General features: G+C 30.1%; 57 protein-coding genes and 1 other RNA gene (2 of these 58 only partly in view). 35 read left to right on the top strand and 23 right to left on the bottom strand.

Annotation, left to right across the window (positions count from 1 at the left end):
• The 6 genes from ACOQN8_RS01900 to ACOQN8_RS01875 all read left to right on the top strand — a co-directional run.
• Nucleotides 1-183, top strand: the 3' portion of a protein-coding gene (locus ACOQN8_RS01900; protein ID WP_420551381.1) for a hypothetical protein. 246 nt of this gene lie to the left of the window's left edge; the window shows 183 of its 429 coding nt (coding positions 247-429); its start codon lies beyond the left edge, outside the window; the stop codon is at nucleotides 181-183.
• A gap of 2 nt (nucleotides 184-185) precedes the next feature.
• Nucleotides 186-911, top strand: coding sequence for a CsgE family curli-type amyloid fiber assembly protein (locus ACOQN8_RS01895; protein WP_272149994.1), 726 nt, complete (start codon nucleotides 186-188; stop codon nucleotides 909-911).
• Nucleotides 912-930: 19 nt separating this feature from the next.
• On the top strand, nucleotides 931-1,338 hold the full coding sequence (locus ACOQN8_RS01890) for a curli assembly protein CsgF (RefSeq protein ID WP_272149993.1): 408 nt from the start codon (nucleotides 931-933) through the stop codon (nucleotides 1,336-1,338).
• 41 nt (nucleotides 1,339-1,379) lie between these two features.
• Entirely contained in the window at nucleotides 1,380-2,687 is a 1,308-nt protein-coding gene (locus ACOQN8_RS01885) for a CsgG/HfaB family protein (protein ID WP_420551380.1), read from the top strand.
• A gap of 11 nt (nucleotides 2,688-2,698) precedes the next feature.
• Nucleotides 2,699-4,210 (top strand): carboxypeptidase regulatory-like domain-containing protein, encoded by a 1,512-nt coding sequence (locus ACOQN8_RS01880; RefSeq protein WP_420551379.1) that lies wholly within the window; start codon nucleotides 2,699-2,701, stop codon nucleotides 4,208-4,210.
• Between the two features lie 107 nt (nucleotides 4,211-4,317).
• A complete protein-coding gene (locus ACOQN8_RS01875) occupies nucleotides 4,318-5,496 on the top strand; it encodes an AIR synthase related protein (RefSeq protein WP_420552800.1) in 1,179 nt (392 codons plus the stop codon).
• 96 nt (nucleotides 5,497-5,592) lie between these two features.
• Here the strand turns inward: ACOQN8_RS01875 and ACOQN8_RS01870 are convergent, their stop codons facing one another.
• On the bottom strand, nucleotides 5,593-6,039 hold the full coding sequence (locus tag ACOQN8_RS01870; RefSeq protein WP_420551378.1) for a hypothetical protein: 447 nt from the start codon (nucleotides 6,037-6,039) through the stop codon (nucleotides 5,593-5,595).
• Between the two features lie 58 nt (nucleotides 6,040-6,097).
• On the opposite strand from ACOQN8_RS01870, the gene prfA reads away from it, so the two are divergent.
• The 3 genes from prfA to ACOQN8_RS01855 all read left to right on the top strand — a co-directional run bounded on the left by prfA (nucleotide 6,098) and on the right by ACOQN8_RS01855 (nucleotide 8,281).
• Nucleotides 6,098-7,174, top strand: coding sequence for a peptide chain release factor 1 (gene prfA / locus ACOQN8_RS01865; RefSeq protein ID WP_150900393.1), 1,077 nt, complete (start codon nucleotides 6,098-6,100; stop codon nucleotides 7,172-7,174).
• A 277-nt stretch (nucleotides 7,175-7,451) separates the two neighbouring features.
• The gene (rpsU, locus tag ACOQN8_RS01860) at nucleotides 7,452-7,640 is read left to right on the top strand and encodes a 30S ribosomal protein S21 (RefSeq protein WP_150900392.1); all 189 of its coding nucleotides are present in this window, start codon (nucleotides 7,452-7,454) and stop codon (nucleotides 7,638-7,640) included.
• A gap of 80 nt (nucleotides 7,641-7,720) precedes the next feature.
• Nucleotides 7,721-8,281, top strand: coding sequence for a Crp/Fnr family transcriptional regulator (locus tag ACOQN8_RS01855; protein ID WP_150900391.1), 561 nt, complete (start codon nucleotides 7,721-7,723; stop codon nucleotides 8,279-8,281).
• 52 nt (nucleotides 8,282-8,333) lie between these two features.
• On the opposite strand, the gene ACOQN8_RS01850 is transcribed toward ACOQN8_RS01855, so the two are convergent.
• The 6 genes from ACOQN8_RS01850 to ACOQN8_RS01825 are packed head-to-tail and all read right to left on the bottom strand — an operon-like array spanning nucleotide 8,334 to nucleotide 12,016.
• Nucleotides 8,334-9,206, bottom strand: coding sequence for a DUF5777 family beta-barrel protein (locus ACOQN8_RS01850; protein WP_235273205.1), 873 nt, complete (start codon nucleotides 9,204-9,206; stop codon nucleotides 8,334-8,336).
• A complete protein-coding gene (locus ACOQN8_RS01845) occupies nucleotides 9,191-9,574 on the bottom strand; it encodes a hypothetical protein (protein ID WP_420551377.1) in 384 nt (127 codons plus the stop codon). Before ACOQN8_RS01845 ends, ACOQN8_RS01850 begins: the two co-directional genes overlap by 16 nt.
• On the bottom strand, nucleotides 9,552-10,094 hold the full coding sequence (locus ACOQN8_RS01840; RefSeq protein WP_420551376.1) for a YceI family protein: 543 nt from the start codon (nucleotides 10,092-10,094) through the stop codon (nucleotides 9,552-9,554). The genes ACOQN8_RS01845 and ACOQN8_RS01840 overlap by 23 nt, the downstream gene beginning before the upstream one ends.
• Nucleotides 10,095-10,127: 33 nt before the next feature.
• Entirely contained in the window at nucleotides 10,128-10,460 is a 333-nt protein-coding gene (locus ACOQN8_RS01835; protein WP_235273198.1) for a hypothetical protein, read from the bottom strand.
• A gap of 4 nt (nucleotides 10,461-10,464) precedes the next feature.
• The gene (locus tag ACOQN8_RS01830) at nucleotides 10,465-11,622 is read right to left on the bottom strand and encodes a hypothetical protein (protein WP_420551375.1); all 1,158 of its coding nucleotides are present in this window, start codon (nucleotides 11,620-11,622) and stop codon (nucleotides 10,465-10,467) included.
• A 13-nt stretch (nucleotides 11,623-11,635) separates the two neighbouring features.
• Nucleotides 11,636-12,016 carry a DUF2147 domain-containing protein gene (locus ACOQN8_RS01825; protein ID WP_420551374.1) on the bottom strand — a complete coding sequence of 127 codons (381 nt, stop codon included), beginning with the start codon at nucleotides 12,014-12,016 and terminating at the stop codon, nucleotides 11,636-11,638.
• A gap of 151 nt (nucleotides 12,017-12,167) precedes the next feature.
• On the opposite strand from ACOQN8_RS01825, the gene ACOQN8_RS01820 reads away from it, so the two are divergent.
• From ACOQN8_RS01820 to ACOQN8_RS01770, 11 genes are all read left to right on the top strand, one after another.
• Nucleotides 12,168-12,461, top strand: a complete 294-nt coding sequence (locus tag ACOQN8_RS01820) for a DUF6787 family protein (RefSeq protein ID WP_420551373.1) — start codon at nucleotides 12,168-12,170, stop codon at nucleotides 12,459-12,461.
• 67 nt (nucleotides 12,462-12,528) lie between these two features.
• On the top strand, nucleotides 12,529-12,747 hold the full coding sequence (locus tag ACOQN8_RS01815) for a hypothetical protein (RefSeq protein ID WP_420551372.1): 219 nt from the start codon (nucleotides 12,529-12,531) through the stop codon (nucleotides 12,745-12,747).
• Nucleotides 12,748-12,749: 2 nt separating this feature from the next.
• Nucleotides 12,750-13,595: an ABC transporter six-transmembrane domain-containing protein gene (locus ACOQN8_RS01810; protein WP_150900382.1), complete on the top strand. Its 846-nt coding sequence runs from the start codon at nucleotides 12,750-12,752 to the stop codon at nucleotides 13,593-13,595.
• A gap of 2 nt (nucleotides 13,596-13,597) precedes the next feature.
• Nucleotides 13,598-14,677, top strand: a complete 1,080-nt coding sequence (locus ACOQN8_RS01805) for an adenylate/guanylate cyclase domain-containing protein (protein WP_272149978.1) — start codon at nucleotides 13,598-13,600, stop codon at nucleotides 14,675-14,677.
• Nucleotides 14,674-14,916 (top strand): hypothetical protein, encoded by a 243-nt coding sequence (locus ACOQN8_RS01800; protein WP_420551371.1) that lies wholly within the window; start codon nucleotides 14,674-14,676, stop codon nucleotides 14,914-14,916. The genes ACOQN8_RS01805 and ACOQN8_RS01800 overlap by 4 nt, the downstream gene beginning before the upstream one ends.
• Before the next feature lie 52 nt (nucleotides 14,917-14,968).
• The gene (locus tag ACOQN8_RS01795) at nucleotides 14,969-15,961 is read left to right on the top strand and encodes a sterol desaturase family protein (RefSeq protein ID WP_420551370.1); all 993 of its coding nucleotides are present in this window, start codon (nucleotides 14,969-14,971) and stop codon (nucleotides 15,959-15,961) included.
• 12 nt (nucleotides 15,962-15,973) lie between these two features.
• Nucleotides 15,974-16,198, top strand: coding sequence for a hypothetical protein (locus tag ACOQN8_RS01790; protein WP_150900378.1), 225 nt, complete (start codon nucleotides 15,974-15,976; stop codon nucleotides 16,196-16,198).
• Nucleotides 16,199-16,209: 11 nt separating this feature from the next.
• Complete coding sequence (locus tag ACOQN8_RS01785; RefSeq protein ID WP_420551369.1) at nucleotides 16,210-16,599, top strand: DUF2147 domain-containing protein; 390 nt, start codon at nucleotides 16,210-16,212, stop codon at nucleotides 16,597-16,599.
• Nucleotides 16,600-16,670: 71 nt separating this feature from the next.
• Entirely contained in the window at nucleotides 16,671-17,897 is a 1,227-nt protein-coding gene (locus tag ACOQN8_RS01780; RefSeq protein WP_420551368.1) for an aromatic ring-hydroxylating oxygenase subunit alpha, read from the top strand.
• A 13-nt stretch (nucleotides 17,898-17,910) separates the two neighbouring features.
• A complete protein-coding gene (locus ACOQN8_RS01775; protein ID WP_150900376.1) occupies nucleotides 17,911-18,207 on the top strand; it encodes a hypothetical protein in 297 nt (98 codons plus the stop codon).
• Entirely contained in the window at nucleotides 18,204-19,280 is a 1,077-nt protein-coding gene (locus tag ACOQN8_RS01770; protein ID WP_420551367.1) for a 2Fe-2S iron-sulfur cluster-binding protein, read from the top strand. Before ACOQN8_RS01775 ends, ACOQN8_RS01770 begins: the two co-directional genes overlap by 4 nt.
• Before the next feature lie 644 nt (nucleotides 19,281-19,924).
• Here the strand turns inward: ACOQN8_RS01770 and ACOQN8_RS01765 are convergent.
• A complete protein-coding gene (locus ACOQN8_RS01765; protein ID WP_420551366.1) occupies nucleotides 19,925-21,508 on the bottom strand; it encodes a phage tail sheath family protein in 1,584 nt (527 codons plus the stop codon).
• A 366-nt stretch (nucleotides 21,509-21,874) separates the two neighbouring features.
• Here ACOQN8_RS01765 and ACOQN8_RS01760 point away from each other — a divergent pair, with 366 nt between their 5' ends.
• The 6 genes from ACOQN8_RS01760 (at nucleotide 21,875) to ACOQN8_RS01735 (ending at nucleotide 35,259) form a co-directional block, all read left to right on the top strand.
• Nucleotides 21,875-30,001 (top strand): FG-GAP-like repeat-containing protein, encoded by an 8,127-nt coding sequence (locus tag ACOQN8_RS01760; RefSeq protein WP_420551365.1) that lies wholly within the window; start codon nucleotides 21,875-21,877, stop codon nucleotides 29,999-30,001.
• A gap of 10 nt (nucleotides 30,002-30,011) precedes the next feature.
• Entirely contained in the window at nucleotides 30,012-30,962 is a 951-nt protein-coding gene (locus ACOQN8_RS01755; protein ID WP_420551364.1) for a PorP/SprF family type IX secretion system membrane protein, read from the top strand.
• Nucleotides 30,963-31,426: 464 nt separating this feature from the next.
• Nucleotides 31,427-32,104: a hypothetical protein gene (locus ACOQN8_RS01750; protein WP_420551363.1), complete on the top strand. Its 678-nt coding sequence runs from the start codon at nucleotides 31,427-31,429 to the stop codon at nucleotides 32,102-32,104.
• Nucleotides 32,105-32,359: 255 nt separating this feature from the next.
• Nucleotides 32,360-33,907: a hypothetical protein gene (locus ACOQN8_RS01745; protein WP_420551362.1), complete on the top strand. Its 1,548-nt coding sequence runs from the start codon at nucleotides 32,360-32,362 to the stop codon at nucleotides 33,905-33,907.
• Nucleotides 33,908-34,162: 255 nt separating this feature from the next.
• Complete coding sequence (locus ACOQN8_RS01740) at nucleotides 34,163-34,579, top strand: hypothetical protein (RefSeq protein ID WP_272149968.1); 417 nt, start codon at nucleotides 34,163-34,165, stop codon at nucleotides 34,577-34,579.
• Between the two features lie 146 nt (nucleotides 34,580-34,725).
• Nucleotides 34,726-35,259, top strand: a complete 534-nt coding sequence (locus ACOQN8_RS01735; RefSeq protein ID WP_420551361.1) for a hypothetical protein — start codon at nucleotides 34,726-34,728, stop codon at nucleotides 35,257-35,259.
• Between the two features lie 40 nt (nucleotides 35,260-35,299).
• Here ACOQN8_RS01735 and ACOQN8_RS01730 read toward each other — a convergent pair whose 3' ends face one another.
• Nucleotides 35,300-35,515 (bottom strand): hypothetical protein, encoded by a 216-nt coding sequence (locus ACOQN8_RS01730; RefSeq protein WP_420551360.1) that lies wholly within the window; start codon nucleotides 35,513-35,515, stop codon nucleotides 35,300-35,302.
• A gap of 731 nt (nucleotides 35,516-36,246) precedes the next feature.
• On the opposite strand from ACOQN8_RS01730, the gene ACOQN8_RS01725 reads away from it, so the two are divergent.
• Complete coding sequence (locus ACOQN8_RS01725) at nucleotides 36,247-37,503, top strand: hypothetical protein (protein WP_420551359.1); 1,257 nt, start codon at nucleotides 36,247-36,249, stop codon at nucleotides 37,501-37,503.
• Between the two features lie 132 nt (nucleotides 37,504-37,635).
• Here ACOQN8_RS01725 and ACOQN8_RS01720 read toward each other — a convergent pair whose 3' ends face one another.
• The 3 genes from ACOQN8_RS01720 to ACOQN8_RS01710 form a co-directional block, all read right to left on the bottom strand.
• A complete protein-coding gene (locus tag ACOQN8_RS01720; protein WP_272149964.1) occupies nucleotides 37,636-37,794 on the bottom strand; it encodes a hypothetical protein in 159 nt (52 codons plus the stop codon).
• Between the two features lie 1,025 nt (nucleotides 37,795-38,819).
• Nucleotides 38,820-39,035 carry a hypothetical protein gene (locus tag ACOQN8_RS01715; RefSeq protein ID WP_420551358.1) on the bottom strand — a complete coding sequence of 72 codons (216 nt, stop codon included), beginning with the start codon at nucleotides 39,033-39,035 and terminating at the stop codon, nucleotides 38,820-38,822.
• Between the two features lie 41 nt (nucleotides 39,036-39,076).
• Nucleotides 39,077-39,460: a hypothetical protein gene (locus ACOQN8_RS01710; RefSeq protein ID WP_420551357.1), complete on the bottom strand. Its 384-nt coding sequence runs from the start codon at nucleotides 39,458-39,460 to the stop codon at nucleotides 39,077-39,079.
• A 209-nt stretch (nucleotides 39,461-39,669) separates the two neighbouring features.
• On the opposite strand from ACOQN8_RS01710, the gene ACOQN8_RS01705 reads away from it, so the two are divergent.
• Nucleotides 39,670-40,056: a hypothetical protein gene (locus tag ACOQN8_RS01705; RefSeq protein WP_420551356.1), complete on the top strand. Its 387-nt coding sequence runs from the start codon at nucleotides 39,670-39,672 to the stop codon at nucleotides 40,054-40,056.
• Nucleotides 40,057-40,168: 112 nt separating this feature from the next.
• On the opposite strand, the gene ACOQN8_RS01700 is transcribed toward ACOQN8_RS01705, so the two are convergent.
• The 3 genes from ACOQN8_RS01700 to ACOQN8_RS01690 all read right to left on the bottom strand — a co-directional run bounded on the left by ACOQN8_RS01700 (nucleotide 40,169) and on the right by ACOQN8_RS01690 (nucleotide 40,976).
• Nucleotides 40,169-40,300: a hypothetical protein gene (locus tag ACOQN8_RS01700; protein ID WP_420551355.1), complete on the bottom strand. Its 132-nt coding sequence runs from the start codon at nucleotides 40,298-40,300 to the stop codon at nucleotides 40,169-40,171.
• Nucleotides 40,301-40,466: 166 nt separating this feature from the next.
• Nucleotides 40,467-40,694, bottom strand: coding sequence for a hypothetical protein (locus tag ACOQN8_RS01695; protein WP_420551354.1), 228 nt, complete (start codon nucleotides 40,692-40,694; stop codon nucleotides 40,467-40,469).
• A gap of 117 nt (nucleotides 40,695-40,811) precedes the next feature.
• A complete protein-coding gene (locus ACOQN8_RS01690; protein WP_175578726.1) occupies nucleotides 40,812-40,976 on the bottom strand; it encodes a hypothetical protein in 165 nt (54 codons plus the stop codon).
• A gap of 525 nt (nucleotides 40,977-41,501) precedes the next feature.
• On the opposite strand from ACOQN8_RS01690, the gene ACOQN8_RS01685 reads away from it, so the two are divergent.
• On the top strand, nucleotides 41,502-43,049 hold the full coding sequence (locus tag ACOQN8_RS01685) for a hypothetical protein (protein ID WP_420551353.1): 1,548 nt from the start codon (nucleotides 41,502-41,504) through the stop codon (nucleotides 43,047-43,049).
• 64 nt (nucleotides 43,050-43,113) lie between these two features.
• Here the strand turns inward: ACOQN8_RS01685 and ACOQN8_RS01680 are convergent, their stop codons facing one another.
• Nucleotides 43,114-43,770: a DUF3256 family protein gene (locus ACOQN8_RS01680; RefSeq protein ID WP_420551352.1), complete on the bottom strand. Its 657-nt coding sequence runs from the start codon at nucleotides 43,768-43,770 to the stop codon at nucleotides 43,114-43,116.
• A gap of 483 nt (nucleotides 43,771-44,253) precedes the next feature.
• On the opposite strand from ACOQN8_RS01680, the gene ACOQN8_RS01675 reads away from it, so the two are divergent.
• Genes ACOQN8_RS01675 through ACOQN8_RS01665 form a run of 3 tightly spaced genes read left to right on the top strand, consistent with a single transcriptional unit; the run spans nucleotide 44,254 to nucleotide 50,349 of the window.
• Nucleotides 44,254-47,103: a P-loop NTPase fold protein gene (locus tag ACOQN8_RS01675; RefSeq protein ID WP_420551351.1), complete on the top strand. Its 2,850-nt coding sequence runs from the start codon at nucleotides 44,254-44,256 to the stop codon at nucleotides 47,101-47,103.
• Nucleotides 47,091-49,190 (top strand): AAA family ATPase, encoded by a 2,100-nt coding sequence (locus ACOQN8_RS01670; protein ID WP_420551350.1) that lies wholly within the window; start codon nucleotides 47,091-47,093, stop codon nucleotides 49,188-49,190. Before ACOQN8_RS01675 ends, ACOQN8_RS01670 begins: the two co-directional genes overlap by 13 nt.
• Nucleotides 49,171-50,349 (top strand): hypothetical protein, encoded by a 1,179-nt coding sequence (locus ACOQN8_RS01665; RefSeq protein WP_420551349.1) that lies wholly within the window; start codon nucleotides 49,171-49,173, stop codon nucleotides 50,347-50,349. Before ACOQN8_RS01670 ends, ACOQN8_RS01665 begins: the two co-directional genes overlap by 20 nt.
• A gap of 153 nt (nucleotides 50,350-50,502) precedes the next feature.
• Here ACOQN8_RS01665 and ssrA read toward each other — a convergent pair.
• Nucleotides 50,503-50,896, bottom strand: a transfer-messenger RNA (tmRNA) gene (ssrA, locus tag ACOQN8_RS01660).
• A gap of 219 nt (nucleotides 50,897-51,115) precedes the next feature.
• Between ssrA and ACOQN8_RS01655 the strand changes: the two genes are divergently transcribed.
• Both ACOQN8_RS01655 and ACOQN8_RS01650 read left to right on the top strand, forming a co-directional pair.
• Nucleotides 51,116-52,324, top strand: coding sequence for an NAD(P)-dependent oxidoreductase (locus ACOQN8_RS01655; protein ID WP_420551348.1), 1,209 nt, complete (start codon nucleotides 51,116-51,118; stop codon nucleotides 52,322-52,324).
• A 45-nt stretch (nucleotides 52,325-52,369) separates the two neighbouring features.
• Entirely contained in the window at nucleotides 52,370-52,591 is a 222-nt protein-coding gene (locus ACOQN8_RS01650) for a DUF3820 family protein (RefSeq protein ID WP_150900545.1), read from the top strand.
• Between the two features lie 97 nt (nucleotides 52,592-52,688).
• On the opposite strand, the gene ACOQN8_RS01645 is transcribed toward ACOQN8_RS01650, so the two are convergent.
• Genes ACOQN8_RS01645 through ACOQN8_RS01625 form a run of 5 tightly spaced genes read right to left on the bottom strand, consistent with a single transcriptional unit; the run spans nucleotide 52,689 to nucleotide 56,440 of the window.
• Nucleotides 52,689-53,594, bottom strand: coding sequence for a transporter (locus tag ACOQN8_RS01645; RefSeq protein ID WP_420551347.1), 906 nt, complete (start codon nucleotides 53,592-53,594; stop codon nucleotides 52,689-52,691).
• Between the two features lie 57 nt (nucleotides 53,595-53,651).
• A complete protein-coding gene (locus tag ACOQN8_RS01640; RefSeq protein WP_420551346.1) occupies nucleotides 53,652-54,020 on the bottom strand; it encodes a ribosomal maturation YjgA family protein in 369 nt (122 codons plus the stop codon).
• 60 nt (nucleotides 54,021-54,080) lie between these two features.
• Nucleotides 54,081-55,454 (bottom strand): cell envelope integrity protein CreD, encoded by a 1,374-nt coding sequence (gene creD / locus ACOQN8_RS01635; protein ID WP_420551345.1) that lies wholly within the window; start codon nucleotides 55,452-55,454, stop codon nucleotides 54,081-54,083.
• Between the two features lie 52 nt (nucleotides 55,455-55,506).
• Nucleotides 55,507-55,803, bottom strand: a complete 297-nt coding sequence (locus ACOQN8_RS01630) for a winged helix-turn-helix domain-containing protein (RefSeq protein WP_235273150.1) — start codon at nucleotides 55,801-55,803, stop codon at nucleotides 55,507-55,509.
• Between the two features lie 28 nt (nucleotides 55,804-55,831).
• The gene (locus ACOQN8_RS01625) at nucleotides 55,832-56,440 is read right to left on the bottom strand and encodes a hypothetical protein (protein ID WP_420551344.1); all 609 of its coding nucleotides are present in this window, start codon (nucleotides 56,438-56,440) and stop codon (nucleotides 55,832-55,834) included.
• 78 nt (nucleotides 56,441-56,518) lie between these two features.
• Here ACOQN8_RS01625 and ACOQN8_RS01620 point away from each other — a divergent pair, with 78 nt between their 5' ends.
• Complete coding sequence (locus ACOQN8_RS01620) at nucleotides 56,519-56,866, top strand: DUF1801 domain-containing protein (protein ID WP_420551343.1); 348 nt, start codon at nucleotides 56,519-56,521, stop codon at nucleotides 56,864-56,866.
• Between the two features lie 7 nt (nucleotides 56,867-56,873).
• On the opposite strand, the gene ACOQN8_RS01615 is transcribed toward ACOQN8_RS01620, so the two are convergent.
• Nucleotides 56,874-57,671, bottom strand: partial view of a transglutaminase domain-containing protein gene (locus tag ACOQN8_RS01615; RefSeq protein WP_420551342.1) — the 3' portion only. It continues 162 nt past the right edge of the window; the window shows 798 of its 960 coding nt (coding positions 163-960); its start codon lies beyond the right edge, outside the window; it ends in the stop codon at nucleotides 56,874-56,876.

Below are 57,671 nucleotides of genomic sequence, written 5' to 3'. Positions count from 1 at the left end.
TATCAAATAGGAAATAAAAATAATTATCAGTTTTTAAACTATCGAAATAATCAACAAATAAATTTAGGTGTATTGCAAACAGGTGATGCAAATTCATTAAGGATTATAGGGACAAATTCAATGTTTAGCAATTTTAATATAGCTCAATTTGGAGGAGCAAAAATGAGTATAATTAATTATTAGTCATGAATATAAGGTTAAAAAAAAATACTGCTTTTTGGGTTTTAGTTGTTTTTTTTGTACCTTTTGTTTGTGGTCAAGAGTTTGATACTTATAGAGTTAAGGGGAGTGTTAACTTAACTAGAACAGATGATTTTTTAACATTAAGAGCTCAAGTATTAAATCTAGAACCATATTTCATTGATGAGCTTAATTATAATTTCGTAGCATTAAAAAAAGGGGTTGCTGGAAATTATTCAAAGAATAGTCAGTCAAATGATTTTTCACTTCGCCCCAAAGAGGAAAAACAGTTATCAATAATTAAGATAAATGTTAAAAAGAATGAAGAGCTTAAAGTTTACTTATTTATAAAACACAAGAATAAGCTTATTCATAGAGATACTTTGTTTCTTATTCCAAAAAAGAAAGCTCAAAAAATAAATGAGGAACAATTTTTAATTAGAGGAATTGTAATTGATGAAGCAATTACGAGGATAGGTAAAGATTACCATGACTTTTTTTATAAAGAATATTTAGTAACAGGGAAAAACTACCCTTTCATAGTAAAAATAGTAGAAAAACCAGCTTTGGGTCGTAGTAGTATGATATCAGTAGAAGTGGAAGGAAAGAAGATTCACGAGTTTTTTGCTAGACCACAGGAGGATTATTTAAAATCAAATGTTGTAAGAGCTATGAGGAATTTAAGGGTGTTTAATCAAAAATATAGATCAACTTTTAGTAGAAAAATATAAAACTTAAAAAGAAATAGATATGAAGCAAAAATTACTACTTTTTTTATTATTAGTCTCTGGTTTAGTGTATTCACAGGATTTGGTATATAGACCAATAAGCCCATTTTTTGGAGGTGATACATTCAATTACCAGCAAATTATAGCATCTGTTACTTCACAAAACGATTTTACTGAAGAAGATAATGCGCAAAGAAATGTGCCTACAGATCTAGAGAACTTTACAAATAGTTTAAATAGAAGGTTACTAAGTTCGTTGTCACAAAGTTTGTTTCAACAACAATTGGGTAATACAAATTTGACAGTAGGAACCTATACTTTTGGAGACCTGGTGGTAGAAATAACTCCAGGAGCTAATGGCTTAAATGTAAGTATTCTTAATGTTACTACAGGAGAGCAAACTCAAATTACAATCCCTAACGGTAACTAAAAATAACTATGAAAAAATGTACAAGTATAATTTACTTGTTAATGCTATGCGTATTAACAGGTTGCGGAGCTTATTTTAACCAACCATTTACTCAAACAAAAGCAAGAATAGGAGAAAGTACTTCTCCAGAAGCTTTGGCTAAAAGTTTTTTACCTGCTGACAAAATTATAGTAGGAGTTTATAAGTTTCGAGATCAAACAGGGCAATATAAGCCGGTACAAAATGGTTCTACATTTAGTACAGCAGTCACACAAGGTGGTACAACAATATTATTAAAATCACTAGAAGAATCAGGGTGGTTTAGACCTATAGAACGAGAAAATATAGGAAATCTTCTAAATGAACGTCAGATAATTAGAAATACAAGGCAAGAGTATGCTAATGGAAAAAAGGTAACTATGCCTCCATTACTTTTTGCAGGTACTATTATAGAGGGAGGAGTTGTTTCTTATGATTCTAATATTATTACTGGAGGTTCAGGACTACGATATTTTGGAGTAGGGGCATCAAATCAATATAGACAAGATAGAATTACCGTTTATTTAAGAATAGTTTCAACATCAACAGGAGAAATTTTAAAAAATGTTTATGTTTCAAAAACAATACTTTCTCAAGGAATATCAGCAAATTTATATCGCTATGTTTCCTTAAGAAGATTATTAGAAGCTGAAACAGGAGTAACAAAAAATGAACCTTCTCAGTTGGCAGTAAAAGAAGCAATAGATAAAGCAGTAGATTTATTAATAGTTGAAGGTATAGTAGATGGAATATGGCAACCAAAAGGAGGGAAGCCAGCAATAGATTATATAAAGGAAGTATATAGAAAAGAAAAAGAAGAAGCCAAAAGCACAAAGCTATTTAATAGAAAAGAAGAAAAAAGAAGAGAACAGTTTGCAGTGGGAGCCAGTATGGGGGCATCTAGAATTAGTGGAGATTATGCGAGCCCAACCTATCAATTTGGTTTTGACTTAAAATTTAAATATATGTTTAAAGATCCCAAATTTAATTTTTGGGCAACTATAGGAAGGTTTGAATTGGATAATAAAAGAACCTTTCATGAAGCGTTTATAACTTCAGGACTCAATTTAGAGTATATAATACTCCCATATGAAAAGTTTACACCATATATCTACGGGGGAATTGGATCTATATCAAGAGAAAATTTAGAGGATACTTTTTTTAAATTTCAAGGAGGAGTTGGAGTAGAATATTTAATTACAAATAAGATTGGACTTTTTGTAAATGGAGAATACAACATGTTGCTAAGTGATAATTTAGATAGGCAAATAGTTGGTGAAAAAAACGATTTAGTATGGCGTTTTGGAGCAGGGATTAATGTCTATTTTTAAAAAGAATTCAGATGAAAAAAGCAATAAAAAAAATAAGCTTGTTATTATTAATACTCGTTTTTATTCAGTGTGGAGAAGATGGAACTGTGGGGTTAATAGAGTATGGAGATTTAACAGGGAAGGTTGTTAAAAAAGATGGTTTTGTTCCTTTAGAGAATGTGAAAATAACATTGTCACCTACTAATAATACAACGTTTACAGACGCAGAAGGAAATTTTAAATTTGAAAGAGTTGAGGTACAGGAATACTCCGTCCAAGCAACCAAAGAAGGATATTTAGATAAGTTTGAAGGAGCTACAGTTAGTGCTGAAGCGGTAGTAAATGTAGTATTAGAACTAGAAATTTCAACAGCATTAAATAAACCACCAACAAAACCAGAATTATTAACACCAAACGATGGTTCGGTAGATTTACCAAATGAAGTAGAATTAACTTGGGAATCTACAGATCCAGAAGAAGATGAGTTGACCTATGTTTTAGAACTTAGAAATGATTTTAATAATGATGTAACAAGGATTACAGATATAAAAGAAAAGAAATATTTGTTGTCAGATTTAAAGTACGGAGCAAAGTATTTTTGGAGTATAGAAGTAACCGACGGTATCAATACGGAGGTTGTAAGTAGTATTCGATCATTTACAATTAAAACAGATCCAGGAAATCGATATTTTTATGTGAAGAATGAAGGAGGGAATAACGTGATTTATTCGTCAAGTTTTAACGAAACAAATAATGAAGTATCGAATACTGTTAAATTAACAGATTCTAATTTGAACTCATGGAGACCAAGAAAAAGTAACGTAGCAAATTTAATAGCATTTTTAAGAATAGATAACAATGAGGCGCATATTTATACAATGAAAACTAATGGTAATGATGTTCAAAAAGTAACGTCAACAGTCCCAGTAGCAGGTTTTAATTTAAATGAAATGGATTTTTCATGGTCGCCAGATGGAAGTAAATTGGTGTACTCCAATTTTGATAAATTATATTCAATAAATAAAGATGGTAGCGGTTTACAAAGTATTTATGAAACGGCAGATGGAAGTTTAATAACTGAAAGCGATTGGAGTAGCGATGGAACCAAAATAGCTATCAAAACCAATGATGCAAATGGGTATAATGGAGCTATATTAGTTATAGATATGAATGGAAATATTTTAGATACAGTTATATCAGGAGTAGTAGGAGCCATGGGAGGAATTAATTTATCAGCTTCAGGAAATAAGTTATTGTTTGCAAGAGATATTTCAAACCATCAAGCAACTAATTATAGGCAGCTAGATACTAGGTTATTCATTTATGATTTTACAGATATGAGTTTTACAGATGTATCAGAGGCAGAGAAAAATAGTGGGACAAATGATTTAGATCCACGATTTTCACCAAATGAAGCAGATGTGATTTTTGTAAATACATCTAATGATGGAATCTCGCAAAGAAATATAATGAGAACCAATTTAACAGGGACTATAGAACGTAGAATTGTATTTACAGATGCTATAATGCCAGATTGGGAATAATACAATATAACTAACTCAAAATTAAAAAGCGAACGTTAAAAAACGTTCGCTTTTTTCTTGATATGAAATTAAGAAAAACTAAATTTGCAGGAACAACAACACAACAAATGAGTAACGAAATATCTAAACGCTACGCGCAACGCGGAGTATCGGCATCTAAAGAAGATGTTCATAATGCTATTAAGAATATTGATAAAGGATTGTTCCCAAAGGCATTTTGTAAAATTGTTCCAGATTATTTAACGAACGATGATGATTACTGCTTAATTATGCATGCAGATGGGGCAGGAACAAAGTCGTCATTAGCATATATGTATTGGAAAGAAACAGGAGATATTTCTGTTTGGAAAGGAATTGCACAAGATGCATTAATAATGAATATTGACGATTTATTATGTGTAGGAGCAACTGACAATATCATGTTATCTTCTACAATAGGTCGTAATAAAAGTAATATTCCAGGAGAAGTTTTATCGGCAATAATCAACGGGACAGAAGAATTGATTTCTGAACTAAAAGATTTTGGAGTAACAATTCACTCAACAGGAGGAGAAACTGCAGATGTAGGAGACTTAGTTCGTACAATTATTGTTGATTCTACTGTAACAGTAAGAATGAAACGTGCCGATGTAATTGATAATGCCAATATAAAAGCAGGAGATGTTATTGTAGGTTTGGAATCTTTTGGACAAGCGACTTATGAAAAAGAATATAATGGCGGAATGGGGTCTAATGGATTAACATCGGCTCGTCATGATGTATTTCATAAATATTTAGCTAAGAAATATCCAGAAAGTTTTGATGCTTCTGTACCAGAAGAATTAGTGTATTCAGGAAACACAAAGCTTACCGATGAGGTTGCGAACTCGCCAATAGATGCTGGGAAATTAGTTTTGTCACCTACAAGAACTTATGCGCCAATAATAAAAGAAATATTATCAAAGTTTTCTTCAGACAAAGTACATGGAATGATACATTGTTCAGGAGGTGCGCAAACTAAAATTTTACATTTTGTAGATGAGTTGCATATAGTAAAAGATAATATGTTTCCAATACCACCATTGTTTAAGTTGATTCAAGAGCAGTCAAAGACAGACTGGAAAGAAATGTATCAGGTGTTTAACTGTGGGCATAGAATGGAATTGTATGTGTCTGAAGAAGTAGCAGAAGAAATCATAGCAATTTCAAAATCATACAATGTAAATGCGCAAATAATTGGAAGGGTAGAGGCTTCAGATAAAAAGAAGTTAACTATCAAAAGCGAATACGGAACATTTGAATATTAAAATAAAACAAATAAAAAAGGCCTTAGAGAATTCTAAGGCTTTTTTATGTAATAAAACTAACATAGTTTTTCAATAGTGATATTGTATCTAGGTTAGTTATTCTATTTTGTTAAAAATAAAATCAATAGAAAATTCATCGTTGGAAATTTTACATTTCAATTGCTGACCATCCATATAATAATTAATTTTTTTAGGAAATTCATTCTGTTCATTTTCAGATACAAAAGAAGAATCAGTTTGTTGTGTAAATTTAAATAACGTAGGTTGCTCATTCACACCTATAATTTTTAAATGCAAGATATTTTGAATAGAAACAATACTCATAGTTTCTTTAAAAACGGTATCGTTTTCTTGTAGTGTAAAACCAGTTCCGGTAAGATCTTTATTCCAAAATTCAAAAGTTGTTTTGGTAGGTTTTTCGTTTAAACGTTGCCATTTTCCTTGTAACCAATTAGGTTTTTTGGTTTCTTTTTGACAAGAAAAAAGTAGAATAGAAAAAAGTATAATTAGATAGTAACGCATATTTTTGCTCTTAAAAGACATAAAGATAGAGATAAAATTCGATAAAAAATCGTAAATTCGCACCCCAAGAAAAGATACAATGCTAGATAAATTACAGATAGTTAAGCAACGTTTTGATGAGGTTTCAGATTTAATCATTCAACCAGATGTTATTTCTGATCAGAAGCGTTATGTGCAATTAAATAAAGAATACAAAGACTTAGGAAAGGTTGTTAAAAAAGCAGATGAGTACAAAGGTCTTTTAGATACCATAGAAGAAGCTAAAGAAATTATTTCTGATGGAAGTGATGCAGAAATGGTAGAAATGGCTAAAATGGAAATGGATGATGCAAAAGTTAGAATTCCACAATTGGAAGAAGAAATTAAGTTTTTGCTAATACCAAAAGATCCAGAAGATGGTAAAAATGCTGTAGTAGAATTACGTGCAGGTACAGGAGGAGATGAAGCAAGTATTTTTGCTGGAGATTTATTTAGAATGTATACGAAGTACTGTGAAGGTAAAGGTTGGAAAGTATCTACAGTAGATTTTTCTGAAGGAACCAATGGAGGATTTAAAGAAATCCAATTTGAAGTTTCAGGAGAAGATGTATATGGAACTTTAAAGTTTGAAGCAGGAGTACACCGTGTACAACGTGTACCACAAACAGAAACACAAGGACGTGTACATACTTCGGCAGCAACTTGTATGGTTTTTCCAGAGGCAGAAGAGTTTGATGTAGAAATCAATCCAAAAGATGTTCGTATTGATTATTTCTGTTCTTCAGGGCCTGGAGGTCAGTCGGTAAATACAACTTACTCGGCGGTACGTTTAACACACATACCTACAGGATTAGTAGCGCAGTGTCAAGACCAAAAGTCACAACATAAAAACAAAGAAAAAGCATTTAAAGTATTACGTTCTCGTTTATACGATTTAGAGTTAGCAAAGAAACAAGAAGCTGATGCAGCAAAACGTGGTTCTATGGTAACATCGGGAGACCGTTCAGCAAAAATTAGAACATACAATTATCCACAAGGTCGTGTAACCGATCATAGAATTGGATTAACGTTATATGATTTATCTAATATTGTTAATGGTGATATTCAGAAAATTATAGACGAATTAATGCTAGCAGAAAATACTTCCAAACTTAAAGAGTTAGGAGAAACTATCTAATAAAAAAGACCAATCAACGATTGGTCTTTTTTATTTTGTTATTCCTTGTAAAACAGGAGAATAAATAGTATCTTGTAGAGATATTAATATTCTATCCGTAATAAGGAGAAAATCTACACATCTATAATACTATTTTTCTGAAGCCCCTCAGGTATTCATAGTTTTCTTTAAGTAAAGCATTTTTATTAGAATTTTTAATTAAGAGAGTAAGTCATTATATCAATAGCCCTAAACTGATAAGGTTATTGGAGTATTAACCCATAAATAAATTAGATATATGTTAAAAATAATAGTAAAAGAAGGCGAGAATATTGATAGAGCTTTAAAACGATATAAACGTAAATTTAGAAATGTAAAAATTTTACAAGAATTAAGAGAGCGTAAACAGTTTACGAAGCCATCAGTAGCAAGAAGAGCACAAATACAAAAAGCAGCCTACAGAGAAAAATTATTAAAACAAGAATAGTTAGAAGTATTTGATTAGTTTAGAATGTTTGTAAATACATAAATGGGAGTATTTTACGAAGTATTTCTTAATTTTGTTTCATGCAGAGTTTTATTGATTTTATTAAACAACACATTTTTATTTCAGAAGAAATTGAAGCGGCAATAAAAAGTGTTGCCGTGGAAAAAGAGTACCTTAAAAATGATTTATTGGTCGAAGAAGGAAAGACTTGTAAATATTTATATTTTTTAACTGAAGGAACAGTAAGAGCTTATTTATATTTAAAAGGAAAAGACATAACGAATTGGGTTTATCCAGAAAATTCAATGTTTACTTCTTGGCATAGTTATATTTTAAGAAAACCTTCTTCAGAATATATTGAAGTAACTAATGATGCTAAGGTAATAGCTATTTCTTATGATGATTGGCAGGAGTTATACCAGAAATATCCTAAGTTAGAACGTTTTGGACGTTTAATAATGGAGGAGCAAATCGGGTTAATTGACGATTTTTATAAAGGGTATTATTTCTTAACAGCAAAAGAAAAGTATGAGTTATTAATTAAAGCATACCCTAAGATAATTCAAATAGCTAATTTAGGACATATAGCTTCAATGTTAGGGATTAGTCAAGAAACATTAAGTAGAATTCGTGGAAAATAAAATAGGCTTCCTTATTTAAAAGAAAGCCTAACAAGAGCTGAGTTCTATGAGATTAAAAAACTCTTACAACATTAAACCCAAAAGATATATCCCCTTTGGTCCAATCCCCTTCAGCCTTTGTTAAGAAAGCGCTGTCATTGCTTGCCCTTGCGTTGGAAAATAATAGTTGAAAAACATGACCCCCTGTTTCAATATCAATTCCCAATGTTAGAGGATTTTTATAAATAGAATTTTTGTTTCTACTAAAATTGTGAGCATAATCTAAGTTAACACTCATACGTTTACTTACTTTTAATCGACCTCCAACACCCATTAAAAATTGATTGTGTGTATTGCCACCAGTAACAGTGTGGTCTTGTAAGTTTTGACGAACAAACGAAGGAGCAATTTCGAGAGATAAGTTCTTAGAAACTCTTCGTGAAGCAAGTAATTGAAAAGTATAACTCATACGATCACCAAATTTTAAATTAGGATATTTTTCCTTTTTTAATTCAGAGTTAATATCTGCACTAGCATACCCTACTAAGTTTAATGGAAACTTGCTTGATTGCTTTGTAAAACGAACTTTTGCAGTACCGGAATAAGTTTTTTCAAAACTATCTCTACTCAAACTTAATTGAACTCCTTCCCAAAAGCTATAGGCTAATTGAATTTTAGTATTTGCTTGATCTAATCCAAAAAACTCATCAACACCATCTTTTAAAGAACCAAAACGATGGGCAACAATTAAGTATAAATCCCCTTTGTCTGCAATTTTAGTAGATTGTAAGTTTCCAATTTGCATTGCTTTAAAAGCAGGTAAGGCAAATAGTTTTTCATTTTTAGTTTCATTGTCTAATTCATCTAATAAATCGTCTTGAGCAAAAGTTTTTATAGATGTAAAAACAATTAAAAAAGCTATGATGTATTTTATTTTAATATGCATTGTTCTAATTTTAATTCGTCTAATAAATCATCGTATCCTATAACACGACCTTTAATTTGTATGTTGTCATTTTCTTTTATGGAAAGTCTAGTATCAGTATTCTTAAACTGGCAGTAGATTTGATTTTCTAAGGAGATACCGTTTTCATCAATAGCGGTTACTTTGCCAGACAGTTGTACAACTTTTGTATTCCACTCAGAAAAATTCTGACTTACTTTTTGTAAAAAAACTGTCGAGCTTCCTTCAAAATCTACGTTTAGCTCTTCAATTGTTTTATGAGGTTTATAAGCGTACTTGTATGCTGAATATCCTCCTATGAGCAAAATGAAGAGTACAACCAAAAACTTATTTCTTTTCAACCAATTCATAAGCTATAGAAATGTTTATTTGCTCAGCTATTTTCTTGCGAACAATACTTGGTATTTTAATACCAAAATCTTGAGGTTGTACAAAGAATTTAGAGCTTAACATAATTTTATTGTTCTTTAAAACAACCTTGGCAGTAGTGCTTACTTTTTTCTTTTTTCCACGAACCGTAATAGTTCCTTTTAACGGAAACTCTTTTGAACTTGATAAATTTTCTAAAGAAAACCCTTCTAATTTTCCTCTAAAAGTAGCTTTAGGGTATTGATCGCTGTCCATATAGTTTTCATTAAAATGCTCTTGCATTAAAGCAACTTTAAATTTAAAAGCAGTAATAAATAGTTGGGCAGCAATATCGCCAGTATTGGTTTTTAAAATAGCTGTAGAGCTATTATTATTAGCTTCAACAGGTTCAAATGCTTCTACAGAAGCTTTAAAATGTGTGCTACCAGTTCTAGTAAAATATTTTTGAGCAGCAATTGATTGACTAAGCAATATAATTGCTAGGATGATTATTTTTTTCATGTAATTACGTTTTGTATTTTGAAACAAGTTGAATTATTCTAAAAAGCCATCAGCTTTCCATTTATCAATAAGCGCTCTTTTTTCAGCAGTAACAAGTCCACTTTGAGGCATTGGGCTTGCGGCATCATTCATTCTGGCGATTAGAGTTCCAAACTGAGCAGAGTTTTTAACTTGCTCATATGTTTCTAAGATTAATCCTTTTCTTGGGTTTACAGAACTGTGACAGGTCAAACAATTATTGTAAATAATAGGTTGTATATCTTTATTGTAAGTTACTGTTCTGTCAATAACATTAGGTAATGGTATTTCTGCTTTTGTACAACTAACCATTAAAGCTACGATTGAGATATAAAATACTTTTTTCATCTTTTTAATTTTGAACATCAATATTGGTTACGTTTTCTGTTTTGTTTTCTAATGGTGCTATGGTAATTTTTTTACTAATGCTTAAAATATCACCTTGATTTGGAGCGCCATCACCGGTTTTATCGGCAATAACAGTTAAGTAATATTCTCCAGGATGTAGATAGGTAAATAAGAATGTGTCTTCTTTGTTTTCTAAGTTTGGAAAATGTAGTAAAGTATCAAAAGCGTCAGTGTTTGAAGTCAAATAACCATTATTGTCAGTTAATGGGTCTCTTGAGAGATATACCAATAAATTAGTATCAGTAATTTGATTGTTTCTAGTTAAATTAACAGTTAAAGTACCTAGTCTAGGATGGTCAGTAATTTGGTATGGATCTCCAGATTGAGGTGCTAATTCATAAATGTTATTGTTGGCTTGTTGAGCTAAGAATGTTGCAGATGTTGCTGCTTGTTCACCTTGTTTTACATATAAATTTTCTGCCTTAAAACCATCAGCAAAATCTAAACCATCGTCAATAGCATTTTGAGGATAATTAGTAGCACTTGCAGCAGCTTGAGCTAATTCCATATGCATTTTCTTTCCTTTGAAAGTCATATGACGTGTTGGAATTCTGCTTCCTAAATTACTAGTGTATGAGTTAAAGTATAAACTGTCATTTTTAAAACGTAGTTCAAATGACATAATGTTTTTATTACCAATGGCATCTACAAAACGATAATATTTACCTTCAGAATTTCTGTCTTCTACTTTGTCTAAAACAAAATAACTAGTTCTATAAATACCACTTAATAATCCACCGTTACGCCCCATAATAGTTCTTTTACCTTTGTAATTTGTTACAAAAAATGAAGTAAGTAGGTTTCCTAAAGAACCACCTTCATGAATACCGTGAATATGTGATTTTGAAATAGCTCTATAGTCCCATGCAAACCAATCATAATCATCGGCAATAACTCTATTGCTACCTACCCAGTGACCTTGCATTTTTTCAAAAAAATCAAAACCATCAGTATTAATATCGGCAGGAATAACTTCTGCTATAGGTTGAGGGTTAGGGGAAGGATTTGTAGTTGTCCCTCCTGTAATATCTCTAATTGCATCTTCACAACTCGCAAGAGCAAGCGTAATACATAACCCGAAAAGGATGTGTCTTTTTTTCATAATTTAGTTTTTGTTATTGTTTTCTTACCCAAATTTCAATTAGAGGTTTGTGCATGATATAGCTTGTAACTTCTAATGTGTCTTTGTGTTTAATTTTAATCTTAAGATTGTCAGAGTTGGTTTGTGTAGCTCCTGAAATAGCATCGACAAAAGTGTCGTCTTTATAGGTTAAATTGTTTAAAAAGATATCTTTATCAGTACCAGTTTCTCTAATAATTGTAGTGTCGTCGTTATAATAAATAACTTTACCAATAAGTTTGTTAGCTTGTTTCTCTATTTTATAAGTGGCCTTATAAAAAGAACTTTGAACATTCCAGATGCCTAAAATTCGCTCATCTATTTGAGTAGAACACCCAATTAGAAAAATTAATAAACCAAATAAATACCTCTTCATTTTTAATTCTGAATAATTACGGAGACAAAATTGAGAAGGTTTGTAAGAAAGATTTTTGACCTATGTCAAAATCATCATAATGAACTGTTTTTGATTTAAGTCAAACCAAAACCAAAGATGCCAGTGTACATTTGAACAAAATTTATTTAGGATGAAAAAATTAATGTTACGTTGGAATATTGATAAGCCAAGAGATTTAATTATAATATTTATAGTTTTTTCAATAACAGGTTCAACTTCGATAACTGTTGGGCGCCCAGTTTTAAAAGCAGTAGGAATAACCTTAGAAAATATGCATGCAGTTATTTACTATCCATTGTTTATATTATTAAGTTTTATATGTTATCAAGTTTTTTTAGTCTTGTATGGATGGCTTTTTGGACAATTTAATTTCTTTTGGAACATGGAGAAGAAGATGTTAAAAAGATTCGGTATTTCTATTTAAAATTTCTTTTTTATATTTAAGAATGAAGAAAACTATTAAATGGCGAACTCTAATTGCTCTAGTACTGATGTACATTGCCATATTTATGAATTGGGAATGGGCTTGGGGAGTTTTGTTTATGTTCTGGGTTATTCCCGATCTTTTTTCAGGGATAACTTACTTTATAGAACCGATATCAAAAAAAGAAAATCCTAAAACATATTGGGTAATTATCATTAGCTGGATTCTTATGGCGTTATTTTCTTTGTCAACTTTAGTAATAGATTATCCAGGATATACCTATTAGCTATGAGTGATTTTTCTATTGGCGCTATTTTTAAGAGGTATAAATGGAAAATTTCGTTTACTTTTTTACTACTAATTTTAGAAAACATATCTAAAGTACTACAACCTTTGGTTTTAGGTATTGCTATCAATGATTTAATTAATGGAAGTAACAAAGGGCTGTGGTTGTTTACAGGCTTGTATTTAATAGGTTTTGTTATTGGTACCATACGTAGGTATTACGATACTCGTGCCTATACTTTTATATATACAAATGTAGCTTCGGAAATTGCTGAAACACAAAATAAAAAAGGAATAGAAGTGTCTGCCATAGCAGCAAGAAGTGCTTTAGTAAAAGAGTTAGTAGACTTTTTTGAGCATGATGTTACTCAGGCATTCACATCGGCAATTAGCGTTGTGGGAGCTTTGATAATGTTAGCATTGTTTGATTTGTGGATTTTTGGAGGGTGCTTGTTAACTATAATCATTATCATTTTAATTTATACCTTTAGCACCAAACGTATTTATAACTATAACATAGGTTTAAACGATGAATTAGAGCATCGAATAAATGTGTTAGAAACTCGTGAACGTACAGGTATTTTTAATCATTTTAAGAAAATAACAAAATGGTTGGTGAAAATGAGCGATTTAGAAACAGTTAATTTTTCAATCATCGAAATTGTATTGTTTATACTAGCAATTTATGCATTGTATGCTTCAGCTAGTGCTGTAAATGCTACAGCTGGTGGCATTTTTTCGGTGCTTACTTATGTTTTAGAGTTTTCAGGAGGTGTGTTTATGCTTCCTATTATATTTCAACAAATAATTCGTTTGCAAGAAATTAGTACAAGGCTAAAAAATATTTAAAATTGAGTAGGAACTTAAGAACATACCTAAATTTATTAGGACAATCAGTATTTTATTGGACTATTACATACATGTTATTCATCACAATTCGCTTTTATGGAATAGGGGAAGATGAAGGATTACCTTTAATAGACAAAACAAATATTCCTTTTTATGTAGCTTTACAGTATGCAGCATTTTTAGGGGCTTCTATAGGTGTTTTTTATTCATTAATTGAATTTGTGTTTGATACATATGTGTCAAAGCGAACAGCATTGTGGTTTCAAATTTTATCCAAAACATTTATCTATTTCATAGTTTTAATTATTTGCGTTTCCATAATTCGAAAGTATTATCAGTACGACAATAATTTAGAAATTCCAGTCATAAAAAAAGGTTGGTGGGTAAAGAGCAAAACATTTTGGGTAACAGTGTTGTTTTTTGTTTGCTCATCATTGGTGTTTTCTATTCTAAAAATGGCGACAGAAAAACTAGGTCCAGGTGTTTTCCTTAAAATGTTATTAGGTAAGTATAAAAGTCCACAAGAAGAAAAACGAATATTTATGTTCTTAGATTTGAAAAATTCTACACCTATAGCAGAAAAGTTAGGGCACTTGAAGTACAGTCAATTTATTCAAGATTGTTTTTACGATTTAAATGAATTAGTACCTAAATACGAAGCAGAAATTTACCAATATGTAGGAGATGAAGCAGTGTTAAATTGGGAGTATAAAAAGGGATTGGCGAATAACAATTGTGTGTCATTGTTCTTTGAATTTCAACAAAAACTACAGTCAAAAAAAGACTATTATAATCAAAAATATAATGAAGTTCCAGAGTTTAAAGCAGGTTTACACGGAGGTACTTTAATGGTGGCCGAGGTTGGGACTATAAAAAAAGAATTGGCATATCATGGAGATGTTATAAATACATCTGCTAGAATTCAGGCTGAGTGTAATACGTATAATGTACCAGTTTTAATCTCAGAAAATTTATTGTCCGATTTAAATGTTAAGAATCCTTATTTAACAAAAGTTTTAGGAGATATTTTATTGCGAGGTAAAAAGAATAAAGTTAACTTGTATACAATATCAAAAGCATGAGAAAGTGGAAAACGATTATAGCATTGTTTTTATTGATTTTGGCAGTGCTTTTTGAATGGAATTGGTTTTGGGCATTTTTTATTTTTATGGGGCTGGTTAATGTGTTAAGTAGTAAAAAAATACATTTTGTAGAGGAAGTATCGTTAAAAGAATCGCCAAGGTTGTATTGGACAATGGTTATTATATGGTCATTTCTAGCGTTATTTTCTATTTTAAACTATTTGGATATTTTGACCTAAATCAAAAGAATTCAGTGTTGTTTTCTTCAATTTTGTAGTAAATTTAAACAACATGAAAAATTCAACATTATTAATAAGGAGTTTACTCGTTATAGCAATTATAACAGGTTTTGCTCATTACTTCTATTATAACTATAATATAGACGGAAGTTCGAGTGTTATATCATTTTTTTCAGAGACTTTACAATGGGAAAGTGTAGAATATTGGTTCTATATTTTTAACGACTTAAGTTTGGTGTATATAATAGCTCCTTTCTTTTTAATAGAGCTTATTAGGTATGCTTTTTTAAGAAGATTAACTAAAGATTTAATATTAGATAGTGTTGCCAATGTACTAACTTTTGGAGGTTTCTTTTTGATAGAAATCATTTTAGGAATTTTAGCAATTACTAAGCTGTATTATTGGGTATATAATAATTTAAGTTTACCGCATTTAGATGTTAATTGGGCAACAATTATAGCTTGTGTGTTATTGGCCGATTTTGCTTATTACTGGGAGCATAGAACAATGCACAGAATAGGTATAGGTTGGGCTACACATACGGTACATCACAGTTCGCCACATTTTAATATGTCTGTAGCGTACAGATTTGGACCTTTAGATGCAATAATGCCTATTGTTTTTTCATTGCCAATTGTAATGCTTGGTTTCGATCCGATTTTAGTTTTGTTATCAGAAGTATTTGTACAAGTGTTTCAAACTTTGCTTCATACAGAAATAATTGGTAAATTAATAAAGCCAATAGAGTTGATATTTAATACGCCTTCACATCATAGAGTTCATCATGGTTCAAACAAACAGTATTGGGACAAAAACTATGCAGGAATATTAATTATTTGGGATAGAATGTTAGGAACGTTTGAGCCAGAAGAAGAAAAGGTAGTGTATGGGATTTCAGAGCCTTTAAATAGTGTTAATCCTATAAAAGTATTTTTTCATGGACTCACTAGATTAAATAGAAAGCTAGGAGAAGTAAAAGGATTTAAAAATAAAATGTTGGTATTTATTAAACCCCCAGATTGGATGCCAAAAGAGAATAATTAAAAAGAAGAAATTATGAAATTATTTTTAACACTAATAGTGTCCATTCTAACTTATTTTGGATTACAATATTATCAAACAGGTTCTTTTATAACGTGGGTAGTATTAATTGTTTTATGGACTGCAATAGACTATTTTACATATGATAACCCTTTTTCATGGAAAGATTATATTTTACTAGTCGTAATCTTATCTGTAGTTGAAATAGCTACTTTATATAATTATTTTGGAACACTATAAATTATTAAAAAATGAAACAGCTATTATTAACCTTTTTATGTTTGATTACATTGATTTCGTGTGCTCAAAATAATGACGAGATTGTTGGAACTTGGACAGTTAAGAATCAATATTATGAAGCAGAATATGAGGTTGTTGAATATAAAGGAAAGTTCTTTGGGAAAATCCATTACTACAATGATGGTAAAAATGAATACAAAGGAAATAATGAAAAAAAGGACTATTTTTTAACAGATGTAGAAAAGAAAGGAAAGAAATACGTTAATGGAAAAATGTATTTACCAGGAGGTTCATATTATGAAGTAATTTTTACATTAAAAAATAAAGATGCATTGGAAGTATTAATGACTGTTGAAGGTCAGCCCTATAAGGAAACTTGGAAAAGAAAAAAGAAAAAGTAAACTGTTAGTTATGAAAGAGATTTTAGTAAAGAATGAATTTGTAGTATTGAATATTAAAAATTATTAGAAGTATGAGTTCAACATCAAAAAATAATAATTCAGCCACAGGAAATATGATGCATGCATTGCCAATAGAAGCATATACATCTCAAGAATGGTTTGATTTAGAAATGAAAACTTTATTTAGTACTACATGGCAATTTGCCGGATTGATAGAAGATGTGGCTAACCCAGGGGATTATATTTCTGTTCAAGCAGGACTCAATAATATTTTTATTGTAAAAGGTCGCGATCATCGGTTAAGAGCTTTTCACAATATGTGTCGTCATAGAGGAACACAATTATTAAGAGCCGTAGGAAAGGCACAAAAAGCAATTACATGTCCCTATCACGATTGGACCTATGATTTAGAAGGAAAGTTAATTAGTGTACCTAAAAAAGAAGAAGAGTTTCCTGATTTGTGTAGTAAAGAATTACACGATTGCGAATTAAATTTACACGAGGCTTCTGTAGATATTTTTAAAGGTATGTTATTTGTGCATCCAGAAAAGAATGCGCCTAGTATTATGGAGTTTTTTGGAGAAGTAGAACCTTATTTAGGCCCTCATATTCCTGAAGAGTTGGTAGAATATCAAGAAAAAGAAGGGGAAGCATTTTATACCAAAGAGATCAAAGCAAATTGGAAAATTATTGTTGAAAATTATATAGATCATTATCACCTAGCACATTTGCATGAAGGAACATTAAATATGTACGATCATGCCAATGCAGAATTTGGTTGGAAAGGACCTCATTATTGGTTTTATGAGCCGTTGGTTCCAGATTATTTAGCAGATGTTGATAATGCATCGCCACAACCTTTAATAAGTAGTGTTCCAAGAGAAAAAATAGGTGCTTATGTGCCTTGGTTATTTCCTAATATTGGAATTACAGAAGGAGAGGCAGCGTGGAATACTTTTCATGCAATTCCTTTAGCAGCTGACAGGACTTTGGTAGTAATTCGTTCGAAAATGGAGAATGCAAGTGAATGGGAATTTACCAAACAGTATACAAAATCGTCTATGAGTAAGGTTTGGCTTCATTATGGTAATAAAGGGAAATATGAAGGAGATGCGAGTGATCCTATGGCTTCAGGAGATTTTATGGAAGAAGATGTATATGCTTGCGAGCAGCAACAAAAATCATTAAAATCACCTATGTTTAGTGTAGGAGCAAGGGCACAAAGAGGAGAGTATGCCGTTATGCGTTTTCAGGAAGAAGTAAAAAAATGGATGAAGAAACACGGAGCTTTTGATTAAAAATACATACGAGATGAAAAAAATATACATACTGTTATTGGTGTTGCTTACTGCCTGTAGTTCGGTAAAAAAAGAAGAAGCATCTAAGTTACCGTTGCTTACTGTTACCAAAATTGAAAATGGTAAAGATGGGTATACAGCTACTTTAGAAGATAAAAAAGGAGGTTTGTATACATGTACTATTAGTATTCCAAATCTAGAAGATAATTATGTGCGTGTAGAGGTTGGAGAAAAGGTAAGGATTGAAGGAGAATATGCAGAGAGTTATCCAGTACAAATTTTTGCAAAAAGAATTTTCAAAGTTGAATGATGAATAAACCATATTCTTTAAAAGTTATAGATGTAAAGAACGAAACTAAAGAAGCAGTTTCGGTATCTTTTGATGTTCCATATGAATTGTATGAAATATTTAACTATAAGCCTGGTCAGTATATAACCTTACAGTTTAATTTAAAAGGAGAACAGGTTCGTCGATCTTATTCTTTATGTAGTTCACCAGCAAAGGAAGAGCCTTTGCGAATAGGGGTGAAAAGAGTAAAAGAAGGTTTAGTTTCTAATCATATTAATGATGAGGTTAAAGTAGGGGATTATATTGAAGTGTTGCCTCCCGATGGACGCTTTTATGCAGAGGTAAAAAAAGAAAATTACAAAACCTATTATTTATTTGCAGCAGGAAGTGGAATTACTCCAGTCCTATCTATTTTAAAAACAGTTTTATATACAGAAGAAAGAAGCTATGTGTATATGATTTATGGAAATAGGAGTCAGGAAACTATTATGTTTGAGGAAGAGTTAAAACAGCTTGAAGAAACGCATAAAGATCGATTTTTTCTGGTTCAAACTTTAAGTAGACCTAAAAGTAGTTGGAGTGATTTATGGAAAACATCTAGTAATAAATTTAGAAAAGGAAGAATAGATGCAGCAAGTATAGAATGGTTTATAAACGAATATCCACCTTATGCTCAGAATGCAGAATATTATGTTTGCGGCCCAGGAACAATGATTGATAATACAATTAAAGGTCTGGAAAATATAGATGTTCCTTTTGATCGAATTTTTGTAGAGAGTTTTGGAGGAGGAAGCGCTATTAATGAAATTGAAGCTGTAGAAAATGCTAGTTTGGTAACTTATTTGAAAGGTAAAAAGATAGAAAATACCATACCAAAAGGAAAAACCATTTTAAAAGCATTATTAAACGATAATCATGAGCCGCCTTATTCATGTGAGGGAGGAGTTTGTTCTACATGTAAATGTAAAGTGAAGAAAGGAAAAGTCCACATGAAAAAGAACTTGGCATTAACCGATAAAGAAGTAAAAGAAGGATATGTACTAAGTTGTCAAAGTATCCCTTTAACAGAAGAAGTAGAAGTCGTTTATGAATAATTACTTCAATTACCTATAAAATCCAATTGTAATCATTACGAATTTTACCGTTTATTACAAATATCTACCGTTTATTACTTAAAACGACCGCTGGTTACTTTTGAGTATATAAATGTTGGAGTCTTATTTAATTTAGCTTCAGATTAATTTAGAATGCAGTGTTTGTTTATAATTTGTTGATTTTCTATTGTAAGATTTAAAGATTAGGACAAGCTTTTAAGTAAGTTATATAAACAGCGCTGAGCTAGTTTAAAGTTTGGGGTAAATAATTATGAATATTGCTATCTTTTTAATTATACATAAAGTATTTCGGGCAGTATAATTTTAAATCATATAACATGATAGTAGCATTAGATTAAAAAAGATAGCTAATAATAAACTCCTTTATTTACCTCGTGGCTTCATTGCTACAAAAAAAGGCTGCTAACCCCGTTTTATAGCAGCCTTTTTACTTATTTTTTGTAAGCTTTATATTTTAATGATTCCTATTTATTTTATAGAGAAATTTTGTTTCTATGAAAATAACACTTTGCTTATAAGGGAAATTAAATTTTGCATATAACTAAAATGTTACTTGGTCATTTAATTAAAATAATGGTTTGCTTTTAATAAAAATAAATTTTTGTTTTAATGATAGTTCTATATTAATTAGAACTAGCCATTTTTTGTTGGAATGTAAATACAATAAATTCAGCAGGTCTTATTGGGGCAACGGTTATCGATACCTTCATAATTCCATTAAGAATATCTTCAGCAGTCATAGTGCTGCCTAAGCCACATTCAACAGAAAAAGCTTCTTCAGGAGTAGAGCCTTGTAATCCACCTTGTTTCCAAATTCCATATAAAAAACTACTAATCATAGCTTTTACAGATTCCCAAGTACCATAATCGTTAGGCTCAAAAACATAAGCCATAGCAGCTACTTTACAAGATTGTTCTAGAAATATAACGGTTCTTCTTACCGAAAGATATCTCCAGTCTGGGCTATTTCCATCTAATGTTTTAGCTCCCCAAACCAAGATTCCAGCCCTGTTAAAAAAGCGAATTGCATTGATAGATTTTCCAGAAACAATATCAACATTTAAAACTTCTTGTTGAGCATTGGTTAAATTGATAGGTAAGTTAATAACATCGTTCATGGCAACATTTGCGGGAGCTTTCCATGGACCTAGTTGATTGTCGGTTCTGGTAATTACTCCTGCCATTCCTCCACTTGGAGGTAATAAGTTCGCATCAGACAATATATATGTCATAATAGTGCTATAAATAGGACTTGCGGCTATTAATAAACTGTTGTATTGATGTGCTGTTAAAGCATGCTCACTTGAAGTACTTTGAATAGTATTAATGATAGCATTAACAGATTCATTTGGATTACTTTCAGGGCTTAAAATCTCTTGTAATTTGTTCAAATCTCCACCAAATAAATTCGTGTAATTAATGTCGTTGGTTTTCTGAACAGTTGTTTCTACAAAAGGATAGTAAGCAGCTCCATAATCTAGACCTGTGCTTCCAGTTGCATTTCTAAAGGCAGTGATGTCTTCGATATAAGTATTCGGATGAGGTGTTTTACCTCCAATAATATCAAAAATACAAATGGCAGTTTGCTTTTTTGAGGCTTGCGATAACATTTCTTGCATTAAAGTAGCATTGTTTTCTACAGAAAGCAATGTTGCTTCAGGGCAAATGTACATGGTTGGTTCTTGCTCTTTTTTTAATAAGGCCAATCCTTTAGTTAAATCATCAATTTGAACATTGGGATTTACAATTTGGTTCCCAATTTGAGCAGCCTTTCCAGAGGTTGCTCCATAAGAACCAACAGATACGATATAAGCATTGCTACCGCCGTTATCAAAAAACAACTTAATACTATTATATAAGTAATAAATGGTGTTTGGGTCAGGCACAATAGCGTAATAATCGTTAGCAATCATTATATGATTACTGGAACTTGGTTGATTTTCTTGCTTTACTAAATAATATTGTGGATTGTATTGCTTAGCAGGATTCACCGAAGACGGTGGTGTTGGTAAACAAAAAATCGCTTGAAATTCAGCAAATGATGAAATTTTTGTCGGGACGTTGGTGTACGATTTCCCTTGATACATAGCTTGTGGAGTATATCCAATAAATGCTGGTACAGATGTAGCAACGGGCACTACAGAGCTAGGAATAGTATTTATTTCATTAATGTATACTCCTGGCGTTTTGATGGTTGATAGATTCATGAGGGACAATTGTTAATGTTGGTTAAAAGTGTTTTTCTATATTTTCATACGTAAAAATTTGTATTGATTGTTTAGTGTCTGAATCTAAAATAAAAAAACAAGAAGCACACATGAAAAACCTTTCAAAAAAAAGGGGGAAAATCCTGTTTTTAATAAAATAAGAAAGATTTATCGTGGTTTTCGATTAGAAAGTTGAAGTTTTTTTTAGTCTGATTCCTAGTTAGATATACTAATTTGTATGGAGTTGTAGTGAAATTAAAAAGAATAAGTTTTATTTCATGAAAACTTCTTTCCACAAAATAGGGTGTTTAGTTTTTTACTTGTACAATGTTTATAACCTATATAATATAAACACCTCTTAATACAATGAAAAAACCATTACTACCCCTACTATTATTAATTAGTTTTTATACCTATTCTCAAACTTTTACCGAACTCAATACTGCAAATTTAACTGGGCTTCGACTTAGCTCAGCTGTTTGGGGAGATTATGATAATGATGGCGATTTGGATATATTGATAACCGGTGGAGAATCAAGTGTATCCAACAATACATTTTCTAAAATATACACCAATACCAACGGAGTTTTTACTGAGCTTACCTCTACCAATTTACCAGGTGCAGGTTCAGCAGCTTGGGGAGATTATGATAATGATGGCGATTTAGATATTTTATTAGCAGGTGGGTTATTTGCGATAACAAAAATCTATACAAATACTAATGGTACTTTTACGGAACATACCGCAGCCAATTTACCTGTAATTGGTAGAGGTTCAGTTGTTTGGGGAGATTATGATAACGATGGGGATTTAGATATTTTAATGACAGGAGGAATCTCAAAAATATACACGAATAATGATGGCGTATTTACGGAATTAACTACAGCAAATTTATTAGATCTTGATGACAGCTTTGCTGCCTGGGGAGATTATGATAATGATGGGGATTTGGATGTATTATTGACTGGTTATGATGGAAGTATCGATCATTCTATAATTTATACCAATAACAATGGCGTTTTTACAGAATTGGCTACGGCAAATTTAACAGCAGTATCCTATAGTTCTGCAGCCTGGGGCGATTATGACAATGATGGAGATTTGGATATTTTGTTAACAGGGCTTAACGGAAGTACTACTGTTTCTAAAATATATACGAATACAGCAGGTATTTTTACCGAACTTACTACTGCTAATTTACCTCGAATACAACATGGTTCTGTAGCTTGGGGAGATTATGATAATGATGGAGATTTAGATGTATTACTTTTTGGAGTAAGTGGTAGTACTCCTATTACTAAAGTTTATAACAATACTAATGGAGTTTTTACAGAATTAGCTACTTCAAATATGCAAGGAGGACAATATGGTTCTGTAGCTTGGGGTGATTACGATAATGATGGAGATTTAGATATTTTAGTGACAGGATCTCATACTGCAGATACAGTAACCTTTTCAAAAATATATACTAATAATACCGTTACAGCAAATACACCACCAACAGCACCAACCAATCCAACTGCTGTCGTAAACGGTAATGAAGTAACTCTAAACTGGACTGCCAGTACAGATGCAGAAACACCAAGCAGTGGATTAAGTTATAACGTATATATAAAAGAGAATCCAGTAGGAACTCCAGAATATATAACAACTCCTATGGCACAAGAAAATGATGGATGGCGTAAACTACCAGCTATGGGTAATGTAGGACAAGGTACCAGTTATACTTATATTTTCTCAGAAGAGTGTACCAAAAATTACGTCTTTAAGGTGCAAGCCATTGATCATAGCTTTACTGGATCTCCTTTTTCTACAGAGGGTAATTTTCGTATTGAGGATACTATAAAACCCATCGTAGAGACTCAAAATATCACAGTATCATTAGATGCTACAGGATATGCAAATGTAACAGCAGCACAGGTAGATAATGGTTCGTCCGATAACTGTGGTATTCAGTCTATGTTATTAAGTCCCAATATATTTGATATTACTACTTTAGGAGAAAATACCGTAACACTTACAGTAACCGATATCAACGGAAACTCTAATGCTAAAACAGCTAAGGTAACCGTACAACAGGTATTTACCGAATATACAACAGCAAATATAATTGATGTTTATCAAAGTGATTTAGCTTGGGGAGATTATGATAACGATGGCGATTTAGATTTATTAATAACTGGTAAAAAATCTATTGGTGTAGCTTTAGACCCAGTTTCAAAAATCTATACAAATAGTGGAGGTACTTTTACAGAATTGACTTCTGCTAATTTAGAAGGAGTACAATATGGGGCTTCAGCATGGGGAGATTATGATAATGATGGAGATTTAGATATACTCTTAACTGGTTTTGGTGTGGGGAATACCTATATAACAAAAATCTATACGAATAATGGAGGTGTTTTTACTGAACTAGCCACAGCTAATCTACAGGGAATTGTTGGAGATGTCGCTTGGGGAGATTATGATAATGATGGCGATTTAGATATATTGTTAGCTGGTGGTATTGGACGTTCGTCAATATCAAAAATATACACAAATGATGCAGGAACTTTTACAGAATTGACTACAGCCAATTTAATTGGGGTAAATAGTGGTGCTGTTGCCTGGGGAGATTATGATAATGATGGTGATTTAGATGTATTACTTACGGGTTATACGGGGAGCTTGGATATCTCTAAAATATATACTAACAATAATGGTACGTTTACAGAACTTGTTTCAGCCAATTTAATAGGGATATCTTACAGCTCTGTATCTTGGGGCGATTATGATAACGATGGAGATTTAGATATATTAATGTCTGGGTTTACAGGAAGTGCCGATGTTACAAAAATATACACAAATAATGGTGGTAGTTTTACAGAGCTTCCAACTCCACATGTGAGAGGTCAACAAGAAGGCTCAGTGACTTGGGGCGATTATGATAACGACGGAGATTTAGATATATTACTAACAGGAAGTATAAATACTAAAATATATAATAATAACGCAGGTGTTTTTACTCAAGTAGCTGCTGCAGATAATCTAACTCAAATAGCAGTGAGTGATGGTGTTTGGGGAGATTATGATAATGATGGCGATTTAGATATAGTATTTTCAGGTGTTACCGCTACTTCTTTCATTTCAAAAATATATACGAATAATACGATTACTTCTAATACACCACCTACTGCACCAACAAATCCTACTGCCGTAGTAAATGGTAATGAAGTTACTATAAATTGGACAGCTAGTACAGATGCACAAACTCCAAGTAACGGATTAAGTTATAATGTATATATAAAGGAGAATCCAATAGGGGCTCCAGTCTATACCAAAACTCCTATGGCACAAGAAAATGATGGTTGGCGTAAATTGCTGGCTGTCGGTAATACAGGACAAGGTACTAGTTATACTTATAAATTTCCTGCAGCTTGTACTAAAAATTACACTTTTAAAATTCAAGCAATAGATCATAATTTTGCAGGGTCAGGATTTTCTGCTGAAGGAAGTTTTAGCACTGTAGATAACACTAACCCAACAGTAGTAACACAAAATATCACGGTTCAATTAGACGCAACAGGAAATGTAAGTATAACACCAGCTCAAATTGATAATGGTTCAACAGACAACTGTGGCATCCAATCGATGAGTTTAGATATAACTTCATTTGATTGCACAAACATTGGAGCCAATATAGTAACCTTAACAGTAACAGATGTTAATGGGAACACTAACACAAATACAGCTACGGTAACCGTAGAAGATAAGATAAGCCCAACAGTTGTAACACAAGATATCACGGTTCAATTAGATGCTACAGGAAATGTTTCAATTACACCAGCACAAATCAATAATGGATCAACAGATAATTGTGGCATCCAATCAATGAGTTTAGATACAACTTCATTTGATTGTAGGAATGTAGGGGCAAACACGGTAACGTTAACAGTAACCGATGTTAATGGAAACACTAACACAAATACAGCCACCGTAACCGTTGAAGATAAAATCAATCCAACAGTGGTTACACAAGATATCACAGTTCAATTAGATGCTACAGGAAATATAAGTATCACACCAGCACAAATTGACAATGGATCAACGGATAATTGTGGCATCCAATCAATGAGTTTAGATACAACTTCATTTGATTGTACAAACATTGGAGCAAATACAGTAACGTTAACAGTAACCGATGTTAACGGAAATGTAGCTACAAAAACAGCCACCGTAACCGTAGAAGATAAAATCAATCCAACAGTGGTTACACAAGATATCACGGTTCAATTAGATGCTACAGGAAATGTAAGTATTACACCAGCACAAATAAATAATGGTTCAACCGATAACTGTGGCATTCAATCAGTAAGTTTAGATACAACTTCATTTGATTGTACAAACATTGGAACAAATACAGTAACGTTAACAGTAACCGATGTTAACGGAAATGTAGCTACAAAAACAGCCACCGTAACCGTTGAAGATAAAATCAATCCAACAGTGGTTACACAAGATATCACAGTTCAATTAGATGCTATAGGAAATGCTACAATCACACCGGCACAAATAAATAATGGATCAACCGATAACTGCGGAATTCAATCAATGAGCTTAGATACAACTTCATTTGATTGTACAAACATTGGAGCCAATACGGTAACGTTAACAGTAACCGATGTTAACGGAAATGTAGCTACAAAAACAGCCACCGTAACCGTAGAAGACAAAATAAATCCAACAGTGGTTACACAAGATATCACCGTTCAATTAGATGCCACAGGAAATGTAAGTATTACACCAGCACAAATAAATAATGGTTCAACCGATAACTGTGGCATTCAATCAGTAAGTTTAGATACAACTTCATTTGATTGTACAAACATTGGAACAAATACAGTAACGTTAACAGTAACCGATGTTAACGGAAATGTAGCTACAAAAACAGCCACCGTAACCGTTGAAGATAAAATCAATCCAACAGTGATAACACAGAATATAACCGTTCAATTAGATGCTACAGGAAATGCAAGTATTACACCAGTACAAATCAACAATGGATCAGCCGATAACTGCGGAATTCAATCAATGAGTTTAGATACAACTTCATTTGATTGTAGTAATGTAGGAGTAAATACAGTGACCTTAACGGTAACCGATGTCAACGGAAATATAGCTACAAAAACAGCAACCGTAACCGTAGAAGATAAGGTAAACCCAACAGTAGTAATACAAGATATCACGGTTCAATTAGATGCTACAGGAAATGTAAGTATTACACCAGCACAAATCAATAATGGATCAACCGATAATTGTGGAATTCAATCAATGAGTTTAGATACAACTTCATTTGATTGTAGTAATGTAGGAGTAAATACAGTGACCTTAACGGTAACCGATGTCAACGGAAATATAGCTACAAAAACAGCAACCGTAACCGTAGAAGATAAGGTAACCCCAACAGTAGTAATACAAGATATCACGGTTCAATTAGATGCTACAGGAAATGCAAGTATTACACCAGCACAAATCAATAATGGATCAGCCGATAACTGCGGAATTCAATCAATGAGTTTAGATACAACTTCATTTGATTGTACAAGCATTGGAGCAAATACAGTAACCTTAACTGTGATGGATGTTAACGGAAATGTAAACACGAAGACTGCAACTGTAACCGTTGAAGATAAAATCAATCCAACAGTGATAACACAGAATATAACGGTTCAATTAGATGCTACAGGAAATGCAAGTATTACACCAGTACAAATCAACAATGGATCAACGGATAACTGTGGCATTCAATCAGTAAGTTTAGACACAACTTCATTTGATTGTACAAACATTGGAGCAAACACGGTAACCTTAACAGTAACTGATGTTAACGGAAATGTAAACACGAAGACTGCAACTGTAACCGTTGAAGATAAAATCAATCCAACAGTGATAACACAGAATATAACGGTTCAATTAGATGCTACAGGAAATGCAAGTATTACACCAGTACAAATCAACAATGGATCAGCCGATAACTGCGGAATTCAATCAATGAGTTTAGATACAACTTCATTTGATTGTAGTAATGTAGGAGTAAATACAGTGACCTTAACGGTAACCGATGTCAACGGAAATATAGCTACAAAAACAGCAACCGTAACCGTAGAAGATAAGGTAAACCCAACAGTAGTAATACAAGATATCACGGTTCAATTAGATGCTACAGGAAATGTAAGTATTACACCAGCACAAATCAATAATGGATCAGCCGATAACTGCGGAATTCAATCAATGAGTTTAGATACAACTTCATTTGATTGTACAAACATTGGAGCAAATACAGTGACCTTAACAGTAACCGATGTTAACGGAAATGTAGCTACAAAAACAGCAACCGTAACCGTTGAAGATAAAATCAATCCAACAGTGGTTGCACAAGATATCACCGTTCAATTAGATGCTACAGGAAATGCAAGTATTACACCAGTACAAATCAACAATGGATCAACGGATAACTGTGGCATTCAATCGATGAGTTTAGATACAACTTCATTTGATTGTACAAAGATTGGGGCAAATACAGTAACCTTAACAGTAACTGATGTTAATGGAAACTCAAATACCAATACAGCAACGGTAACCGTAGAAGATAAAGTAAATCCGATAGTTATTACTCAAAACATCACCGTTCAATTAGATGCTATAGGAAATGCAAGCATTACACCAGCACAAATCAATAATGGATCAACGGATAACTGTGGAATTCAATCAGTAAGTTTAGACACAACTTCATTTGATTGTACAAACATTGGAGCAAATACAGTAACCTTAACAGTAACAGATGTTAATGGAAACACTAACACAAATACAGCTACGGTAATTGTAGAAGACAAAGTAAATCCAACAGTGATTACTCAAGATATCACAGTTCAATTAGATGCAACAGGAAATGTAAGTATAACACCAGCTCAAATTGATAATGGTTCAACAGACAATTGTGGCATTCAATCGATGAGTTTAGATATAACTTCATTTGATTGTACAAACATTGGAGCAAATACAGTAACGTTAACAGTAACAGATGTTAATGGAAACACTAACACAAATATAGCTACGGTAACTGTAGAAGACAAAGTAAATCCAATAGTAGTTACACAAGATATCACGGTTCAATTAGATGCTACAGGAAATGCAAGTATTACACCAGCACAAATCAATAATGGATCAGCCGATAACTGTGGAATTCAATCAATGAGTTTAGATACAACTTCATTTGATTGTAGTAATGTAGGAGTAAATACAGTGACCTTAACGGTAACGGATGTTAACGGAAATGTAGCTACAAAAACAGCCACCGTAACCGTAGAAGACAAAATCAATCCAACAGTGATAATACAGAATATTACTGTTCAATTAGACGCCACAGGAAATGCAAGCATTACACCAGCACAAATAAATAATGGATCAACCGATAACTGTGGCATTCAATCGATGAGTTTAGATATAACTTCATTTGATTGTACAAACATTGGAGCAAATACAGTAACGTTAACAGTAACAGATGTTAATGGAAACTCAGATACAAAAACTGCAACGATAACGGTAGAAGACAAAGTAAACCCAACGGTGGTAGCACAAGATATCACTGTTCAATTAGATGCCACAGGAAGTGTAAGTATTGCACCAGCACTAATCAATAATGGATCAGCCGATAATTGTGGAATTCAATCGATGAGTTTAGATACAACATCATTTGATTGTAGCAATGTAGGAGCTAATATAGTAACCTTAACAGTAACCGATGTTAACGGAAATGTAAACACGAAGACTGCAACTGTAACCGTTGAAGATGTAACAGAGCCGATAGCAATAACAAAAGATATTGTTGTCGAGTTAGATGAAAATGGAAATGCAACAATTACCCCAGAAGAAATTAATGATGGTTCTTTTGATGAATGTGGAATTGCTAGTTTGCAATTAAACAAAACAGTATTCGAATGTCCAACTTTAACTGCTCATGAGGTAATATTAACCGTCACAGATTCTAATGGATTAACAAGTACAGCTACTGCAGAAATAATTTTTACTTCAAATGATATAGATAATGACTTGATAGCAGATATATGTGATGAAGATATGGATGGAGATGGTGTTTTAAATAATGTAGATAATTGCCCTACTACTTATAACCCAGAACAAAAAGATTTAGATAAAGATGGAGTGGGAGATGTATGTGATTCATCAGATCTAAACATACCTAAAGGGTTTTCACCAAATGGAGATAATGTAAATGATATATTCATTATAGAAGGGTTGCATAAATATCCAAACAACAGATTACAAATATTAAACCGTAGAGGAGTTAGTGTATTCAATACCAGAAATTATCAAAATGATTGGACTGGAGTGGTAGAGAATAAATCAAAGAAACTTCCAACAGGACCTTATTTCTACATTTTAGAAATTAATGAAGGAATGAAAGTGGTAAAAGGATGGGTTTACATTAATTATTAAATAAAGGAAAATGAAATTTAGAATAGTATTAAGTATTTTAATAGTTATGATAACAATAGAAGGATATTCACAGTATGAACCTTTCTATTCACAATATAATAATAACTTCAATTTAATAAATCCGGCATATTCAGGTATGCATGACTTCTTTACTTTGACAGCAAATGTTAGAAGTCAATGGGTTAACGAACCAGGGAGCCCCAAAACAGGTTCATTAACCTTACATGGAGGACTAGGGAATAATTTAGGAATTGGATTTTCAGCAGTTTATGATAAAGTTTATGTTTTAAATGAGAGTCATTTATATGGAGATATTTCTTATGCTATTAGATTGAATGACGAATCAACCTTGTCTTTCGGATTAAAAACAGGAGGAAGTTTTATCAATGTAGATTTACAAAGTTTAGGCATTACGAATGACGCATTGTTTAGTAGTAATATTAACGAGTTTAAATTTAATATGGGGGCAGGGGTTTTCTTTTATACCGATAAATTTTATGCAAGTTTTTCTACTTTAAACTTATTGGGAAATAGGTATTATACTAGAGAAGGAAGTACGGTAAATTCAGCCAATGAAAGTCCTATATTTTATGCCTCTTTAGGTTATAAATTTCAAGCAGGTGATCAAATTGAGTTAAAACCATCGTTTTTGATCCGTTATGCAAATGGAGAGCCTATGTCTACAGATTTATCATTAGGAGCATTATATAATAAGCAAATTGAATTAGGTATTTCATATAGATTAAATAACTCGATAGCTGGGTTATTACAAATGCGTATAAACGATAATACCAAAATTGGATATACTTATGAGAGTTATTTAACCAATACAAGCCAATACCTTAGCGGGTCACATGAAATTAGTTTGACTTTCGATTTAGGTAAAGGAAGGTACGGTTATCGATATAGAAATAATAGAAACAAACAAGAACCACCTTTTTATTGGGGTGAAAGATTATAGAAAAGAGGTTTTCTATAGGTTATCCTTTTGTAAGGGAGAACCCTGTGCTTGAAAAAGTACAGGGTTTCTTATTAAGTAGAAAAGTATGTTAAATATTCAGGGAGTTATAAAGTTTCTTTTTTATAGTAATTTATTTACTTAACTCAATAAAAGAGCATTTTTTATTGATGTAATTCTTATTTCACATATCTCAAACAAATTATTCACAACATAAAATTATTTACTCATATCATTTTTTGCATTTCCTTTTTAATTATTTCCCAACTTTGAGTAGCTGAACGTTTCTATACTAAATGTTTACATGCTAGAAATCTAGTAGGCAGTATGAATGCCTTTTTAAACTAAGGCGTCAAAATAGATTAAAAGAAAATATTCGATTGAGTAGCTGCTATCATTCTTTTTAATCCAAAAGGCGAAATCTGAAAAGCCTATTAAAATAGAGTAAGAAAACTAAATATTTAATCATGGATTTACAATTAAAAGAATTAACAACGTTATACAAAGAATTCAATGCAGATAGTAAATGGCTTCAAACAACAAGTATTACACAAGTAAAAACAAGCGGTAGAAGCATGCTTCATTTTGAAGCAGTATTACCTTTAGACGGTTCTAACAAAGGATATTTTGTTAGAATTAAAGATGAAGATGGTAAAGTAGTAAAAAACACTTATAAAGAACATACTGCTACTTCAAATCCAGTAAAAGGATCAATTGAATCAAACGATTTAGATTTTAGAACTCAAATTTATACCTTAGAATTTGGTCCTCACTTTGCAAATACTAATGTTAATTCAGTAGGAGCAACTGCAACAATCATTCAAGGAAGAGCAAGAAAGTTTGAATCATCAGCTGTTTTTTATGATATGAATCTTCCAAAATCAGTTTCTTTTGAATACAATGTTCCACCATCTATTTTTGATAATAATACTAGTGTTAAAATTTACTTGGTAAAAGGAAAGGACATTAAAGAGGAGAAATATGCAATAGAAGGTAAAAAGTTTAATGTTTCAAAATCATCATATACAGGAAATGGAGAGCTTCAATTTAATGATGCTTTAGAGCATGGAGAAGTTTATACATTATGTATGGGAATCTATAGTACTGTAAGACAAATAGCAGGAAATACTTTTATTTGGGAATAGGTAACATATTATTTATTCAACCCAAAATGATATTAAATGTCATGTGTTTGTATAAACCATGGCATTTTTTATAAAATATTGTGTGTTGACTATCAGTAAGATAATTGGTAGAGCTCTTATGCCAAGTTTTTCATCTCTTATTACAATTTTATAAAGTCTTAAAGCAATTTTTTAATTCTGTAGCACTGATTATTTGAAATTTGATAAAGAATTTATTAACCAGCTGCCATAGCAGTCTAAATTTCTTTATTAATTATGTCAACTTTAACTATCCCAACAGCACCAGTAACCAGTAAATCAGCAGAAAGTACAGCCGAACTTCACAATAATTTATTGAAGATCGCAAAGAGCGATGCTCCTTATGAAAATCCAATAGGAGAAGCAGAAGGATTAATTTCTTTTAATGGATATTATGCTCTTAACAATACAGGAGCCTTCCTTACTGTAGATACAAACTTATTGGTAAAAAATGGAGAGGTAACACCTCATGTATCATTAATTTATTCAGCAGATGGAACATCTTCAGAAGTTTACCATCTTACAGGACCAAATAGAGATTTTGAATCTGTAAATTGGAACGAAAATATATTAATAGCTAAAGCTACTAACAACAGTAATGTTCCTAGTTTTACACTTGATTTTACACGAGAAGATAATAGTCAAGAAATTACAGCTTCTTTAAAAGGAAAGATTACGAATGAACAAAGTAAAACGCCTATAAATATTCAGGGAGCAACTTATAATAATCCTATCCCTATGGCAATGTATGCAGGAACTTATTATGAAGATAAGGGGAAAGGAGATAAAATATTAAAGATAGGAACAGATAATACCTTGCAATACAACTATACCAATATTGGAGGAGATGGAGGTCATCTACAAGAGGTGGATGTATTTATTTATAATTTAAATATGTATGTTTTTTCTTTTAGCACATTAGATGGTCTTTTTAACTATAGTATTATTATGGGAACTTCAGCAAATGGAGGTAAGGTATGTAATGATCTTTTTTCTTTAAAAAATACAAAGCTATCTATTCCAAGGTCATTACAAATGGTAAAAACTGTTGAAAAAATGCCTGTAAGCGGAACAAATATAGCAAGTGAAGAATTAGCAAAGTTCTCAGGATTCTATGAACTTTCTTCAGGAGAAAGTGCTTTTCTTTCTATAGAAGGAGAATATAAAACCCAATCGGATGGTTCAAAAGAGTATACGGTTACACTTGGAATTTCAGAGGTAGGTAGCAATTCAACACTTTATACTTTTGATGATACCATGACATTTGAAAAAAGTGGAGAAAGTTGGGTGTTAACTATTCCAAGTAGTAAATCTAATGAAGATGCTTTAAAAGTAACGTTTACTCGTAAATATGAAAAAGCATATCCAAATTCAGGAAGCTATTATGGTTCAGTAATAAGTATTTCAGGTAGTTATAACGGAACTAGTTTTACAGGAAATACATTATTGAATGTGGTTCCATTAATGGGGTTTGCAGGAGCACCATTAAAATTAAATCAAACATCAAATGAAACAATTGTGATTAAAAGCAGCTCAGAAGTAGAATATAATGGGGTTTCATATAAGAATTTAACCGTAGTACCCTTAATGTATATAGTTGGATTTATCGATAATTCAGGAAATGAGGTAGTACTTTCTTTAGGAACTGATGGAGGTAAAGGAAATACATGTATAACTACAGTGTCTAAGATAAAAGAAGTGAATGGAAAATCACAAGCTACACCTATAAGTGTAGAGGTTTATACGGCTATTCCAGATGGAGATTCAGGTGCACCAAAGCACTAGAAAAATATATAGTTTAAATTAAAACCCTATGCATAAAGTGTATAGGGTTTTCTTTTAGCTTGAAAGGTTATAAAAAATAAATAGAAAAATGTTCGTTTTTAGATTTTTGTTAGTTCTTAGAGAATAATGAATTAATAAAGTTAAAAAACTGTTTAATAATAAGTTAATTAGATAATAAGCTGATAAAAAAAACGTTTGTAAAAATAAAAAGCACCTCCTCTCTCAAAAAATTGTAACCATTAAAATTAATATATTATGGAATTGAATTTAGCATTGCTAAGTACAAAAGTTGCATGTGATGAGGCAATTAAAATTACGCAAACAGAAAAAACGCTGTTAGAAAGAAGACTTAGAAATTTGGGAGAGTCTTTAGAAGACAAGACGGAGAAAACTGCTTCAGTAGCAGAGGGAATTATTAGTGTAAAAGCCATTATAGCTGGTTTTGAATCGGCTTTAAAGGTAATTACCGATGAGAAAGAAAAACGAAACTTGGAACTGAAAATAGAAAGAGAAGAAACCAAGTTAAAATCGTTAGAAAACAGGAATGCAAATTATAGTGCAATTAATGTATTGGAAGATCAAATAGATCATCAACAATTAGAAGCACAAGTAGCAGTATTAACAGAAGCTATTTTGCAAATAGAAAATTACAAAGCTACCATAACAGTGTAGTTTAAAAGCAAAAGTCCAATTATTTTAATTGGGCTTTTTTTTATGGGATATTAGTACAAATACTTTTAAAGAATAAAAATTATTGTACTAAAATTTTTCAAAAAATAAGTACAAACAAAAAGAAAGGAAAAGAAAAATTGTACAAAATGATAGGAAAGATAAAAAAGCATTTTAATATTCATACCCATGTAGTAAGTGCATATATAGGGAGTTCTATAAGTTTTGTAAATTCAGTATTGGTTGGTCGTAGAGCCTTGAATTTATCACAGCTTAACAAATTAATGGTTTTGTATAAAGCATTAGCATTGTCGGTTCCTATAGCAGAATTATCTGAAGTCTCGGAATTTATAAAGAAAGAGAAGGAGGAGAGTACCGTTGAGTTAAAACAACTTTTAAGGCGAATAAGAAAAACTTTAGAAAACAAGAAGAATAATTTAAAAGAATTACAAGAAAACAGAATGCATTGGTTAAGAGGCTTGCATGCTTCCAATATATTATTGAAAGAAGAAGCATTGAGTATTATCGAAAAAAAATGGATTCGTTTGCGTAAAAAAGATTTAGAACTACAATTAGCAGAGCATTCCTATTACAGAGAATTAAAAATGCAAGCAGAAATTGTTGCTTTGGAGCAACAGATAGTTAGTTTAGAAGAGAAAATCAATGTGTTGTTTTATGGATAACAAGTCTTTAAGGGGGATAAAATGTTTGTTGAGAAAAGCGCTAATACATAATCACAAAACCACAGTTATTCTTAAGATACTTGATAAACAAGTTTATTGAATTTTGACTGATTTTACTATCGGTATCTAGTTTAGTTTCAATTAGGTTGATGCCATAATAAGATGAATTAATTTGAATGTTTGAGTGATCTTGAAAATTAGCTGAAACCTCATTGAATTCTTTTAAATGAGATTTATAAAAATAAATTTTTACCATGTTAAATATTTTTAATTGGTTAGGAATTCAATTTAGATTAAATGTAAAGGGCAAAATGAAAAATAAGATAAGATTCTTAAAAGTATAGGTGAGAGACTTTAAAATTAGGATGAAAAGAAATGACAACCCCTAATTATCATTTCTTTTCAAACTGTAATTATATATAACCCCTCAATCATATATAGGACAAATTAAAGGTAATTAAGGAAACAAATGATTAACTATTCGTTAGTTGGTTGATATTGTTTAGTTCAGTAAACTTAATTTATAGATAAGAAGAAAAGCAAACCGAATTTTGCTGATAAATTATTGTGAATTGGTTAATACGCATTGGTATAAACCAAAATCTCATTTTTCATTTACTCCGCAAGGGTCGAATGGAAAACATGCTTTCCCACCATTAATAGATTGTTGTTCTTTTTTGTTTAGAGTAGTAGCTAAGTTTGAAATGTTCTTTAGTTTATTTACTTGAATTAAAATAACAGAAGTTATTTACCTATTAGAAAAAGTAATTAAATAATTCACTGATAATTTTGTAAATAAAAACACCAATTAGAATACCTATGAATAGTTTTTTATTGTCTTTGCTCTTTTCCATAAAAAAAATAGATTTTATCAAAAGTATAAAAATAAAATTACTCTAGGTTTTTAGATGCTAAAATTGAAAGGTTCTTTGATGTAATTCTGGTGAGTAAAAAGTTTATTTTTGCACTTCTAAAAAATAAATTATTATGAAAACAAAAATTAAAATAGCTGTCATTGCTATGATGGGAATCAGTTTGGGAGTTAAGGCTCAAAATGAAAGTATAAATGGAAGCTTACAAATTAAAGATAGACTAACAATTTATAATTCTGATAACGATCAAGTTTTACATTTAAGACCTAATTCAGGAAATTCAGGTTATATTTATTGGGCCGAAGGTGGAGTAGCAGAAAGAGGAATTTTAGGCTTTGAAAAAGGTAGCAAAGATTTAGTTTATGCTTCCGGAGGTTTTAATTTTGATAACTCTATTGAGCGTTTTAGAATTAAATATAACGGTCATGTTGGAATTGGAACATCAAACCCAATTAGATCTTTACACGTTTTAAGTAATCAATGGGATAATTCTTCTGGTTCTGGTGTTATTTTTGAAAATGGAAATTCTGTTGGTTCTGGAATAACATTAAAGCCAACAGCTTCTCAGGTAACAAATGGAAATCTAGGTTGGGCTATTTATGCTGGTGGTCCCAGTTCAGTTGTTAAAGATGGTAATCTTGGATTTTGGTCCCATGGTACAAATAAAGTTGTGATGTCAGTAAATAGATCGGGAGTAGTAGGTATCGGAACAACCAGTCCATCAGAGAAACTTGAGATTGTAGATAGCAATGCATCCTTGAGAATAAGAAGTACAAATTTAGCAAACAATTCAAGTCTTAAATTGGATTGGGGTATTAATCATGGATATCATATTTCATATAATCCTAATTCCGCAGTCACTTATTTTGATTCTAAGCATAATGCTATATCGAATACACCATATGGTGATGTATTATTTAGACGCAATGTAGATAATGTTATGAAGGAAACGTTTGTTATAAAAGGAAACAGTGGTAATGTTGGAATCGGAACAGTAGATCCAGGGGCATGGAAATTAGCAGTGAACGGAAATATAAGAGCAAAAGAAATAAAAGTTGAAACAGGTTGGTCTGATTTTGTTTTTTATGATAATTATAAATTACCTACTTTAGAAGAAGTAGAAACACATATAAAAGAAAAAGGACATTTAAAAGATATTCCAAGTGCAAAAGAAGTAGCTAATAATGGAATTTTTCTAGGAGAAATGGATTCTAAATTATTACAAAAAATTGAAGAATTAACATTATATACAATTGAGCAAGAGAAGAAAATAAAAGAATTGGAAAAGGAGAAATCCAAGAATGAAAAACAACAAAAAGAAATAGAAGAGTTAAAAGCTTTAGTTCAAAAATTATTAAAAAATAAAAGCTAGAGAATAAGCATAAAAATTTACCATAAAACACCTTTTTAAGGTGTTTTTTTTATGTCAAAAATTTAGAAACAAATGATTAAAGAAATTGTAGTATAAAGAATAAAAAAGCGAACCGAAGTTCGCTAATTAATTTTAGTTTCCTGGTTCTGGGATACAACGACAATTTTCATCAAAACCATAACCTTCTTGACAAGGTCTCGTGAAAATTCCACAGTGAGTATTTCCACCATTAATAGTTTGTTGTTCTTTTTTGTTTAGGGTAGTACCTAAGTTTGAAATGTTCTTTAACATAATATAGATTTTTAAGTTCCTCAAACATATAAATAAGTAAAAGAGTTTAATAGAAAAAAACCGTAATAAAAGTAAGGTTTTACCTTACTTAACTAAAATTAACAAATAGTGTAAAATTATTTTTCACAGAATAATCTTAATTAGGTTTTGTGATAAAAAAATGTAAGACAAAGTTTTATCGTTTGAAGGTACAAAGAGTATATAAAGGTGGTATAAATATTAAAAAAAGAACCTACTCAAAGATTGAGTGGGAAAATTGTTATGAAAAAGAACTTAAGACGTCTCTTAAGTGGTTGCGAAATTAATCAGAATTTAATAGATTTTTCGATTTAAAAACCGTAAAAAAATAAGTTTTTACCATAATTTTTTAAGCTTTTAGATACTACAAAAGGAAAAGTGCTTAGGAATAATTGCAGAGAGTTTTAATTTTTTACATTTGTTATATGATACATTATTTCTTATTGGGAATTGTACTTTTATGTATGTTTCTTTTATTAGTGTTACTCTTCATTCTTTGGAAGAATGATAATAGCTTTAGTTATACCGAAGCATTAATTTTTTTAAGCAATAAAATTGTAAAAGGATTTTATAAATATGTATTTCCAACCATAATGGGATATGTCTTTTATTCTTTAGCTTTATATATGTATAATCAAATAATCAACTTATGAAGTTGATTGAAAATCCAATTAAAAATATTGTTTAGCATAGTACAACACTTGTTTAGTGTTGTTTTTTTATATCAAAAATTTAGAAACAAATAATAAAATAGGTATAAATAAAAGTAACTACCCAAAATAAAGAACCAAAATAAAGATTATCAAATAATTAATAAAGCTAAATTTCTTTTTGTTTTTTAAATACCATTTTTTTTCTTTTTCACCAAAGAGAGAGAAAAGTTTACCAATAAGGAACTCAATAATTAAAACAATTATAGCAAAGAGAGAACATTCTAATATCCAAAGTAACCAACTATTCATAATCTAAATTTAATAAAAAGAAAATAAAGTAAAAGAGTATGTTTTTTAGAAAAAAGGAAAACAGTTAGGTCCAAAAGAAACTAAACATCCATAAATACAATAATCGTAAATATTATGCATATATTCTAAACCAGGAATTATTTCAACCAAAGGGATAGATATAATAGTTAACGATAAAATATAGGAAATTAATTTAGTGAATAGAGAAACCTTTTTAGTTTCTACATATTCTATATTAAGTTGATCATAGCTGTTTTTCATAAAAACAAAAATAATAAATTATTAGTTATCACTAATATACATTACTCTTGTATACGATAAATAATATAGGGGACAATAGAAATCCAAATTAGAACAAAAATCCAAACTCTTCCTTCTAAAATATTGTAATCATATAATAATTTAGACCAAGAATGTCCTACGACATAGTGACCGAATAAAAACTCAAACATTAATGTAAATAATAACCAAATAAGTCCAATACATATTGCTTGATTGACAGAAGCTGGAAAGAAAATTTTAAATAAAATCCAGTTGTATATAGCTAACAAAACAATCATGCTTACAGAAGATAACTGATGTGCCTGAAGCTTATCAACATAGTTTACTAAAAATTTCTCTCGAAAAAATCCGTTAACTATGGCAATAATAATCATAGGAAACCATGCTAGTATATACTTCAACATTTGAATTGTTTTTTAATTAAACATCTCATTCTATCACTAATAAAAATAATAAAAGAGTTATGAAGCTTTTATGATTTTTATCACTTAACAGTTATAGTAGCTTCTACGTTTGATGATTAGTTTTTATATCTATATTGTTAAAAAGATTAGATAAAGCTCTTTGATATTGAGGTGAACTGAAATTTTCTATATTTGATTTAAAATAGAAAATGAAAAAAATAAAAGTTGTACTTTCTCTCTTTACCATACTTTTTTTAATAATTTATATAGAATTTTATTACGAAATTAGAGAGTTTATGAATCCCAACTCGTTATATGTTACTACTAATAATTTAGACATAAATAAAGTAAAAATAAAATGGACTAGTGAATTGTCGCCTCCTTTGATTGTTTTCGAGAAAGGCAATCAATTAGATGTGAAGTTTAAAGAATATGGAAAGAATAAATTTTATGTTTATTATGATGACGAGCTTGTTCATGCTTTTGGACACTTTAAAAGTAACAATTGGCATGGAAATGAATACTATATAAAGTTATTTCCTGATAATGGAACTATATATGGTAATTCACAAATTATTGGACCAGATTCAAATTGAAATTTTGAATTAGAAAAATTGGTTTGAAATAGTTATTTCATTTTTTTTATACTTATCAAAAACATCTTTTAAAGTGTCTTTTTATGTCCAAAATTTAAGTAAGCAACAGTATTTAATCTTCTTTAATATATGTAATAGATAAGGCTATTACAATAGCACCACATAGATAAAGAAACGGAGCTCCATTTTTGTCAAAATCATAGTAAATAATGGCAGAAAGAAAAGAGATTGATAAAAAAATCATTAGAAAATTTCTAAAGAAGTTTTTATTCATTAAGAGTTTTTTTCTAATAAGTATTATTATAAGTATGAGAATTATTAAGGCAACTATTAAAAAAGGGATAGGGTATAAAACAGTCATGCAATTAATTTTTATCAAATATAGAAAACATAATAGAGTCAAAGAGCAGTTAAAACAACAAAAAATAGAATAATATTATTGATCCAAAAACAATAAAAAGCTTTAAGAAGTAACCAGTAATGATATTTTTCTTTTGAAATTTTAGTTGATGATAATACTTGTAGTCTTTTGTTAATCCTCCTAGAAGCATATAAAAAATAGCACCAATCATTTCATTAAAACCTAGTTCACCAGTTGTATCGTAATCGGAAATTCTTTTCTCTTTTTGGGGTTTCATAATTGCAATTTAATTATTAGTCATTATAAAAAGTAAAACGTTACAAAAGAGACTGAAAATAGTAGTAGTATAAAGAGTATAATAAAAAGAAAAGCGAACCGAAGTCCGCTATTATTTTTAAGGACATGGTCCCATGTTAACTGGATCCCAGTGTGGCGGACAAAAAAATATGTATTGTCCTTGAGGATTACAATATTTAAAACATTGTGAGGCTCCTCCATTAATTGATTGCTGATCTTGCTTACTAAGCATGTTACCAAGGTTTGAGATATTCTTTATCATAATTTGAAGTTTAGATTTTTTAAATCTAAATAATTAAAAATCAAATAGATGTATTTGTTCCGTAAAATAAGTAAGGGAAATCCTTATTTAACTAAAGTTTACACGTACTATGAATAATAAATTAAAAATTACAGTATTTTTTAGGGTAAATAAAAACTTGGTTGTTTTATACAATGAAATTAATAATTACAACAAATTACTTTATCAAGAATTAAATGTTGTCATAGAAAAGAGGTGTCTGGAGGTGATAACCTCTTTTCTTATTTTAAGAATCCAGTCACCCTTTTAAAAACTATATTTTTTAGTAGGGTAAATAAAAACTCAATCGTTTTATATGGTGAAATCAGCAATAATATAAAACAAATTACTTTTTAAGAATTTAATGTTATCAAAGAAAAGAGTTGTCTTGAGTTGATAACTTTTTTTATTTAAGAATCAGTTATAGTACATAACATTTTTCTATAAACTGTAGTTGAAAAATATTATATAAGATTTCATATTTATTATTTTATATTTAAAAAACTTATGAAAACTACCCCTTTTTTGTACAATCCCTTAAAGTTAATTTATTTAACTACATTAATTCTGTTTCTTACAGGTTGTTCAGATGATTCTTCATTGCCATCTGATCAAAATCCTCCACCTAATACAACGGTTAATCCTGATATAAATAAAGATGGAAAACTTAATATTCTAATCATTGGATCAAGTAAATCTATAAATTCCAATGTTAGTGCATTCTCTTCAGATAAAATAGGAGAGGAGTTAAAGAATATTCTAACACAAGACGCGTCTCATAACTTAGAAGTAACTATTTCTTTTGAAGATATTTATAAAAGTAAAGTAGTTACTTATGGTTTAGGTCAAAGTGTGAATACATATAATGAAAATCATTTTGCGCATTCTTTATTACAATATTACTACTGGCCAGAAAATCAGGAAAAAAGATTTAATAATTTAGCTAGTAAAGATGCTAAAAAATGGGATTATGTTGTAATTACTGCTGACCCATATATCATTGCTAAATTACCAGGATACTATTCTTTAGGTGTTCATAAAATTGCTCAAAAAGTTGCTGAAGGTGGTGCTAAACCATTACTTTTAATGCAATGGTCTAAAGATGAAACTTTAACTGCTTCAATTAATCATTTTTCAGAATATACCTATCGTACAGCTGATGGTACAGACATAGAAACTATTCCTGCTGGATTGTCTTGGGAAAATCTTCCAAGTTCAAAAAAAGACAAAGCTACAACGCATCCAACTCCAAATGGAGCTTATTTAGCTGCTGCTGCTATTTATACTCATATTTTAGATAAAAATGCTACAACTTCAAAATATGAATATGATAATAGTATTGCAGATATTGTTTTAAAAACTAAAAATGAAGAAAAAAATAAGGAGCATTATTCAGGTAATCCTACTTTTATATCTCCTTTTATGAATTGTGATATAAGTGATAATGTATTAAACTACAATCATACTGGTACTAGTTCTGAAAATGGTATTTTGAATGGATTAAAATGGATTTTTAACAAATCAAGTAGAACTCTTGTAAAGAACGGTACACCTCCTATTAATTTTAATTATGGAAGAGCTAATACAAATTTTGAACCTAACAAACGTTATAAAATAGATCCAACTAAATTCGATTTTTCTTTTGGTTTCCCAATGCAAGACAATGGGAATCATGGAAACACATCAATGCTTTATGGTTTGGATAAACGTTATAACGAAACAAATAATAGTACAGATTTAGGTACTGCATTATATATGGTTAGAAAATCTGAATTACCAAATGCACGTGCCATACCTATTCGTACTTTGTATGCACAACTTAAAGAAGCGATTCCTTCTCAATCTGCTTATAGCGATAACTGGCATATGCATGGAAACTTAGATAAAGCCACAGCAGCTTATATGTATACTATGCTAACTGGTAATTGTGTGTTGGGTAGCGAACCAACAGATAAAAACTCAAATAACTGGAAGGAGTGGATGTCTCAAAAAATAGGTCATGAAACCGCTTATAGATTAGCGTTTTTTAAAGGAATTAATTCTAATTGTAAATAATTCAAAAAAAGCCATCCTAAGAATAGGGTGGCTTTTAAATTTATGGATAAAGGTTTCCAGTTTATTATTTCCAGTAAATATTTCCTTTTAAAAAACTTCCATCATTCCATTTCAAGTTCATTCGATCACCAATACTAAAATTTCTATAAACTTTTTGAGAATCTTCATTTCCCCATTTCCCTATGATATTTTTACCATTTCTAGGTAACTCAAATAATAGAGTAGCCAAAATATCTTGCTCTTTTAATGTTTTTAGTTTCTTTTTATAATCAGCTCCAAGAAAATCATTATAAATCTCAGGGATTATAGATTTCCAGTTAATGGGATTGAATTTTACACCATCATATTCATAAAAATCAAATTGTTCTATATAGCAGACAGGACCACAGCCCTCAATATATATTGCAATTAATTTGTTGCCATTTTTTAAACTCCAATAACACATTTGAACTTGACCTTCAAATGCACCTATCATTCTTAGATATCCATTTTTTTTATCAAAAACATCAAAAGCATAGAGATTTTTAGTTTCTCTTAAATCTTTATAAGCGTCTTCTTTTGTTAAGTTATCAGATGAATATCTCAAAATTTGTTTTCTTTTTTCTTTTGATAAGCTCATCATGGAACTATCTGGTACGGTTACAAAAAAATCAGCTATTGTTTGTGAAAAACTAGGAAGGTTACTTAGAACAATTATTAGGGTAATTAATTTACGTTTCATTTCTCCAATCTTTTTTATAGCAAATATAATGTCTTGAGGTTATTTTTTATGTTTTTCTGAATAGGTATAAAAAACATAAAGTATGATAAAAGTTCTAATCTATAGCTTAGCGTACTATGCTATTCTATTTTTTTGTGTGTCAAATTGAGGTAATCCGTATTAAAAAGAATCAAATTTTCTTACATTTATATCATTGAAAAAGTGTGAGAGAAAAAGAGTTAATTAAAGTCCCCTGTTTCTTTAGAAATTCTTCCTTTATATAAAACAGATTCCTCACTATAATCAATTATAGTCATTTATGAGAATAATAAAAGTTAAGTACGAGAGCCTCAGATAATCAAAGGTTTTTGTTTTGATTTATTGCTTGTTAATTAGAGTTTTGAAAAAATGATTTTAAAGTTTTAGGGGACTTTAAGAAAATGAAAATTTACATATTATAGGGTTTAAAAAACATAAAACTATTAATTTAAAAAAAGAAAAAACATGAAAAATTATCTTAGAGATAATCTAAAGGGGATAGTAACTTTTTTTTTTACTATCGCTTTAACATTGGTTCTATTAGAACCATTAAGTGAGTTGTTTTTAAAATTTGAAGGCTTATTTAAAACAAAAAATATATCCTTTCAAGTAGGTTATTGGCTATTTGTTTCTTTTATTATTTCATATTATTTTATTAAAATAGAAAAGAGGTACATATATAGCAAAACCACTACATTTTTTGTGTTATATTTTACAGCAGTATATATAATGTTTCGTTTAATATGTACTGAGTACATTGCGTTTACAAAACTTTATAAAGCATTTGTCTATGCTGATATTGTTTTTGTGATTTTCTGTTTTCATCTTCTTGGGCTTTTAAGAGTTTCGTCAAAGAATATATTTTCTTTTATTGAGTTTTTTAAAAAAGGCTTCAAAAATTTTATACTTAAATTAAAAAGTATCGTAAAATATATAAAGTCATATTTTAGCAAGAAAAAAACAGAAAAGGAAAATAGTTTTGAAGATAATAAAAGCACCTTTTTTTTAGAAGATACAACAGACGTCAAAGGTAATATCGATAATCAATTAATACTTGAGGAATTAATAAATAGGGTGAGTAAATTTAAACCTAAAGAAGCTTTTAGTATTGGTTTAAATGCATCTTGGGGATATGGTAAAAGTACTTTTTTAACAAGGTTTAAAAATCTTTATGAAAAAAAGAATCCTAAAGAGATTGTGTTTTGGTATCGCATATGGAAAAATAGGGGAGCAAATGCTGTTATTGAGAACTTTTTCACAGAGTTGAAAAAGCAGTTAGCGCCTTTTTCAGGTGAAATTTCGGGTACTATAGATAAATATGTGAAAGCTATTTTAAGTTTATCTAATTCGGATTTAAAAAAACTTATAGAAGTTGGTAAAAATTTGTTGCAGGAGAATGAAACTTTGGAAGAATATCATGATGGTATAAATAAGACCATAAAAAAGATAGACAAACAAATCATAATTCTTTTAGACGATTTAGATCGCTTGGAAACCGATGAGATTTTAACTACGTTAAAAATGATAAGAACCTTATCAGATTTTAATAATGTAATCTTTATAGCTGGCTACGACCGTGAATATGTTGTTAAAAAAATTCAAGATTCAACTATTAAAACAAACTATTTAGATAAAATTTTTAATGTAGAAATTAATTTACTCCCATTTAATGTTAAAACAATAGACGATGAATTATTTAGACTGATAGATTATATTTTTCCAAATAAAATTAATGAAGCAGATAATAATATTTTCAATGAAGGCTTTAAAAACTTGTTTAAAAGTTTAAAAGAGCAATCAATTACAGAAGTACTAACACCTAGTCTAGAACTTATGTTTGAAAATAATAACTCTGAAAAAAGATGTGAAGCAAAACATGAATACAATTATCAAACTTTTTTACCCACATACAGAGATATAAAACGATTTTTAAATGAATTTAAATTTTATGCCTCTTTTATCGAGAAAAAAAAAGTTGGAAATACAACAGATATCATTGTAAGTGAATTCATTTTGTTGAAATTGTTGATTTATAAATATAGAGATGTTAATGCAAAAATATTGAGTAGAATAGATGATTTTTTAGAAAAAAAACAAATTGATTTTGAAGGAAATACCGAGTATTTTGGGTATGATGGTAATATTTATGAGTACAATAAAAGTGAAGAAGAATTAAAAAAAGATTTTCCTTACTATGATGATCAAGATATTAGTATTATTAACAGTGTATTGTGCAGACTGTTTGGTAGAAAGCCCGTTGAATTCTATAAAAAAAATTTTAATAGTATTTCCAAAGTATATTATACAGATTTATATATCAAAAATAATATTTTAAGTGATACTGTCTTTATAACTGAACTACAACAGGCATTTAATGAAAAAAGATTGTTCGATTTTGTAACAAAGTTGAAGACGAAAATTGAGTTAACTAAAAATTACAGTTTAACAAATGAAATTAAATATTTCATATTTAAAATCCTTTCCACGATAAACTCAAAAGAAAATTTTTTAGATGTGTTAAAAGCACTCCAGATTCTATTAAATAGGATTAATAATAGTGATAGTATCACAATTTTGCAGCTTCTTACAAATGCTAAGAAAGTATACTTTTCCGATGATCGTTTAGCTTTTAAAGATGCTATTTCTGATGTTGTGAATCAAAATGAATTTAACGGTGTTTTAGATTTTCTTTTTAGTGATATAAATATTGATTTAAAACGAATAAATAGTGGATTATATAAAAATAACGAGCTCATAAATTACAAAATTTTACCTTTAGAAAAAGAAGAACTGAAAGAAATTTATTTATCTAAGTTATCTTTTCTCATAGATAATGATTCTGATTGTAATTGGATCTACTCTAGTTACAGTTTGCAAATTGAAGCTCTTGTGTTGAATAAAAAGATTTTGTTACATAAAGAAGGTGGGGAGAAAATAAAAGAAGATATTAAAAGGAGATTTAAAGAATACTATAAAGCAGATTTTTTCAAATCGATAAGAGAAGGAGTTAAAGATTTAGAAGGTGAATTTAAAGGTTACGTTCCTTTTTTTAGTTTGTCTCAAATATTCTCAAATAAAGAAACCTTAAATGCATTAGTAGAACAACCAGATGAAGAAACTTATAACCGTTTTTACAATGAAGGTTGGGAGAATTTCAATGAGTTTTTAGAAGAGCAGATAGAAAGATTACAGGAAGACAGTAGTTTTAAAAAATTAGACCAACTTATAAAAGGTCAAAAATTTGTTGAGGCGTATATTAATAAAGGGTGCACCGCTTTAACTAAAGAAGAACACGATAAAATTTGGAAAAATTAAAAGTTATGGAGGGGTTTCGATTATTAGGGATAAGACCATTAAAAGGTTGTCATGAAAAGTTTAGAAAAAATTTAGACCTAAATAAATTATATTGGTTTTACAAAGATTTTAACTGCAGATTAAATAAAGAAGGAGAAGTCGAATCTATAGATTACAAGGAATCCTATCCTACTAATTTATATAATGTAAAAAATAAGAAAGAAGAAGATATAAAAATACACATTTCTGCTTTAGTAGGTAAAAATGGCAGCGGTAAAAGTGCGTTATCTGAATTGTTTTTATTAGCGTTGTTCGTTATTTCTAAAAAAAAGGATAAGTATAGAGATAAGGGTTTTATAAATAAAGACGGTTTATTTTATATCCCTAAAAATGCCTCTGCAGATGAAAAAATAAGAATAGATAGAGAGCTAAAAAAATATGAAGAATGTGAAAGTGAAATTAAAGAAGGACTTAAGGTTGAGTTTTACTATATAATTGAAAATAGAATTTTTCAAATATCTATTCAAAACGACACGATTCAATATAAAAGCGGGATAAATACTAACAATAAATTCAAATTTGGTAAAAAGGAAAATGAATTCGTAATTGATACCAGTAAGAAAAATAAAATTTTCCCATGTTTTTTTTATTCAATGGTTGTTAATTACTCTTTGTATAGTTTCAATACAAACCATGTAGGTATGTGGGTAAAGGCATTTTTTCATAAAAATGATGGATACCAAATGCCGATAGTGATTAACCCATATAGAAGGGAAGGAAACATTGATGTTAACACGGAAGAATATTTGACTAGGTCTCGCTTACTGGCAAATCTACTTAGTATTAAAGGGTTTGACAATATTTATGAAAAATCATCCATTGAATGTATTGAACTCAAAAATGATATAAGTAAAGATCAAACCCATGATGAAAAAACAAAACATGAGGAGAGAGAAAAGGTGTTAATCCCTCTTTTTAAAAAGTATTTTACTGAAGACGAGTATGTAATAGACTCAAAAAGAAAAGAAGTGGCTGAAAATTATTTAATTTATAAAATAAAAAAAGTAAGACGTGTTTTAGAAAAAAAGAATAACGACAAAACCATAATTAAAGAAAAGCTTAATGATGAAATTGTGAATTCAATATATAAAGATAGAAGTCATTTAACATTGAAAATACGTCAAACTTTAAATTTTATTAGAAAAGATATATTTTTTGCAGATTCAGATAAAGATACTTTCAATACAACTTTGGTTTTAGAAGATATTCGAAATAAAATGGAGAGTTTAAAAGGAGAGTATGGAGGTTTAAATATAGAATTAGAAGAATTAATTCCACCCCCAATATTTCAAAGTATTATTCATTTTAGTGATGGAAGCACGTTTGATTCGTTTAGTTCAGGAGAAAAACAATTAATATACTCCATGAATTCTGTAGTTTACCATATAAAAAATTTGGATTCTGTTCATAAAAGTTCAGAACAAAAGAAAATTGAAGATAATTCTCATATTGTGGTAGAAAAAAATGCGGGTGTTATTAAATACGACTCTGTAAATTTAATGTTAGATGAAATAGAATTGTATTATCATCCTGAATTTCAGAGAAAAACAATTAGCCAATTATTGTCTATTATAGAAATGGCAAGATTTGAATATATAAAAAACATCAACATACTTTTTCTAACACACTCTCCATTTATTTTATCAGATATACCAAAAAATAATGTTTTAAAATTAATAAGCAAAGAAGACGAAGAACACAAATCGAATACTAGCTTGCAAAAAACTTTTGGCGCTAATATTCATGAATTATTAGGTGATAATTTCTTTCTTAAAGAAGGATATATAGGAGAATTTGCAAGGAAATACATGCTAGAACTTATTGAAGAAATAAAGAAAACAGAAGAAATCAAGAGTCAAATAGAGTATAATAAGTATAAAGAAAAGATTTCTGTTATTGATGAGCCATTTATTAAATATAAGTTGATAGAAATGCTTGAAAATAAATATAAAAGTCTTGAAAAGAGTAAATTGAATACTTTAATTGAAAAGAAAGAGAAGGAGTTGGAAGAACTGAAAAGAAAAAGAGATGATAAAAATAGAACATAAAGATTTATCAAGAATAGCTCAAATATATAGTGATAAAATAAAAGAGAAATTTCTTGAAAGAATAGAAATTTCTTTGGAGATTATTAAGTTTTTAAATAAGAAAGAAGAAATTCAAGACTCAGATATAGCAAAGGTTCAGGGAAGAATACCTGCTTTGAAAGCTGTTGCAGATTTGGAAAAAATTTATAAATCTAAACACAAAGGAGGTACAGGAAAAGATAAGGAGGATTTGATTTATTCTTTAAATAAATTAGGGGTTAGAGTTGATAAAAGATCTAAGTGCAGAAGAGGAAATAAATATGCTACTGTTGAATATCAATTAAAAGAAATAGAGAGGTTTGTTAACGAAAATGATTTATTTGTAAGCCAACCTAAAGAATTATTAATATTTAATAATAAGTTAGCAAATAAATTTAAGGATAGTAAGAGCTTAAAAACAAAATTATATAATTATTTATTTGATTATAATGTTTATAGAGAGCTATTGAATACATATATTGGACAAGCTTTAGGTTTAAAATGCTGTCCTTATTGTAACAGAAATTATATTACTTATGTGAATAAAGAAAATAACAAACGTTTAATTGGAGCAACGTATGATCATTTTTTTTATAAAAAGAAATATAAGTATTTAACCTTAAGTTTTTATAACCTCATACCTAGTTGTTATATATGTAATAGTAATTTAAAAAGAGACATAGACTTCAAAATAGAGAATCATATACATCCTTATATAGAAGGCTTTGATTCCAATGCAGTTTTTGATTTTGATTTGTCTTCATCTTTAGATTCAAAGAAGATATGTTTTGAACCCAAATTAATAGCAAAAGAACCCATTAAAGAAGAAGATAGAAAAAAGATATTTGGAGTGGAAGAAGAAAAAGCTTCGGGAAGTGTTAATGTTTTTAAACTTCAAGAAATATATAAAAGTCATGGAGATTCAGTAGAAGAAATACACGAAAAATTCGACGAAAATAGTAAGTACTACGTAGGAACAATATCCGATATAATTTCAATATTAAGGACTTCAGAAGAAGAATTCTATAGATTTCATTTCAGAAATTACTTTAACAAAACAGATTTTCATAGAAGACCTTTGTCAAAGTTAAATAGAGATATATATGATAAAATGAAAAGAATTTTGGAATTAACTATATAACAAGGTTCTTTTAGTTAAAAAAGTAAATGCCTGAATGCAAGGATAAAATGTTGAAAATTAGCACTAATTAAGTAGGGAGTAAATTAATTTCTGTCACCTAAATTGACACCTATAAAAAACAAACCCTGTAAACATAATGCTTACAGGGTTTATTAGTGGAGACGCCGAGAATCGAACTCGGGTCCAAACAAGCAGCTCAAAGGCTTTCTACATACTTAGTTTTGATTTAGTTTTCGACTAAAAGCTGATTCAAAACCACCCACTTTTAGCTTATCTCCTTAAATTTCGAAAACTTATCGGAGTGCTAAGTCTTCTATGTTTACTTTTACGATGCCCAAAAATGAAACGCCGTAAACCAAGGCTTTTCGTGGACATAAAGCTTGCGCACCTTGTGCGCCGAGGCTAATCTTACTATGATTCGGATTATGCAGCTAAAGCGTAGTTATCTTCGCCGTTTAAAAAGTTGAAATAAGTTTAACGAGTTGTCATCTCACTCCTCGGTATGCTTACATTATCACTGGCCTTGCTGTCAAAACCAGTCGTCCCCAATATGTCAAAGAATATACGTATAGCTCAGCAAAAAATATGCCTTTGTCTATTTTCTAAAAAGAAAGTAATTGCAATTCTTTTTACCGTTGAAATTAACGGGCAACAAATATATGAAAATAGTATTTGTTCAATAATTTTAAAACAAGTATTTTCGCCTAAATTGTAATAATTTAAAACAATTACAATCAATTTGTTTAATTCTATACAAAAAACAACAATGAAATTCGGAATCATCAAAGAACGTAAAAATCCTCCAGATAGAAGAGTGGTGTTTTCACCAGAAAAATTAAAAGAGCTAAAAGAAAAATTTCCATCAGCAGAGATTAAAGTAGAAAGTTCTGATATTCGAGTTTTTAACGATGATGCTTACCGTAACTTAGGTATTGAAGTAACAGACGATATGTCTGATTGTGATGTGTTATTAGGAGTAAAAGAAGTTCCTTTAGACGCATTAATTCCTAATAAAAAATATTTTTTCTTTTCGCACACCATCAAAAAACAACCTTATAACCGTAAGTTGTTAAAAGGAATGTTGGAAAGAAACATTGAAATGTTTGACCATGAAACTATTGTAAAAGAAAATGGCGCACGCTTAATTGGATTTGGACGTTATGCAGGTTTAGTAGGAGCTTACAATGGTTTTAGAGCTTTAGGGATAAGAGAAAACTTATTTAACTTACCAAAAGTTGAAACCTTAGCAGATTTAGATGAAGTAAAGGCTGAGTTAGATAAAATTACCATACCAAATATTAAGATTTTACTTACGGGTACTGGAAAAGTAGCGCAAGGAGCTAAAGAAATTTTAGATCACTTACAAATAAAGCAGGTGAGTGATGCCCTGTATTTAACAGCAGATTTTACAGAGCCTGTATATTGTATGGCAGATGTAATGGAGTATAGCAAAAGAAAAGACGGTAAAGTAGGAGATAAGTACGAGTTTTATAAGGATGCTACCGGATACGAAAGTAACTTTATGCCGTATGCTAAAGTAACAGATTTCTTTATTGCGGGTCATTTTTATGGAGATGGAGCTCCCTATTTCTTTACCAGAGAGGACGCAAAACAAGAAGATTTTAGAATAAAGTATGTAGCGGATATATCATGTGATATTGATGGACCCGTTGCTTCTACCATAAGACCTTCAACAATTGCCGATCCTATTTATGGATATGATCCAGCAACTGAATCGGAAATTGATTTTAATGATGAGAAGGCTATTACGGTAATGGCTGTAGATAATTTACCATGTGAATTACCAAAAGATGCTAGTGAAGGTTTTGGTGATATGTTTTTAGAACACGTTATTCCTGCATTTTACAATGAGGATAAAGATGGTATTTTAGAAAGAGCTAAAATGACTACCAACGATGGAAAATTAACCGAACGTTATTTATATTTACAAGATTACGTAGACGGAAAAGAATAAAAATAAAGCCCGCTATGAGCGGGTTTTTTTATAGCCTAAATATATATGTTGCCAGACAAACAGTTTTTAATTGATACTGCAAAGATGAAAATGCCATTTGGAAAATATAAAGGAACCTATTTAGTTGATATTCCTGAATATTATCTGGTTTGGTATAAGAACAAAGGTTTTCCTGCGGGTAAATTGGGGAAAATGATGGGATTGGTATACGAAATGCAGCTAAATGGTTTAGATGATATTTTACGTAAACTTAAAACTCAATTTTAATTTTTTGTACAGAACATTTTACTATAAAATAGATTCAAAAAAAAGAGCGCTTTTTAAAGCGCTCTTTTTTATATGGAGTTAAAATGTAAATTCTTTTTTATTTTAAAGAAACATTATAAGTTAATCCAGCAGAGAAAATAGTAGAATCACCTAAGTTTCTTCCGTCTATTACTTTACCATATCCTAAACTAACACCTAATTGAGGAATAATGTTTTTGTATACAGTCAATCCAATTCTAGTATAATCTACATTTGTTTCAGGAAAATTTCCATTAAAACCAGGACCACCAATATCAACTCCTTCTTCAGAGTTTGAGATATCTGCCCAAGCTTCAACGTAAATAAAGTCGCTTGCATACCCAATTTTACCCATTGTAACAAAAGCATTTGGTACTCCAAATTTACCACCAGGAGTTAAATTATTATCAGCATCGGCTCTAAGGTTATAAGCAGCTAAAAGTGTTGAAAAGAAACCACTTTTTGTATTTAAATGTAATCCAGCAGTCACATCAATACCAAAGGCACCACTACCTATAGATAAAATTCCGTTTGGTTCATATCCAGTAGGAATAATTGCAGTTACTCCAGTTATAACATTTAAATCTGCTTTTTCAAAAGTAAATTTATAAGCATTTAATTTTAAAGCGATTGAAATATCTTGTAAATCAGATATTGAATTTTGTCCATTTACTGGATCAGCAAGACCACTTGTGTTTTCTGCTGAAATAAAAGGAAGGTTAACTACAGCTGATAAACGGTTTGTGATACCATATTTTGCATAAAGAGAATATATATTCTGGTTTATCTCATTATGTGCTGGTACAGCATCCACTTTTACATCACCTAAATAGAATTTGTCGTATGTACTTTTTGAATAAGAAGCGGTTACAGATAAGTCGCCCTTTTTAGGAGTAAAACCATCCAATAATCCTTGTGCGTTAGAAACTGTTGAAATACTGATCATTGCAAAAGCTGATAGTATTAATCGGTAATTATTTTTCATTGTTAATTAATTTGATATTCCCTTTTGTCGAGATAATACACAATGATTACAGTAAAATTAATGATTCTTTGCACCTAATTTTTTTTCGATAGAATAGACAGTAATAACACCCAGTGTATAAGCGATTAAATCACCTATGCTAAATGTATTTCCTATAATGATGTTAGCTGTTTTAGAATTGCCTAGTCCAATCAACTTAACAAAATTGAAATACTGCAAAATTTCTATAGTATAAGAGATGAGTAATACTGCTATTGCAATGGTTTTAGGAGGTAAATTGAAAAAGGATTTTAATAGATAATACAATAAAATAACGACCAAATAGTCTCCAAAAGTATATCGTATAAACCCTGAAGTTTGTGCTATTAGTAATTCTGTTATCAATAATAATAAAGAAATAATAAGGCTTTTAATATGTAATCTCATAGCTAATTTTTAAAACGTCAAACCCATAAAAAGGTTTGACGTTCGTTTTATTAAGTATATTTATTCGTTTTCCCAATCAATTTTTCTAGAAGCATACATTACTGAAGCTAGAATGACAAATAAACCTGTACTTCCTACCAATAAAGCATAGTTTTCTAATTGAATTATTATAAAAATAAAAGAGTACAAAGCAATTAAAGAAAGTGCTATAAAGACTGGAAACTTGATGCCCTTTAAAATAGATTTTGAATACAGCGATATCAATGCTACTACACTTATTCCTGCAATAATATAAGCTTTTAAAAAGCTACTATGCTCAGAGATTGATATTAATAAGGTGTAAAACATGGTTAAAGCAATTCCTATCATTAAATACTGAAAAGGATGGATAGAAATTTTGCTCATAGTTTGTATTAAAAAGAATACTAAAAAGGTTAAAACAATTACTAAGAAACCATATTTGGTTGAACGCTCACTTTTTTGATATTCATCCACAGGAATCATAAAGTTTACTCCAAAAGCATATTCTTTTAAATTAGGAATACCGCTGAATGATTGTTGAGAAAAAGGTCTGTTAATATCCAATACTTTCCATTTTGCATTAAAACCGTCGTTGGTTATTTTGTCTGAATTATGTGGTAGGTATTCTCCTAAGAAATTAGCAGTTTTCCAATCAGATTTTATTTGAACATTGGTTTCTTTTCCTACTGGAATAAAACGAATTTGTTTACTACCGTTTATGTTCATTTCTAAACTAAAACTGACATTGTTTTTTAAAGGCAAATCTTCTTTTTGTAAGAATTTACTTTCCAGTTTATGTAAATCTAAATAGTTTGATCTTCTGTTCTTATTTTCATACTTAGAAGTAAAAGAATACGAGTTATTGTTAAGTTTCATTTCAACCAAACTATTCACACCTTTTAGATTTGAAGTTTCTATAATTAACTTGGCTTTATTCCATATAATATCTTCCTCTTTAATGTCTAGTTCACTAAAGTCAGGGATATTAAAATCACCAGTAATGTTTATTTGACTTTTATAAACTGCTGTTTTATAAATACCGCGTTTTTTTTCTTCCGGATTTATGGTAGAATTTATGTTTAGCGATTCTGGAAAAAAATAACCATAGTTAATTTCTTCAATCATCTCAGTTTGTAACTCTTTAGTTTGCTGATTTAAAATCGATTTTTTATGATAAGTTTTATAAGGGATTTTTAAAATAGGTCCGTATAAAAGTACTTCTTTTCCCCATTTCTGATTTATCTCTTGTACTACTTCCTTTTGCCTATGCATTCGTTCGTTAATCAAACTTTTTATAAAGGATAAAGGAATTAGTAGAATTAAAATTAAAAAGCCAACCATAGCCATTCTAGCAGTTATTGATGTTCTAATCCATTTAGCAAATTTCCCACTTTTGTTATTTATTGTTTCCATAGTTTGTTGTTTTTAAAGAACTTTGAAATTCAAAGTAAATGAGTAAAAAAAATTATTTATTATTAATTAGCTTTTCTAAAGCTTCAATATGTTTTTTAAATTCAAGTTTTCCTTCAGCAGTAGCATAGTATCTCGTGTTTGGCTTTCGTCCTATAAATTGTTTTTCTACTCTAATAAAGCCTACTTTTTCTAATGCTTTAGAATGACTTGCTAGATTTCCATCTGTAGCGCCTAAAAGTTCCTTTAGCGTTTTAAATTCGGCATACTCATTAACCATTAGAACCGACATAATACCTAGGCGTATTCTATGATCAAAAGCTTTATTTATATTTAGAATAATGTTTTTCAAAAACTATATTTTTTGCGAAAATAAGCAACTATTTTTTATCGTATTTAAAATACATAACTAGTCCGTAAACTATATGCATTATTCCAAAACCTAAGACCCAAAACCAAAAACCATAGCCAGGAAAAATAGCGCAAATTAAACCTAATACAATTTCAGTATATCCAAGGTATTTTATATCACCTATGGTATATTTTGAGGCATTTAATAGCGCCAAGCCATAAAATAAAAGCATTAGTGCTCCAGTTTGTCCGTAACGTTGTTGTTTTAAAATGATAATGATATATATAGCTCCAGCTATTAAGGGAATTAAGAAGCTTGTTAATAACCTCTTCGTAGTTGCGTCCCAAATTTTTTCGTTATTCCTTTTAGCTTTTCTAGTGGTTAAAAAGATAGCAGTTGAAATACTAAGGAATCCAACGATAAGTAAATCGGAAATAACTAAACGAAAGATTCTACCATCTAACATTAAATATCCTTGTTCGCTATTTTGAACTAACCAATAGGCAAATGAAGCTCCTATTAAAGCGTAAATTCCAGCAATAATCCCAGATAATCCGCTTAAAGAAATAAATCGAGAAGATTTATTCATTAAGTTTTTAATTTCTGTAATGTCTTTTAAATAATCTTTTTCACTCATAGTTTAAAGAACTTTGAAATACAAAGTAAATGTATTTATTTTAATTTGACAAATAAAAAAATGCTGTATTTTTAAATTATGAAACCAGCCGAAGAATATATCTTAAAACAACAGGAGCCATTCAAGTCTATTTTATTGCATTTGCAAATTTTAATAGAAACAAACTTTGAGGAGGTAGAATTATTGTACAAATGGAAGATTCCTTTTTATTACTTGAAAGGAAAGCCTTTGTGTTATTTTAATGCAACCAAAAAAGGATATGTAGATGTTGGTTTTTATTCTAAAACTCCACTTACAATGTATAATGAGTTCGTTGTTTCAGAAAAAAGGAAGGCAGTAAAATCACTTCGTTATAGTACTTTAGAAGAAATTAATAACGAAGTATTAGTTACTGTTTTAACTGAAGCTTATAAAATAAGAGAATAAGCTATTATTATCTAGTTTTGACTTTATACTCTAAGGCAAGCTCATTTTCAATATATACATGAAGATTTGTATTTCGTTTAGGCTTTTCTAAGTATATATTAGTAACAAGATTGTCGTTTTGAATATATGCAGTTCTAACCTTGTTCTCGTAAGAGTATATATATTTAATATCTATGTTTTTTTGCCTTTTTATTTTTAAGTGTATATTCTTTTTATTTTTTACATCAATCTCACCAATGCTTGGACCTACAATTTCGATATTATATTTTAAGTAGGCATCCTGATAAAATGGTTCGTAACAAAATTCTTTCAATGGTTTTTGATTCAAAAATTGTTGCCACTTTTTTGCCGCTGGAAAATGAGTTAATCTTAATTTCTCTTTTTTAGCATCGAAAAAATCTAGGTTTACATTTTTTTGTAAAACACCATTATAGATATAACCTGAACCATAAGTAGCGTCCAATAACATCCATTTGTTATTTACTTTTACAGCGTTCCAAACATGGTTTTTGTTTGTTGGAACATAACCGATTTTATTAAGAGAGTTTTTGGTATATCCGTAAACTAATTCATTTTCTATTTCCATCAAATTGCATAGTTTATTAAATATGAGAGAGAATTCTAAGCAAACACCTCTTCGCTTTTTAAATGCATTATAGATTAATTGTTCTTGCCTTCGTTTTTTAGTTCTTTTTAAATCATCTTCATTTGAATAATAAATAAACTCTGGACTCTTTAAGGTTTGAGTACTTATTAAATCATAATCCATATTTAAACAAACCCATGTATAAGCAGCTCTTACTTT

The sequence above is a fragment of the Tenacibaculum aiptasiae genome, assembly GCF_965221665.1.
In the GTDB taxonomy this organism is placed as follows: Bacteria; Bacteroidota; Bacteroidia; order Flavobacteriales; family Flavobacteriaceae; genus Polaribacter; species Polaribacter aiptasiae.
This window is presented reverse-complemented; position numbering and strand designations above follow the sequence as displayed.

Excerpts from the sequence above, each read along its gene's own strand:
- ACOQN8_RS01895 (WP_272149994.1), top strand. The coding sequence starts at position 186 with ATGAATATAAGGTTAAAAAAAAATACTGCTTTTTGGGTTTTAGTTGTT.
- ACOQN8_RS01890 (WP_272149993.1), top strand. The coding sequence starts at position 931 with ATGAAGCAAAAATTACTACTTTTTTTATTATTAGTCTCTGGTTTAGTG.
- ACOQN8_RS01885 (WP_420551380.1), top strand. The coding sequence starts at position 1,380 with ATGCTATGCGTATTAACAGGTTGCGGAGCTTATTTTAACCAACCATTT.
- ACOQN8_RS01880 (WP_420551379.1), top strand. The coding sequence starts at position 2,699 with ATGAAAAAAGCAATAAAAAAAATAAGCTTGTTATTATTAATACTCGTT.
- ACOQN8_RS01875 (WP_420552800.1), top strand. The coding sequence starts at position 4,318 with ATGAGTAACGAAATATCTAAACGCTACGCGCAACGCGGAGTATCGGCA.
- ACOQN8_RS01870 (WP_420551378.1), bottom strand. The coding sequence starts at position 6,039 with ATGTCTTTTAAGAGCAAAAATATGCGTTACTATCTAATTATACTTTTT.
- prfA (WP_150900393.1), top strand. The coding sequence starts at position 6,098 with ATGCTAGATAAATTACAGATAGTTAAGCAACGTTTTGATGAGGTTTCA.
- rpsU (WP_150900392.1), top strand. The coding sequence starts at position 7,452 with ATGTTAAAAATAATAGTAAAAGAAGGCGAGAATATTGATAGAGCTTTA.
- ACOQN8_RS01855 (WP_150900391.1), top strand. The coding sequence starts at position 7,721 with ATGCAGAGTTTTATTGATTTTATTAAACAACACATTTTTATTTCAGAA.
- ACOQN8_RS01850 (WP_235273205.1), bottom strand. The coding sequence starts at position 9,206 with ATGCATATTAAAATAAAATACATCATAGCTTTTTTAATTGTTTTTACA.
- ACOQN8_RS01845 (WP_420551377.1), bottom strand. The coding sequence starts at position 9,574 with ATGAATTGGTTGAAAAGAAATAAGTTTTTGGTTGTACTCTTCATTTTG.
- ACOQN8_RS01840 (WP_420551376.1), bottom strand. The coding sequence starts at position 10,094 with ATGAAAAAAATAATCATCCTAGCAATTATATTGCTTAGTCAATCAATT.
- ACOQN8_RS01835 (WP_235273198.1), bottom strand. The coding sequence starts at position 10,460 with ATGAAAAAAGTATTTTATATCTCAATCGTAGCTTTAATGGTTAGTTGT.
- ACOQN8_RS01830 (WP_420551375.1), bottom strand. The coding sequence starts at position 11,622 with ATGAAAAAAAGACACATCCTTTTCGGGTTATGTATTACGCTTGCTCTT.
- ACOQN8_RS01825 (WP_420551374.1), bottom strand. The coding sequence starts at position 12,016 with ATGAAGAGGTATTTATTTGGTTTATTAATTTTTCTAATTGGGTGTTCT.
- ACOQN8_RS01820 (WP_420551373.1), top strand. The coding sequence starts at position 12,168 with ATGAAAAAATTAATGTTACGTTGGAATATTGATAAGCCAAGAGATTTA.
- ACOQN8_RS01815 (WP_420551372.1), top strand. The coding sequence starts at position 12,529 with ATGTACATTGCCATATTTATGAATTGGGAATGGGCTTGGGGAGTTTTG.
- ACOQN8_RS01810 (WP_150900382.1), top strand. The coding sequence starts at position 12,750 with ATGAGTGATTTTTCTATTGGCGCTATTTTTAAGAGGTATAAATGGAAA.
- ACOQN8_RS01800 (WP_420551371.1), top strand. The coding sequence starts at position 14,674 with ATGAGAAAGTGGAAAACGATTATAGCATTGTTTTTATTGATTTTGGCA.
- ACOQN8_RS01795 (WP_420551370.1), top strand. The coding sequence starts at position 14,969 with ATGAAAAATTCAACATTATTAATAAGGAGTTTACTCGTTATAGCAATT.
- ACOQN8_RS01790 (WP_150900378.1), top strand. The coding sequence starts at position 15,974 with ATGAAATTATTTTTAACACTAATAGTGTCCATTCTAACTTATTTTGGA.
- ACOQN8_RS01785 (WP_420551369.1), top strand. The coding sequence starts at position 16,210 with ATGAAACAGCTATTATTAACCTTTTTATGTTTGATTACATTGATTTCG.
- ACOQN8_RS01780 (WP_420551368.1), top strand. The coding sequence starts at position 16,671 with ATGAGTTCAACATCAAAAAATAATAATTCAGCCACAGGAAATATGATG.
- ACOQN8_RS01775 (WP_150900376.1), top strand. The coding sequence starts at position 17,911 with ATGAAAAAAATATACATACTGTTATTGGTGTTGCTTACTGCCTGTAGT.
- ACOQN8_RS01770 (WP_420551367.1), top strand. The coding sequence starts at position 18,204 with ATGATGAATAAACCATATTCTTTAAAAGTTATAGATGTAAAGAACGAA.
- ACOQN8_RS01765 (WP_420551366.1), bottom strand. The coding sequence starts at position 21,508 with ATGAATCTATCAACCATCAAAACGCCAGGAGTATACATTAATGAAATA.
- ACOQN8_RS01760 (WP_420551365.1), top strand. The coding sequence starts at position 21,875 with ATGAAAAAACCATTACTACCCCTACTATTATTAATTAGTTTTTATACC.
- ACOQN8_RS01755 (WP_420551364.1), top strand. The coding sequence starts at position 30,012 with ATGAAATTTAGAATAGTATTAAGTATTTTAATAGTTATGATAACAATA.
- ACOQN8_RS01750 (WP_420551363.1), top strand. The coding sequence starts at position 31,427 with ATGGATTTACAATTAAAAGAATTAACAACGTTATACAAAGAATTCAAT.
- ACOQN8_RS01745 (WP_420551362.1), top strand. The coding sequence starts at position 32,360 with ATGTCAACTTTAACTATCCCAACAGCACCAGTAACCAGTAAATCAGCA.
- ACOQN8_RS01740 (WP_272149968.1), top strand. The coding sequence starts at position 34,163 with ATGGAATTGAATTTAGCATTGCTAAGTACAAAAGTTGCATGTGATGAG.
- ACOQN8_RS01735 (WP_420551361.1), top strand. The coding sequence starts at position 34,726 with ATGATAGGAAAGATAAAAAAGCATTTTAATATTCATACCCATGTAGTA.
- ACOQN8_RS01730 (WP_420551360.1), bottom strand. The coding sequence starts at position 35,515 with ATGGTAAAAATTTATTTTTATAAATCTCATTTAAAAGAATTCAATGAG.
- ACOQN8_RS01725 (WP_420551359.1), top strand. The coding sequence starts at position 36,247 with ATGAAAACAAAAATTAAAATAGCTGTCATTGCTATGATGGGAATCAGT.
- ACOQN8_RS01720 (WP_272149964.1), bottom strand. The coding sequence starts at position 37,794 with ATGTTAAAGAACATTTCAAACTTAGGTACTACCCTAAACAAAAAAGAA.
- ACOQN8_RS01715 (WP_420551358.1), bottom strand. The coding sequence starts at position 39,035 with ATGAAAAACAGCTATGATCAACTTAATATAGAATATGTAGAAACTAAA.
- ACOQN8_RS01710 (WP_420551357.1), bottom strand. The coding sequence starts at position 39,460 with ATGTTGAAGTATATACTAGCATGGTTTCCTATGATTATTATTGCCATA.
- ACOQN8_RS01705 (WP_420551356.1), top strand. The coding sequence starts at position 39,670 with ATGAAAAAAATAAAAGTTGTACTTTCTCTCTTTACCATACTTTTTTTA.
- ACOQN8_RS01700 (WP_420551355.1), bottom strand. The coding sequence starts at position 40,300 with ATGATTTTTTTATCAATCTCTTTTCTTTCTGCCATTATTTACTATGAT.
- ACOQN8_RS01695 (WP_420551354.1), bottom strand. The coding sequence starts at position 40,694 with ATGAAACCCCAAAAAGAGAAAAGAATTTCCGATTACGATACAACTGGT.
- ACOQN8_RS01690 (WP_175578726.1), bottom strand. The coding sequence starts at position 40,976 with ATGATAAAGAATATCTCAAACCTTGGTAACATGCTTAGTAAGCAAGAT.
- ACOQN8_RS01685 (WP_420551353.1), top strand. The coding sequence starts at position 41,502 with ATGAAAACTACCCCTTTTTTGTACAATCCCTTAAAGTTAATTTATTTA.
- ACOQN8_RS01680 (WP_420551352.1), bottom strand. The coding sequence starts at position 43,770 with ATGAAACGTAAATTAATTACCCTAATAATTGTTCTAAGTAACCTTCCT.
- ACOQN8_RS01675 (WP_420551351.1), top strand. The coding sequence starts at position 44,254 with ATGAAAAATTATCTTAGAGATAATCTAAAGGGGATAGTAACTTTTTTT.
- ACOQN8_RS01665 (WP_420551349.1), top strand. The coding sequence starts at position 49,171 with ATGATAAAAATAGAACATAAAGATTTATCAAGAATAGCTCAAATATAT.
- ACOQN8_RS01655 (WP_420551348.1), top strand. The coding sequence starts at position 51,116 with ATGAAATTCGGAATCATCAAAGAACGTAAAAATCCTCCAGATAGAAGA.
- ACOQN8_RS01650 (WP_150900545.1), top strand. The coding sequence starts at position 52,370 with ATGTTGCCAGACAAACAGTTTTTAATTGATACTGCAAAGATGAAAATG.
- ACOQN8_RS01645 (WP_420551347.1), bottom strand. The coding sequence starts at position 53,594 with ATGAAAAATAATTACCGATTAATACTATCAGCTTTTGCAATGATCAGT.
- ACOQN8_RS01640 (WP_420551346.1), bottom strand. The coding sequence starts at position 54,020 with ATGAGATTACATATTAAAAGCCTTATTATTTCTTTATTATTATTGATA.
- creD (WP_420551345.1), bottom strand. The coding sequence starts at position 55,454 with ATGGAAACAATAAATAACAAAAGTGGGAAATTTGCTAAATGGATTAGA.
- ACOQN8_RS01625 (WP_420551344.1), bottom strand. The coding sequence starts at position 56,440 with ATGAGTGAAAAAGATTATTTAAAAGACATTACAGAAATTAAAAACTTA.
- ACOQN8_RS01620 (WP_420551343.1), top strand. The coding sequence starts at position 56,519 with ATGAAACCAGCCGAAGAATATATCTTAAAACAACAGGAGCCATTCAAG.